This is a genomic window from Halarcobacter mediterraneus (genome assembly GCF_004116625.1).
Taxonomy (GTDB): Bacteria; Campylobacterota; Campylobacteria; order Campylobacterales; family Arcobacteraceae; genus Halarcobacter; species Halarcobacter mediterraneus.
Genome location: NZ_NXIE01000001.1, coordinates 403,701 through 461,371 on the forward strand (window position 1 = coordinate 403,701; position 57,671 = coordinate 461,371).

General features: G+C 27.9%; 56 protein-coding genes (2 of these 56 cut by a window edge). 42 read left to right on the forward strand and 14 right to left on the reverse strand.

The window, feature by feature from the left end; all coding sequences use genetic code 11:
* A protein-coding gene (locus tag CP965_RS02125; protein ID WP_129060381.1) for a DUF523 domain-containing protein crosses the window boundary here: on the forward strand, nucleotides 1-167 show its 3' portion. The gene continues 325 nt to the left of window position 1, outside the view; the window shows 167 of its 492 coding nt (coding positions 326-492); its start codon lies beyond the left edge, outside the window; the stop codon is at nucleotides 165-167.
* A 6-nt stretch (nucleotides 168-173) separates the two neighbouring features.
* Here the strand turns inward: CP965_RS02125 and trxC are convergent, their stop codons facing one another.
* Genes trxC through CP965_RS02145 form a run of 4 tightly spaced genes read right to left on the reverse strand, consistent with a single transcriptional unit; the run spans nucleotide 174 to nucleotide 2,926 of the window.
* The gene (gene trxC / locus CP965_RS02130; protein WP_206732232.1) at nucleotides 174-605 is read right to left on the reverse strand and encodes a thioredoxin TrxC; all 432 of its coding nucleotides are present in this window, start codon (nucleotides 603-605) and stop codon (nucleotides 174-176) included.
* Nucleotide 606: 1 nt separating this feature from the next.
* Nucleotides 607-846, reverse strand: coding sequence for a hypothetical protein (locus CP965_RS02135; protein WP_129060382.1), 240 nt, complete (start codon nucleotides 844-846; stop codon nucleotides 607-609).
* Nucleotides 836-1,324, reverse strand: a complete 489-nt coding sequence (locus CP965_RS02140; RefSeq protein ID WP_129060383.1) for a putative metalloprotease CJM1_0395 family protein — start codon at nucleotides 1,322-1,324, stop codon at nucleotides 836-838. Before CP965_RS02140 ends, CP965_RS02135 begins: the two co-directional genes overlap by 11 nt.
* 57 nt (nucleotides 1,325-1,381) lie before the next feature.
* The gene (locus CP965_RS02145) at nucleotides 1,382-2,926 is read right to left on the reverse strand and encodes a SulP family inorganic anion transporter (RefSeq protein WP_129060384.1); all 1,545 of its coding nucleotides are present in this window, start codon (nucleotides 2,924-2,926) and stop codon (nucleotides 1,382-1,384) included.
* Nucleotides 2,927-3,030: 104 nt separating this feature from the next.
* Here CP965_RS02145 and CP965_RS02150 point away from each other — a divergent pair, with 104 nt between their 5' ends.
* The 3 genes from CP965_RS02150 to CP965_RS02160 are packed head-to-tail and all read left to right on the forward strand — an operon-like array spanning nucleotide 3,031 to nucleotide 5,609.
* Nucleotides 3,031-4,143, forward strand: a complete 1,113-nt coding sequence (locus CP965_RS02150) for a GGDEF domain-containing protein (protein ID WP_129060385.1) — start codon at nucleotides 3,031-3,033, stop codon at nucleotides 4,141-4,143.
* Entirely contained in the window at nucleotides 4,143-4,700 is a 558-nt protein-coding gene (locus tag CP965_RS02155) for a CDP-alcohol phosphatidyltransferase family protein (RefSeq protein WP_129060386.1), read from the forward strand. Before CP965_RS02150 ends, CP965_RS02155 begins: the two co-directional genes overlap by 1 nt.
* On the forward strand, nucleotides 4,701-5,609 hold the full coding sequence (locus CP965_RS02160) for a Ppx/GppA phosphatase family protein (RefSeq protein ID WP_129060387.1): 909 nt from the start codon (nucleotides 4,701-4,703) through the stop codon (nucleotides 5,607-5,609).
* Here the strand turns inward: CP965_RS02160 and CP965_RS02165 are convergent.
* On the reverse strand, nucleotides 5,598-6,401 hold the full coding sequence (locus CP965_RS02165; protein ID WP_129060388.1) for a hypothetical protein: 804 nt from the start codon (nucleotides 6,399-6,401) through the stop codon (nucleotides 5,598-5,600). The two genes, CP965_RS02160 and CP965_RS02165, sit on opposite strands and share 12 nt — an antisense overlap.
* A gap of 150 nt (nucleotides 6,402-6,551) precedes the next feature.
* Between CP965_RS02165 and CP965_RS02170 the strand changes: the two genes are divergently transcribed.
* The 18 genes from CP965_RS02170 (at nucleotide 6,552) to CP965_RS02255 (ending at nucleotide 28,960) form a co-directional block, all read left to right on the forward strand.
* Nucleotides 6,552-8,246, forward strand: coding sequence for an acetolactate synthase large subunit (locus CP965_RS02170; RefSeq protein ID WP_129060389.1), 1,695 nt, complete (start codon nucleotides 6,552-6,554; stop codon nucleotides 8,244-8,246).
* Complete coding sequence (ilvN, locus tag CP965_RS02175) at nucleotides 8,239-8,736, forward strand: acetolactate synthase small subunit (protein ID WP_129060390.1); 498 nt, start codon at nucleotides 8,239-8,241, stop codon at nucleotides 8,734-8,736. Before CP965_RS02170 ends, ilvN begins: the two co-directional genes overlap by 8 nt.
* A gap of 8 nt (nucleotides 8,737-8,744) precedes the next feature.
* Nucleotides 8,745-9,692, forward strand: coding sequence for a UDP-3-O-(3-hydroxymyristoyl)glucosamine N-acyltransferase (gene lpxD / locus CP965_RS02180; protein WP_129060391.1), 948 nt, complete (start codon nucleotides 8,745-8,747; stop codon nucleotides 9,690-9,692).
* Nucleotides 9,693-9,702: 10 nt separating this feature from the next.
* Nucleotides 9,703-11,955 (forward strand): DNA translocase FtsK, encoded by a 2,253-nt coding sequence (locus CP965_RS02185; protein WP_129060392.1) that lies wholly within the window; start codon nucleotides 9,703-9,705, stop codon nucleotides 11,953-11,955.
* A gap of 81 nt (nucleotides 11,956-12,036) precedes the next feature.
* Nucleotides 12,037-12,579 (forward strand): ribosome hibernation-promoting factor, HPF/YfiA family, encoded by a 543-nt coding sequence (hpf, locus tag CP965_RS02190; protein WP_129060393.1) that lies wholly within the window; start codon nucleotides 12,037-12,039, stop codon nucleotides 12,577-12,579.
* 81 nt (nucleotides 12,580-12,660) lie between these two features.
* Entirely contained in the window at nucleotides 12,661-14,097 is a 1,437-nt protein-coding gene (gene der / locus CP965_RS02195; RefSeq protein WP_129060394.1) for a ribosome biogenesis GTPase Der, read from the forward strand.
* 17 nt (nucleotides 14,098-14,114) lie between these two features.
* Nucleotides 14,115-15,716 (forward strand): SulP family inorganic anion transporter, encoded by a 1,602-nt coding sequence (locus CP965_RS02200; RefSeq protein ID WP_129060395.1) that lies wholly within the window; start codon nucleotides 14,115-14,117, stop codon nucleotides 15,714-15,716.
* A 239-nt stretch (nucleotides 15,717-15,955) separates the two neighbouring features.
* Nucleotides 15,956-17,224, forward strand: coding sequence for a phosphoribosylamine--glycine ligase (purD, locus tag CP965_RS02205; protein WP_129060396.1), 1,269 nt, complete (start codon nucleotides 15,956-15,958; stop codon nucleotides 17,222-17,224).
* Nucleotides 17,225-17,232: 8 nt separating this feature from the next.
* The gene (locus CP965_RS02210) at nucleotides 17,233-17,658 is read left to right on the forward strand and encodes an RDD family protein (RefSeq protein WP_228712656.1); all 426 of its coding nucleotides are present in this window, start codon (nucleotides 17,233-17,235) and stop codon (nucleotides 17,656-17,658) included.
* A complete protein-coding gene (locus tag CP965_RS02215; RefSeq protein WP_129060398.1) occupies nucleotides 17,651-19,759 on the forward strand; it encodes an LPS-assembly protein LptD in 2,109 nt (702 codons plus the stop codon). The genes CP965_RS02210 and CP965_RS02215 overlap by 8 nt, the downstream gene beginning before the upstream one ends.
* Entirely contained in the window at nucleotides 19,749-20,405 is a 657-nt protein-coding gene (locus tag CP965_RS02220) for a phosphoribosyltransferase (RefSeq protein ID WP_129060399.1), read from the forward strand. Before CP965_RS02215 ends, CP965_RS02220 begins: the two co-directional genes overlap by 11 nt.
* Before the next feature lie 4 nt (nucleotides 20,406-20,409).
* Nucleotides 20,410-22,590 carry a polyribonucleotide nucleotidyltransferase gene (locus tag CP965_RS02225; RefSeq protein ID WP_129060400.1) on the forward strand — a complete coding sequence of 727 codons (2,181 nt, stop codon included), beginning with the start codon at nucleotides 20,410-20,412 and terminating at the stop codon, nucleotides 22,588-22,590.
* Nucleotides 22,591-22,669: 79 nt separating this feature from the next.
* Nucleotides 22,670-23,038: a response regulator gene (locus CP965_RS02230; RefSeq protein ID WP_129060401.1), complete on the forward strand. Its 369-nt coding sequence runs from the start codon at nucleotides 22,670-22,672 to the stop codon at nucleotides 23,036-23,038.
* A gap of 12 nt (nucleotides 23,039-23,050) precedes the next feature.
* On the forward strand, nucleotides 23,051-25,177 hold the full coding sequence (locus CP965_RS02235) for a chemotaxis protein CheA (RefSeq protein ID WP_129060402.1): 2,127 nt from the start codon (nucleotides 23,051-23,053) through the stop codon (nucleotides 25,175-25,177).
* Between the two features lie 6 nt (nucleotides 25,178-25,183).
* Entirely contained in the window at nucleotides 25,184-26,026 is an 843-nt protein-coding gene (locus CP965_RS02240) for a CheR family methyltransferase (RefSeq protein ID WP_129060403.1), read from the forward strand.
* Nucleotides 26,023-26,700 (forward strand): chemotaxis protein CheD, encoded by a 678-nt coding sequence (locus tag CP965_RS02245; protein WP_129060404.1) that lies wholly within the window; start codon nucleotides 26,023-26,025, stop codon nucleotides 26,698-26,700. Before CP965_RS02240 ends, CP965_RS02245 begins: the two co-directional genes overlap by 4 nt.
* Nucleotides 26,701-26,724: 24 nt before the next feature.
* Complete coding sequence (gene cheB / locus CP965_RS02250) at nucleotides 26,725-27,801, forward strand: chemotaxis-specific protein-glutamate methyltransferase CheB (protein ID WP_129060405.1); 1,077 nt, start codon at nucleotides 26,725-26,727, stop codon at nucleotides 27,799-27,801.
* Between the two features lie 103 nt (nucleotides 27,802-27,904).
* Nucleotides 27,905-28,960, forward strand: a complete 1,056-nt coding sequence (locus CP965_RS02255) for a tyrosine-type recombinase/integrase (protein WP_129060406.1) — start codon at nucleotides 27,905-27,907, stop codon at nucleotides 28,958-28,960.
* Between the two features lie 12 nt (nucleotides 28,961-28,972).
* On the opposite strand, the gene CP965_RS02260 is transcribed toward CP965_RS02255, so the two are convergent.
* Genes CP965_RS02260 through hemW form a run of 5 tightly spaced genes read right to left on the reverse strand, consistent with a single transcriptional unit; the run spans nucleotide 28,973 to nucleotide 33,761 of the window.
* Nucleotides 28,973-29,251, reverse strand: a complete 279-nt coding sequence (locus tag CP965_RS02260) for a hypothetical protein (protein ID WP_129060407.1) — start codon at nucleotides 29,249-29,251, stop codon at nucleotides 28,973-28,975.
* Nucleotides 29,252-29,264: 13 nt separating this feature from the next.
* Nucleotides 29,265-29,780, reverse strand: a complete 516-nt coding sequence (locus CP965_RS02265; RefSeq protein WP_129060408.1) for a hypothetical protein — start codon at nucleotides 29,778-29,780, stop codon at nucleotides 29,265-29,267.
* A 55-nt stretch (nucleotides 29,781-29,835) separates the two neighbouring features.
* On the reverse strand, nucleotides 29,836-31,806 hold the full coding sequence (locus tag CP965_RS02270; protein WP_129060409.1) for a M3 family metallopeptidase: 1,971 nt from the start codon (nucleotides 31,804-31,806) through the stop codon (nucleotides 29,836-29,838).
* 17 nt (nucleotides 31,807-31,823) lie between these two features.
* Nucleotides 31,824-32,654 carry a peptide chain release factor N(5)-glutamine methyltransferase gene (gene prmC / locus CP965_RS02275; RefSeq protein ID WP_129060410.1) on the reverse strand — a complete coding sequence of 277 codons (831 nt, stop codon included), beginning with the start codon at nucleotides 32,652-32,654 and terminating at the stop codon, nucleotides 31,824-31,826.
* Nucleotides 32,655-32,699: 45 nt separating this feature from the next.
* Nucleotides 32,700-33,761, reverse strand: a complete 1,062-nt coding sequence (gene hemW, locus CP965_RS02280; protein WP_228712657.1) for a radical SAM family heme chaperone HemW — start codon at nucleotides 33,759-33,761, stop codon at nucleotides 32,700-32,702.
* A gap of 79 nt (nucleotides 33,762-33,840) precedes the next feature.
* On the opposite strand from hemW, the gene CP965_RS02285 reads away from it, so the two are divergent.
* The 5 genes from CP965_RS02285 to folP are packed head-to-tail and all read left to right on the forward strand — an operon-like array spanning nucleotide 33,841 to nucleotide 37,521.
* Nucleotides 33,841-34,311, forward strand: a complete 471-nt coding sequence (locus CP965_RS02285; RefSeq protein ID WP_228712668.1) for an RNA pyrophosphohydrolase — start codon at nucleotides 33,841-33,843, stop codon at nucleotides 34,309-34,311.
* 4 nt (nucleotides 34,312-34,315) lie between these two features.
* The gene (locus CP965_RS02290) at nucleotides 34,316-35,527 is read left to right on the forward strand and encodes an aspartate kinase (protein ID WP_129060412.1); all 1,212 of its coding nucleotides are present in this window, start codon (nucleotides 34,316-34,318) and stop codon (nucleotides 35,525-35,527) included.
* 2 nt (nucleotides 35,528-35,529) lie between these two features.
* Nucleotides 35,530-36,081, forward strand: a complete 552-nt coding sequence (locus tag CP965_RS02295) for a HobA family DNA replication regulator (RefSeq protein WP_129060413.1) — start codon at nucleotides 35,530-35,532, stop codon at nucleotides 36,079-36,081.
* Nucleotides 36,081-36,713 carry a DNA polymerase III subunit delta' gene (locus tag CP965_RS02300; protein WP_129060414.1) on the forward strand — a complete coding sequence of 211 codons (633 nt, stop codon included), beginning with the start codon at nucleotides 36,081-36,083 and terminating at the stop codon, nucleotides 36,711-36,713. Before CP965_RS02295 ends, CP965_RS02300 begins: the two co-directional genes overlap by 1 nt.
* 1 nt (nucleotide 36,714) lies before the next feature.
* On the forward strand, nucleotides 36,715-37,521 hold the full coding sequence (gene folP, locus CP965_RS02305) for a dihydropteroate synthase (protein WP_129060415.1): 807 nt from the start codon (nucleotides 36,715-36,717) through the stop codon (nucleotides 37,519-37,521).
* Nucleotides 37,522-37,525: 4 nt separating this feature from the next.
* On the opposite strand, the gene CP965_RS02310 is transcribed toward folP, so the two are convergent.
* Nucleotides 37,526-38,356, reverse strand: a complete 831-nt coding sequence (locus CP965_RS02310; RefSeq protein ID WP_129060416.1) for a prephenate dehydrogenase — start codon at nucleotides 38,354-38,356, stop codon at nucleotides 37,526-37,528.
* 108 nt (nucleotides 38,357-38,464) lie between these two features.
* Between CP965_RS02310 and bamA the strand changes: the two genes are divergently transcribed.
* The 6 genes from bamA to CP965_RS02340 are packed head-to-tail and all read left to right on the forward strand — an operon-like array spanning nucleotide 38,465 to nucleotide 46,023.
* A complete protein-coding gene (bamA, locus tag CP965_RS02315; protein ID WP_129060417.1) occupies nucleotides 38,465-40,726 on the forward strand; it encodes an outer membrane protein assembly factor BamA in 2,262 nt (753 codons plus the stop codon).
* 19 nt (nucleotides 40,727-40,745) lie between these two features.
* Nucleotides 40,746-41,816: a dehypoxanthine futalosine cyclase gene (locus CP965_RS02320; protein ID WP_129060418.1), complete on the forward strand. Its 1,071-nt coding sequence runs from the start codon at nucleotides 40,746-40,748 to the stop codon at nucleotides 41,814-41,816.
* A 54-nt stretch (nucleotides 41,817-41,870) separates the two neighbouring features.
* The gene (locus tag CP965_RS02325) at nucleotides 41,871-43,109 is read left to right on the forward strand and encodes a M16 family metallopeptidase (RefSeq protein ID WP_129060419.1); all 1,239 of its coding nucleotides are present in this window, start codon (nucleotides 41,871-41,873) and stop codon (nucleotides 43,107-43,109) included.
* Nucleotides 43,110-43,111: 2 nt separating this feature from the next.
* On the forward strand, nucleotides 43,112-44,383 hold the full coding sequence (locus tag CP965_RS02330) for a glutamate--tRNA ligase (RefSeq protein ID WP_129060420.1): 1,272 nt from the start codon (nucleotides 43,112-43,114) through the stop codon (nucleotides 44,381-44,383).
* On the forward strand, nucleotides 44,380-44,658 hold the full coding sequence (locus CP965_RS02335; RefSeq protein ID WP_129060421.1) for a YggT family protein: 279 nt from the start codon (nucleotides 44,380-44,382) through the stop codon (nucleotides 44,656-44,658). The genes CP965_RS02330 and CP965_RS02335 overlap by 4 nt, the downstream gene beginning before the upstream one ends.
* Nucleotides 44,659-46,023 carry a hypothetical protein gene (locus tag CP965_RS02340; protein ID WP_164970979.1) on the forward strand — a complete coding sequence of 455 codons (1,365 nt, stop codon included), beginning with the start codon at nucleotides 44,659-44,661 and terminating at the stop codon, nucleotides 46,021-46,023.
* Here the strand turns inward: CP965_RS02340 and CP965_RS02345 are convergent.
* Nucleotides 45,988-46,482, reverse strand: a complete 495-nt coding sequence (locus tag CP965_RS02345; protein ID WP_129060423.1) for a hypothetical protein — start codon at nucleotides 46,480-46,482, stop codon at nucleotides 45,988-45,990. The two genes, CP965_RS02340 and CP965_RS02345, sit on opposite strands and share 36 nt — an antisense overlap.
* Before the next feature lie 77 nt (nucleotides 46,483-46,559).
* Here CP965_RS02345 and mobB point away from each other — a divergent pair, with 77 nt between their 5' ends.
* Genes mobB through CP965_RS02370 form a run of 5 tightly spaced genes read left to right on the forward strand, consistent with a single transcriptional unit; the run spans nucleotide 46,560 to nucleotide 51,077 of the window.
* A complete protein-coding gene (gene mobB / locus CP965_RS02350; RefSeq protein ID WP_129060424.1) occupies nucleotides 46,560-47,063 on the forward strand; it encodes a molybdopterin-guanine dinucleotide biosynthesis protein B in 504 nt (167 codons plus the stop codon).
* Entirely contained in the window at nucleotides 47,063-47,908 is an 846-nt protein-coding gene (locus CP965_RS02355; protein ID WP_129060425.1) for a class 1 fructose-bisphosphatase, read from the forward strand. The genes mobB and CP965_RS02355 overlap by 1 nt, the downstream gene beginning before the upstream one ends.
* The gene (locus tag CP965_RS02360) at nucleotides 47,901-48,116 is read left to right on the forward strand and encodes a hypothetical protein (protein WP_129060426.1); all 216 of its coding nucleotides are present in this window, start codon (nucleotides 47,901-47,903) and stop codon (nucleotides 48,114-48,116) included. The genes CP965_RS02355 and CP965_RS02360 overlap by 8 nt, the downstream gene beginning before the upstream one ends.
* A gap of 16 nt (nucleotides 48,117-48,132) precedes the next feature.
* Complete coding sequence (gene metG / locus CP965_RS02365; protein ID WP_129060427.1) at nucleotides 48,133-50,082, forward strand: methionine--tRNA ligase; 1,950 nt, start codon at nucleotides 48,133-48,135, stop codon at nucleotides 50,080-50,082.
* The gene (locus CP965_RS02370; protein WP_129060428.1) at nucleotides 50,082-51,077 is read left to right on the forward strand and encodes a peptidoglycan synthetase; all 996 of its coding nucleotides are present in this window, start codon (nucleotides 50,082-50,084) and stop codon (nucleotides 51,075-51,077) included. Before metG ends, CP965_RS02370 begins: the two co-directional genes overlap by 1 nt.
* On the opposite strand, the gene CP965_RS02375 is transcribed toward CP965_RS02370, so the two are convergent.
* Complete coding sequence (locus CP965_RS02375) at nucleotides 51,074-51,730, reverse strand: S24 family peptidase (protein WP_129060429.1); 657 nt, start codon at nucleotides 51,728-51,730, stop codon at nucleotides 51,074-51,076. The two genes, CP965_RS02370 and CP965_RS02375, sit on opposite strands and share 4 nt — an antisense overlap.
* A gap of 318 nt (nucleotides 51,731-52,048) precedes the next feature.
* Here CP965_RS02375 and CP965_RS02380 point away from each other — a divergent pair, with 318 nt between their 5' ends.
* From CP965_RS02380 to pckA, 4 genes are read left to right on the forward strand one after another with little or no spacing between them, the layout of a single operon-like run.
* Complete coding sequence (locus tag CP965_RS02380) at nucleotides 52,049-52,297, forward strand: OadG family protein (RefSeq protein ID WP_129060430.1); 249 nt, start codon at nucleotides 52,049-52,051, stop codon at nucleotides 52,295-52,297.
* Nucleotides 52,298-52,302: 5 nt separating this feature from the next.
* Nucleotides 52,303-54,126 (forward strand): biotin/lipoyl-containing protein, encoded by a 1,824-nt coding sequence (locus CP965_RS02385; RefSeq protein WP_129060431.1) that lies wholly within the window; start codon nucleotides 52,303-52,305, stop codon nucleotides 54,124-54,126.
* 25 nt (nucleotides 54,127-54,151) lie between these two features.
* A complete protein-coding gene (locus CP965_RS02390) occupies nucleotides 54,152-55,468 on the forward strand; it encodes a sodium ion-translocating decarboxylase subunit beta (protein WP_206732233.1) in 1,317 nt (438 codons plus the stop codon).
* A gap of 19 nt (nucleotides 55,469-55,487) precedes the next feature.
* Complete coding sequence (gene pckA / locus CP965_RS02395) at nucleotides 55,488-57,065, forward strand: phosphoenolpyruvate carboxykinase (ATP) (RefSeq protein ID WP_129060432.1); 1,578 nt, start codon at nucleotides 55,488-55,490, stop codon at nucleotides 57,063-57,065.
* 30 nt (nucleotides 57,066-57,095) lie between these two features.
* Here the strand turns inward: pckA and CP965_RS02400 are convergent, their stop codons facing one another.
* Nucleotides 57,096-57,671 carry the 3' portion of a bifunctional 3,4-dihydroxy-2-butanone 4-phosphate synthase/GTP cyclohydrolase II gene (locus CP965_RS02400; RefSeq protein ID WP_129060808.1) on the reverse strand. The gene runs 456 nt beyond the window's last position, so the window shows 576 of its 1,032 coding nt (coding positions 457-1,032); its start codon lies off the right edge, out of view; it ends in the stop codon at nucleotides 57,096-57,098.

Sequence of the window (57,671 nt, forward strand, 5' to 3'; positions counted from 1 at the left end):
AATCAAAATCTCCTTCTTGTGGAAATATTCAAATTTATGATGGTACTTTTTCGAATACTTTAGTTCAAGGTCAAGGACTTACTGCAAGACTATTAAATGAAAATGGAATAAAAGTTTTTAATGAAACACAACTAAAAGAATTGGAACAATTTATAAAAACTATTTAAGAGTTTTTATAAATTTTCATTTACAAGATTTGATAATTTAAGTGGATCTAATGCCCCACTTACTCTTTTTACTTCCTTACCATTTTTATAGATAATTAAAGTTGGAATAGAGCGAATTTGGTATTTTGCTCCTAAGTTTTGTTGTTCTTCAGTATTAATTTTTATAAATAATGCTTTTAATGGATATTTTTGTGAAACTTCATTATAAATAGGGGCAAACATTTTACATGGCCCACACCAAGGTGCCCAAAAATCAACTATTACTGGAATTTCAGAATTAACAATTACATGGTCAAAATTTGACTCATCTATTTCAATAGGAGTTGTATCTAACAAAGAGTTTTTACATGAACCACAATTAGCTTTTGAATAAGTATCTTTTTTAGGTATTTTATTTACTTTAAAACAATGTGGACAAACTACATTTATTTTATTCACATTAAGCCTTTAAATCAAGTAATGTATCCGCTACTGCTTGTTGTGTTTTTATTCCCTCTGCATTAGCTTCATAAGCGATTACTTGAGGTATATAGTTAACTAAAGAATCAATAATATCAGCAGTAGCCTCCATATTTTCTGAATCTCCAGTTACATTTGCCACAGTAGCTATATTTTGTGCACTTTCATTTACTTGCATTTGTGCTGCAAGCATACCGTTAAGGTTATTATCAATTCTCATAACTTTCTCCTTGCCTTTGTAATAAAAGTTTATTTAAGTTTGCAGTTCTTGCAATTTGTGCATCTGCATTACTTAATTCATCAACAGCACTAGAAGCATCTTTTAATTCTTCTAATTTTACATTTGCACTAGCTTCATCCTCAGGGATAGAAGTATCAAATCTAACAGAACCACCATTTGCATAAAGTTTTCCATCTGGTCCCATTTGATAATTATATTGAATAGGAGCTGTTGTATTTGCACTTGAAGCATGAGTTTCTTCATGTATTTTTACTTCATTATCAAGAGTTTTAAATTTATTTAAAACTCTTTGATAATCTTGTTCATCAAATTTTTCATTTGAAGGGTTCGTTTTATCATAATTGTCAGCTTCAGATTTTTCTATTTCTTTTTTATCTATATTAGCTAATTCAGTTCTTTTTTGAGCTAACTGTTGATAAATTGTAGAAGGTGACTGTCCGTATGAGTTTAATTCCATTTTCAAACCTTTGTTAAATAATTTTAACAAAAAGTTTGAAAAAAGTAAAGAGAAAGATTAGTAGTTTATTGCTACTTTATATTTTGGGTCATCTTCTTCATATGTACAAAATGGACCAGCATCTTTTAATATTTTTTTGCAATCTTCACTTAAATGTCTTATTGTAAGTTTTTTATTTGCTTTTGCATATTTTTTTGTAATATTATCAATAGCTTCAACACCAGATATATCCATTACTCTGGCATCTTTAAAATCTAAAATAATATTTTTAGGATCATGTTTTATATCAAATAGTTCAAAAAATGAAGTTGTTGAACCAAAAAATAATGGACCATCAAATTCATATACTTTTGTATCTTCATTTTCTCTATGAGTTCTTGATCTTACTTTTGAATGTTTCCAGGCAAATACTAAAGCAGAGATAATAATACCTGTAATAACAGCAATTGCCAAATCAGCAAAAATAGTAATAACAGTAACAGCAATTAAAACAAATTTATCTGAGTTTGGCATATATCTAATTCTATTACCGCTTTCCCATTCGAAAGTACCAATAGAAACCATAAACATAATTCCCACTAGCACAGCAACAGGAATTAATGCAATATAAGAACTTAAAGCAACTACAAAAGATATAAGCAAAATAGCGGCTGTGATTCCAGATAATCTTCCCCATCCACCATTGGAAAAATTAATAATTGATTGTCCAATCATTGCACAACCCGCCATTCCTCCAAAAAAACCACAAGTTATATTTCCAGTTCCTTGGGCAATACATTCTTGATTCCCACTTCCTCTTTTTCCACCCATTTCATCTAAAACAGATAAAGTAAGAAGTGATTCAATAAGTCCAACTAATGCCACTAAAACAGAATAAGGAAGAATCATTAAAATTGCATCTAAATCAATATGTAAAGTAGGTAAAGAAAAAGAAGGTAAGTTTCCTGAAATATCGGCTAAATCTCCAACTCTTTTTGTATCTAAATCCATTCCAATAACAATTGCTGAAATAACAATAATAGCAACAAGTCCAGATGGAATAGCAGTAGAAATTCTTGGAAAGAATTTAACAATAATCATTGTTAAAGCAACAAGAGCATACATAATCCAGCTTTCACCTTTAAAAAGAGGAAACTGAGCAAGTGCAATTACAATTGCAAGACCATTTACAAAACCATACATTGCAGGTTGTGGTACTAATCTAATTAATTTACCAAGCCTAAATAAGCCTATTAACACTTGAAAAATTCCAGCAAGAATTGTTGCTGCTAATATATATTGTAGAATATATGTAGATAATTCACCATTTTTAGTCAATTCTAACATTAAATTTTCAGGGATAGATTCTTTTACTTTTATTCCTAAACCAACTAAAACAACAGCAATTGCTCCAGTTGCTCCAGATATCATTCCTGCTTTACCACCAACTAAGGCAGTAATTAACCCTAAAATAAAAGCTGTATATAATCCTACTAGTGGAGAAACTCCAGCAATAATTGAGAAGGCAATAGCTTCAGGAACTAAAGCAACTGCAACAACTATTCCAGATAATACATCATTTTTTATTGATTTACCAATTAGTGTGTCTTTTATATTTAACAAAATACCCCTTTCCTTAATAAAAACGCGATTATATCTAAAAATAATTAAGATAAAATTAAGCTAACTTATAAGCTTTTTTAATACTTATTTGATATAATTTCTAGATGAAAAAAGAGTTTTATAAAAGTGTTAGTTTTAAACTAGGTATTCTTAGTTTTATAATTTTAGCTTCATTATTTATTTCCAGTTTTATGTTTAATTCTCAGATTGATAAATTAAAAAAACAGATTGACTATATATATTTTGGAAATTATATACCTGTATTAAAACTTCATAGTATTGAAGAAAACTATAATGATTTAATTAAGTGTATGAAAACTTATAAAAAGTGTAAAAGAACTCCTTTTTTCAAATCAATAAAAAAAGATTGGGATTATTACAACAACTCTTATAAAGACATTGAAGAAAAAAAAGTTTTAAGAAAAATTGACAAGAGTGTTAATAATTCATTTACATATAAAACAAAAATTTCACAGTATCATAAAGTAGTAAAAGAGATTGAATTTCTAAAAGAATATGAAAAAAAAGTAGCCTCAAAAAAGAGAAAAGAGTTTATAAAAGAGTATTCTTCTATGAAGAATTACTTATTTTATAATATGATAGCTTTAATTACAGTCTCTTTTATTTTCATATCTTTTATTATTTATTCAATAATAAAAAAAGATAACCAACTTAAAATACTCACTAAAAAATATGCAATAGAATCAATAACTGATTCTATGACAAAACTTTATAATAGAAAGTATTTTGATAAAATTTTTGATAATATGCCTTTTATTTCAAATCAAAATTCTTGGAATACTGCATTTGTAATGTTAGATATTGATTTTTTCAAACAATACAATGATACATATGGACATGATATGGGAGATATGACACTAAAAGCTGTTGCTTCATCATTAAAATCATATTTTGATAAAGACTATGAATATGTTTTTAGATTAGGAGGAGAAGAATTTGGTGTTATTCTTTTTGATATTAATGAAAAAATATTAAAAGAGTGCCTTAAGGATGTAAATGAAAATATTCAATCATTAAATATTGAGCATAAAAATAGTAAAATATCAAACGTAGTAACTATTTCTATTGGAGCTGTAATTTATAAACCATATTCATATGTTTCTTGTAACAAACTTTATAAGATAGCAGATGAATGTTTATATGAATCTAAACAAAACGGAAGAAATCAGTTTACTATTTATAAAGAAGGAAACTAATGACATTTTTATTTAATAGAAATAGCCACTTTAACTTAGCAAATTTGGCTACTTTTTTTAATATTGCAGCAGGAATGTTAGCAATATATTATTTAACACATAATAACTTTTTTGCTGCAGCACTTTTTGCGTGGCTTGCAGGGGCTTTTGACATTGTAGATGGTAAAATAGCGAGAAAATATAATTTATCAACAGAGTTTGGTATTCAGTTAGATTCTTTTGCTGACTTTTTATCATTTGTTATTGTTCCTACTATGTTCATATTTTTTGCAGTAATTGATACTAAAGAGTTAATGCTTTTTACTCCTTTAGTAGCATTTGCTTTTATTTATTATGTAATATCAGGATTAAGAAGACTTATTCAATTTAATATAAATGCCCATGAAGGGGAAGTTGAGAAATATTTTATTGGAGTTCCAACACCACTTGGTGCAATTCTTTTATGGCTTGTATATTTAGTATGGTTAACTGGGTTAATAAATGAAAATATTGTTTTAATCTCAATGATAATCATTGGTTACTCATTAAATTCAAAACTTAAAATCAGACATCCATAGATGAATCAAGTAGTAGCTATTGATTTAGGTTCTAACTCTTTTAGAGTTTTGGTTTATGATTGTTTAAATCATAAAATATTAGGTGAATATAACGAAGTTGTAGGTATGGCTGATGGCTTAAATCAGACTAATAAAATTTCTAAAGAAGCTCAAGAACGAGTTGTGACAGCAATACAAAGATCTTCTGAGAAATTAGCTTATAATCCTAAAGAAGCAATTTGTGTAACGACTGCCGCAATGAGATTAGCAATTAATTCTCAAGAGGTACTAGCTTTCCTTAAAAGGCAAACAGGTGCAAATTTTAGAATTATAGATGGAAAGGAAGAAGCAAGACTTACTCTTTTAGCTGTACAGTATGCACTAAAAAGAGAGAAAATAGATTCTTCTAAATTTATTTTACTTGACATAGGAGGAGGTTCAACTGAAATTATTATAAATGATGAAGATAATTTTATTTCTCATAGTTTTAATTTTGGAATTGTTACTCTTACTCAAAAGTATAATAATTATGAAGATTTAAATGAAGAACTAAGTTCTCATAAAAAAGATATAAAGAGTTTTTTAGATGAAAATAGTATAAATTCAAAAGAATATACTTTTGTTGCAACTGCAGGAACTCCTACAACTATAGCTGCAATAAAATTAGGACAAGACTTTTTTCATTATGATAAAGAACAAGTAAATGGAACAAAAGTTAGAATTACAGACTTATTTAATTGTTTAGAATTGTTTAAAAACTCTTCAGTTTCTACAATAACAAAACTTGTAGGGAAAGGTAGAGTTGAGTTTATAGAAGTTGGAGTGTACATATACAAGGCAATTTTTGAAGTCCTTGAAAAAAATGAATCAATTGTTTTAGATGATGGATTAAGAGAAGGGGTAGCTATTAACTCTTGTTTATTTAGATAATAGTCTTACACTTTGTTCTTGCATAATATTTGCTTGTGAGGCTGCTAAATAACCCATATTTGCAGTTACATTTGTTTTGGAAAAGTCATTCATCTCTTGCCCAAAATTAATTTCTTTATTTTTTAAATTTTGTTTAGACAAATCTATTTGTTCAGAGATAGATTCTCTTGCACTTGACTCTAAGTTATTACTTAATTCATTAAAACTTTCTTTTATACCTTCTAGTTCTTTAATTCCTAAAGAAATTTGATCTTTTGTAAATTGTAAACTTTGTTCATTATTTAAATCATTTCTACTTATTTCCTGTGCTATTCTAGTGGCAATTTCAGGGGTATTGGGTTTATCTATTGAAAAATAAGCTTCTTTAGTTGAAATTGAAATACTAAAATCTTCTTCATATTCATCTTGCACTAAAAGTTTTTCTTTATTGTATTGTGTTGAAAAAGCTTCTTCTCTAAAATTTAATAGTTCTTTGTTCAAATCATTTTTGATTATATTTTTATCTTCAATACTTTCTTTGTTTTCTACATTTTCTAATTTAGTTTCAATTTTTTTTAGATAATCTATTTGTTTTTCTAAACCTTTTTGAGCAATACTACTAACACCTAAACCTTCATTAAAAGTTTGTAAAGACTCAGATAATTCATCTCTCTTTTGATTATATTCATTTATTGTTAAGTTTAAGAAACTACTTTTATTCTCAATTTTTGAGGAATCATTAGTTTTATTTAATTGATAGTCAGAAGAATTATTTAAAGTACTAATATTACTATTTACATTATTAATATCCATAAAAACCTCAAGGAATAGTTTATTTTAATTTAAGTATAACCAAAAAATAATAAATTTAAACTAAATTTAAACTTTAATTTGAGAATCTCTAACCTGCTATTAATTATTGCTTTTGTATAATCGCTGATTATTTTATAAAAGGAAAAGACAATGAGAATAACTGGCGCAAAAATGGTTACAGAATCATTAAGAGAGGAAGGGGTAGATGTAGTATTTGGTTACCCTGGTGGCGCTATTATGAATGTCTACGATGAAATTTATAAACAGAGTTTTTTTCAACATATATTAACTAGACACGAACAAGCAGCTATTCATGCTGCAGAAGGTTATGCTAAATCTACTGGTAAAGTAGGTGTTGCTATTGTAACAAGTGGACCTGGTTTCACAAATGCAGTAACAGGACTAGCAGATGCATATATGGATTCAGTTCCTATGGTTGTTATTTCAGGACAAGTTCCTACAACAATTATTGGTACAGATGGATTTCAAGAGATTGATGCAGTTGGTATTAGTAGACCATGTACAAAACATAACTATCTAGTAAATGATATTAAAGATTTACCAAGAATTATAAAAGAGGCATTTCATATAGCAGCAACAGGAAGACCAGGTCCTGTACATATTGATATTCCTAAAGATATTACAGCTGAAGTAGCAAACTTTAAATATCCTAAAGAAGTAGATATTCCTACATATAAGCCTACAGTCAATTATAATAAAAGACAATTAAAAAAAGCAATGGATGCTATTGCAAAATCTAAAAAACCCTTACTTTATGTAGGTGGAGGAGCAATTTTATCAAATTGTGCTTATGAAATTAGAGAACTTGCAAAAATAACTAATATTCCTGTGGTTGAAACACTTATGGCTAGAGGTGTTATGGGGGATGAAAATGAGTTATTTGTTGGAATGTTAGGTATGCACGGAGAATTTGCAGCGAATATGGCTGCACATGATACAGATTGTATTATCTCTTTAGGTGCGAGATTTGATGATAGAGTAACAGGAAGACTTGACGAATTTGCTAAGAAAGCAAAAGTAATTCATGTAGATATTGATCCAACTTCAATTGCAAAACTTGTAGATACAAACTTTCCTATTGTTGGTGATTTAAAAGTTACAGTTGAAGGTATGTTAGAAGCGGCTAAAAATATGGAGTTTAATGATTATTCTAATTGGGTTTCTTTATTAAAAGATTATAGAGAAAAAGAGCCTTTAAGATATCAAGACTCAGATGCTGTTATTAAACCACAGTGGGCAATTGAAAGAGTAGGGCAAACTTTAGGAGAAAATGCGATTATTTCTACAGATGTTGGACAGCACCAAATGTGGGCAGCACAATTTTATCCTTTTTCATATCCAAGACAATGGAATACTTCAGGTGGTTTAGGAACTATGGGATTTGGACTTCCTGGAGCAATGGGTGTTGCAAGAGGTAATCCTGATAAAGTATCTATTAATTTTACGGGTGATGGTTCAATTTTAATGAATATTCAAGAATTAATGACTTGCGTTGAGTATAATTTACCAGTAATTAATATTATTCTTAATAATAACTATCTAGGAATGGTAAGACAGTGGCAAACATTATTCTATGAAAATAGATTATCTGAAACAGATTTAAGTGCACAACCAGATTTCAAAAAACTTATAGAAGCATTTGGAGGAAATGGTTATAGAGTTTCAACAAAAAAAGAGTTTGATGAAGCTTTAAAAGATGCAATAGAGAAAAAACAACCTGCAATGATTGATGTAATTATTGCAAGAGATGAAATTGTACTACCAATGGTTCCAAATGGGCATGCATTAAATGAAATGACTTTATTAGGAGATAGGAATGAATAACTTTAACCACTATTATGATTCTGAAACAACAAGACAGGTTATCTCTGTAATTGTTATTAATGAACACAATGTTTTATCTAGAATTGTAGGACTTTTTTCAGCAAGAGGATATAATATTGATTCGCTAACTGTAGCACCTATGACTGGAACAAAATATTCAAGAATGACAATTGTTACAACAGGTAGTAAAAGAGTAATTGATCAAATTGTTAAGCAATTAAATAAATTAATTCCTGTATTAAAAGTAAATGAACATCAAAATGTTATTGAAAAAGAAACAGTACTAATTAAAATACCAATTGAGCAACCAATTAGTGATATTGAAGTAATTGCAAGAGCATATAACGGACATATTCAAAATGTTACAGATGATGCAATAGTCATTTCAGCAACAGATGCCCCAAGTAGAATTGCAAATTTTACAAATATAATGAATAAATACAAACCACTAGAAGTAGTAAAAAGTGGTGTTGTAGCAATGGAAAGATAGGAAAAAAATTGATTTTATCTGATATATTAAAAAAAATAGATATTAGCTTAAATTCTAATCTAAGAGTTTCAGGATTAAATACACTTTTAGATGCAAGTGAAAATGAAATTTCTTTTTTAGAAAATAAAAAATATATAAAAGATTTATCAAAAACTAAAGCAGGAGCTGTTTTAGTAAAAAAAGAATTTGAAAAAAATGTACCTGAAAATACAATTGCAATTGTTTGTGAAGAACCTTATTTAACTTTAGCAAGATTAAGTAAGTTCTTTGCTCCTAAGGTAATAGAAACTCAAGGAAATGATTGTATTATAGGTGAAAATACAAATATTATGTCAAACGTTTATCTTGGTAAAGACTCTAAAATTGGTAAAAACTGTACAATAATGTCTGGAAGTTTTATTGGAGATAATGTATCTATTGGAGATAATACTACTATTTATTCTAATGTATCAGTTTATAGAGATTGCACTATTGGTAGTGATTGTATAATTCATGCAGGAACTGTTATTGGAAGTGATGGTTTTGGATTTGCTCACACAAAAACTGGAAAATATATTAAGATTTACCAAAATGGTAATGTTACAGTTGGAAATGATGTTGAAATTGGAGCAAACTGTTCTATAGATAGAGCAGCGTTCAATTCGACAATTATTGGAAATGGTGTTAGAATTGACAATCTAGTTCATATTGCTCATAACTGTGTTTTAAAAGATGGTTGTATTTTAACAGGTCAAGTAGGACTTTCAGGTTCAACAACTTTAAATGAGTTTGTAATTATGGGTGGACAAAGTGCTACGGCAGGGCATCTTGAAATAGCACCTTTTACAACTATTGCTGCACGTGGTGGTGTAACTAAGTCTATTACTGAACCAAAAAAACAATGGGCAGGATTCCCATTATTTGAGCATAGACAATGGTTAAAACTACAAAGTAGAATTGCAAAATTATTAAAATGAAGGCTTTAAAATTTTAAAAAAAATTTTTTCATTAATTATACTTTTTTTAATTGTATATCTTGAATATGCAACTTTTATATCAGATAAAAATAGTGTAGGGCAAATAGGCTCTATTTTTGCAAGTTTTTCTCATACTAATTTTGGTTACTTATCATATGGCTATTTATTTTTATTTTTATATCCCTTATATATCTTAAACTTTAAAAATGATTTTGATTGGACTGAGTTTTCAGTAAAACTAGTTTCAATTATTTTACTTCTTTTAACTTTACTAACCTTTCAATCTTTAATTGTTGAAGTTAAATTAAGTGGACAAATTGGAAACTTTATAGTTGATTCTATGAGTCCATTAATTGGGCAAGCAGGACTTTGGATATTTATATTAATTGGTTTTATTATCTCATTCTTAATTTTATTAGAAGATATGAACTTTAATTTTAATATACAAAAAATTACACCAAGTTTTAACTTTAAAAAAGTTGATACATCAAATAAACCTAAAAGAATATTAAGTAGAAAAAAACAGAAGAGAGAATTAAAAAGTTCTAAACAAAAAAAGAATGAAGAGAACTTAAATAAAAATGAAGAAGAAATCTCTGAAATTATTATTGAAGATAGTGCTGAAGAAATAGCTAATATAAGAGTAGATGATTTAAATATAATTTCTTTAGACCAAAATGAAGTTGATAATATAGAAGGTGAAAATATTACAACAACTTCAAAAGATAAAAAAGAAAATACTATAGAAGAGGCAAAACTTGTAGATGATTCAACATCACATGGAATTATTGTAGATGAACTTGAAGAAAATAAAAAATTGTTAGAGGGTATTGAATTAGGTAAAACAGAAAAACCAAAAGATTTTGAACTTCCTCCAACAAAGTTTTTTCAAGCAGCACCAAAAGATAAAAAATCAAGAATTTCAGAAGCAGTTATTGATCAAAAGATTGAAGATTTATTAGAAAAACTTTTAATGTTTAAAATTGAAGGTGATGTAGTTAGAACATATACAGGCCCTGTTGTAACAACTTTTGAATTTAAGCCAGCACCTAATGTAAAAGTTTCTAAAATATTAAATCTTCAAGATGATTTAGCAATGGCTTTAAAAGCTCAAACAATTAGAATACAAGCTCCTATTCCAGGTAAAGATGTAGTAGGAATAGAAGTTCCTAATGAAGATATGCAAGTTATTTATATTAGAGAACTTCTAGAAAGTGAAATTTTTCAAAATTCTAAATCACCATTAACAATGGTTTTAGGTAAAGATATAGTTGGAAAACCATTTATTACGGATCTTAAGAAATTACCACATTTACTTATAGCAGGAACTACTGGTTCTGGTAAATCTGTTGGTATCAATTCTATGATTTTATCATTACTTTATAAGAACTCACCAGATAACCTTCGGTTAGTTATGATTGATCCTAAAATGCTTGAGTTTTCAATGTATAATGATATTCCTCATCTTTTAACTCCTGTTATTACAAAGCCAACTGATGCAATCAATGCTTTATCTAATATGGTTGCAGAAATGGAAAGAAGATATACTTTAATGTCTAAAACAAAGACAAAAAATATAGAGAACTATAATGAAAAAGCAAAAAAAGAAGGCTATGATAAAATTCCTTATATTGTTGTAGTTATCGATGAGTTAGCAGATTTAATGATGACAAGTGGGAAAGATGTTGAGCACTCTATTGCAAGACTTGCTCAAATGGCAAGGGCAAGTGGTATACACTTGATCGTAGCAACACAAAGACCTTCTGTTGATGTTGTAACAGGTCTTATCAAAGCAAATCTTCCAAGTAGACTATCATATAAAGTAGGTCAAAAAGTTGATTCAAAAATCATCTTGGACTCTTTAGGTGCAGAGTCATTGCTAGGTAGAGGAGATATGCTATTTACACCTCCAGGAACTTCAAATATTGTAAGAATTCATGCTCCTTGGTCAAAAGAAGATGAAATTGAAGCAGTAGTTGACTTCTTAAAATATCAAAGAGAAGTAGAGTATGATATGAATTTTGTAAAAGATAGAAATACTTCTGATATTGCTGGTGCAACAGGTGTTGAACTTGGAGAATTAGATGAACTTTATGAAGATGCTAAATTAGTTGTTTTAAATGATAAAAAAACATCTATTTCATATATTCAAAGAAAACTTAGAATTGGTTATAACAGAGCAGCTACAATCGTCGAGCAATTAGAGCAAACAGGTGTTTTAAGTGAAGCAAATGCAAAAGGTAACAGAGAAATTCTAATTTAATAATATTATTTTAGTAATATATATAATGCTTTTATAATTTTTATGCTAAAATACTTATTATTACACGTAAAGGAGTATGTTATGAATACAAGTATTGTAGGAAGACACATAGAATTAACAGAGCCAATTAAAGATTATATTAATAGCTCAATCGAGATTTTTAAAAAATATAATTTAGATATTATATCTGTGAATGCAATTATTGATCAAGAAGAAAAAAATGGTAGAAAAGCTTTTACTTTTGAATTCACTTTAAATGTTGCACATTTAGACACTGTAGTTGTAAAACAAAAAGATAAAGATTTATATTCAGCTATTGATATAGCTGTTGATAGAGTATCAAAAGTTTTAAGAAGACACCATGATAAAATAACAGGGCACAAAGCTACAAAACTTACAGAAGTAGTTTCTCAAGAAATTGAAGATGAAGTTGCGGTAGAACTTGAAAAATTTGAGAATGAAATTATTCCAGTAAAAATGGCTTCTTATAAACCAATAGATATTGAAGAAGCACTTGATAGTTTAAAATCAAGTGATGATATCTTTAAAGTATTTTATGACAAAGATGATAACTTAAGAGTATTATACAGAACAAAAGATGAAGGTAAATTTGGATTATATTAAAATCTAATTTTACTAAGGTATAATAAGGGGTATTAGCATTTTGCTAATACCTTTTTTATTTTTAAAGGATACAAAAACTGTATGGAAAAAACATTAAAAAAAATTGCTCTTATAGGTCAACCAAATGTTGGAAAATCTTCACTTTTTAATAGAATTGCAAAACAAAGAATTGCAATTGTTTCAGATATGGCTGGAACAACAAGAGATATAAGAAGACATGAAGTTGAAATATTAGAAAAAGAAGCTTTAATGCTTGACACAGGAGGAATTGATGAAACAAATGATGCAATTTTCTCTAATGTAAAAAGAAAAGCTATTGAATGTGCCAAAGAGGCTGATATAATACTTTTTATGGTTGATGGTAAAAAACTACCTGATGATAAAGATAAAGAACTATTTTATGAGCTTCAAGACTTAGGTAAACAACTTGCTTTAGTTGTAAATAAAATTGATAACGATAAAGAAAATGAAAGACTTTGGAACTTTTATGAATTTGGAATAGATGATGAAAATCTTTTTGGAATTTCTGTTTCACATAATAGAGGAACAAAACTATTATTTGAATGGATAGCTAATAAACTACCTCCAAAAGAAATAGAAGAAGTAATTATAAATAATGAAATCCAGGATGATGAAGATATTTCTTTAGAAGAATTTTTAGATCCAATTGAAGATATAAATGCAAATGCTCAACTTGATGATGGACAAATAAATGTTGCAATAATTGGTAGAGTAAATGTTGGAAAATCATCTATTCTAAATGCTTTAGTAGGAGAAGAAAGATCAGTTGTATCAAGTATTGCAGGAACAACAATAGATCCCGTTGATGAATCTTTTGAATATAAAGACAAAAATATTACTTTTGTTGATACAGCAGGTTTACGAAGAAGAGGTAAAATCGAAGGTATTGAAAAATATGCTTTAAATAGAACTACTCAAATGTTAGAAAAAGCTAACTTAGCTCTTTTAATCTTAGATGCTTCTGATGAATTAGTTGATTTGGATGAAAAAATTGCTGGTCTTGTAGATAAATATGGTTTAGGAACAATTATTGTTTTAAATAAATGGGATGAAAACATGGATACATTCCAAAAACTTGAAGAAAAAATAAGATCAAAATTTAAGTTTTTATATTATGCACCTATTATTGCTGTTTCTGCAAAGACAGGAAGAAGTATTGATAGATTAAAAGATAAAATTGTAGAAATTTATGAAAACTATGCACAAAGAATACCAACATCAATATTAAATAAAGTTATAGAAGAAGCAACAATAAGACATGCACTACCAAGTCCAAATGGTGCATATTTAAGAATTTATTATACAACTCAGTATGAAATAAAACCTCCAAGAGTTGCACTAATAATGAATAAACCAAGACTACTACATTTTTCATATAAAAGATATTTAATAAACTATTTAAGAAAAAATATTAACTTTGAAGGAACACCTATTCATATAATAGCAAGAGGTAAAGGTCAAAGAGATATAGATGAGGATGAAGTAGAAGCTTTCTAAATCATAGGAGTTTCTTAATGACAATTAATACTTTAAAAAATGATACTCTAGCAGGTATAACCGCAGCAGTTGTAGCTTTACCTTTAGCTTTAGCTTTTGGTGTAGCAAGTGGTGCAGGTGCAATTGCAGGACTTTATGGAGCTATTATCTTAGGCTTTTTTGCTTCTTTATTTGGAGGAACAAAAACTCAAATCTCAGGACCAACTGGCCCTATGACAGTTGTCACAGCTACAGCTATTGTATCATTTGGAAATGATTTTCAAAGTGTATTTGCAGTAATATTTTTATCTGGCTTAATTCAAATATCTTTTGGAATAATTAAAATAGGTAAATGGATAAAATATATTCCTTATCCTGTAATATCAGGTTTTATGACAGGAATTGGAATAATTATTATTGTTTTACAGATTAATCCATTCATAGGGGTTGATGCATTTGGTTCTGTAATACAAACTTTAATTGAACTTCCGAATAGTATAAAACAAACTAGTAGTAATTCTTTAATAATTGCTAGTATTACACTGTTTATTATGTTATTTACTCCTAAAATGATTTCAAGGTATATACCTTCTGCTTTAATTGCTTTAGTTTTAGTGACATACTTTTCTATATTTATGAATTATAATATCCCCACTATTGGTGAAATACCAATGGGATTACCTGAAATAGTATTTCCTATTTATTTTGATATATTGCATTTAAGTACAATAATTACTTTAGCTATAACATTAGCTTTATTAGGTTCAATTGATTCTTTATTAACTTCTTTAGTTGCTGATTCTATGACAAAAACTAAACATAATCCAAATAAAGAGTTAATAGGACAAGGTATAGGAAATACAATTTGTTCTTTTTTTGGTGCAATACCAGGAGCAGGTGCAACAATGAGAACAGTTATAAATATAAAAAGTGGAGGAACAACACAGTTTTCTGGGATTGTCCATTCTCTAACTCTTTTATTAATAGTACTTATTTTAGCACCTTATGCTTCAAATATTCCACTTGCTGTACTATCTGGAATTCTAATAAAAGTAGGGCTTGATATTTTAGATTATAAATTCTTAAGATTATTAACTAAAGTATCAAGACAAGATTTATTAATCATGATAACAGTGACTTTATTAACTGTTTTTGTTGATTTAATTATGGCTGTTGGTGTAGGAATAACCTTCGCTTCAATAATTGCTGTTTATAAAGTTTCTAAAAATACAAAAATTCAGACTATTTATCCTAAAACAAATAATGGGTTTGATATTGATATGGAAGATAAATCAATTAAAATAATAAAAATTAAAGGTTCTTTATTTTTTGGAACAGCTTCAATTTTGGATAAAAGAACCGATAAAGTAAAAGAAAGAACAAAGATTATAATTTTAGATTGTTTAGATATTCATGTTTTAGACTTATCAGCGATATTTACATTAGAAGAGGTTGTAAAAAAATTAAGTGAAAAAAATATAAAAACAATTTTATTATTAAAAGTAAGAGATAAAAAGAAAGTTTTAAAAATAGATCAAAACAATACTTTCAAAAATATAGAGATTTTTTCAAAAATTGATAATGCAGTCAATACAATTCAAGAAAATAGGCATAAAACCTCGATAAATAGAAGAATTTAATATTTAATTCATATTTTATTAGATAAAATAATTATATCTAAGTAGCGCGGGATTTCCATTGTTGAGGGTCCGATACTATATTTTTGTGGGTAATGTAGCCAACACGGTGTGTAGCTTTTCATATATTTATATGTTTTAGCTCCTAAAGTGTTACTCTTACTTGCTATCGTTGGCTTTTGTGGGCCATTTAATGGTTAACGACTACTTGGATACTTTATTAATTTTTAGAGGAAATCAAAGTGAACATTTTAATACTTGGTAGTGGAGGTAGAGAATATTCTATCGGACTTGCAATTTCAAAAGAAAAAGAAAATCATAAATTATATTTTAATCCAGGGAATGGAGCAACTTCTCAAATTGCAGAGAATATTAATATTAAAGACTATAATGAGTTAGCTATTTGGGCAAAAGAAAATGCAATTGACTTAACAATAGTAGGCCCTGAAGCTCCACTAGTAGATGGTGTTGTTGATATATTTAAAGAGCATGGATTAACTGTATTTGGACCAAGTCGTGCTGCAGCTCAGCTAGAAGGTTCTAAAGTTTATATGAAAAATATTTTAAAAAAGTATAACATACCAACAGCAGCATTTATAGAAACTACAAATGAAAAAGAAGCTCACGATTTCATTGATACAATGAGTGAACCAATTGTTGTAAAAGCAGATGGTTTATGTGCAGGTAAAGGTGTAATTATTGCTCAATCAAAAGATGAAGCAAAACAAGCAGCATCTGATATGTTATCAGGTTCATCTTTTGGAGAGGCAGGAACTTCAATTGTAGTAGAAGAGTATTTAGATGGATATGAACTATCTATCTTTGCCATTTGTGATGGTGATAATTATAAGGTTTTACCAGCAGCACAAGATCATAAAAGAGTAGGGGATGGTGATACTGGACCTAATACTGGTGGTATGGGTGCGTATGCTCCAACTCCTTTGGTAAATGATGATATTTATAAAAAAGTAGAAGAAAGAGTTATTAAACCAACTTTAGAAGGAATGAAGAAAGAAGGTGCTCCTTTTGAAGGTGTACTATTTATTGGAGTAATGGTAGTAAATGGTGAACCAATTATTTTAGAATACAATGTTAGATTTGGTGATCCTGAATGTGAAATTCTAATGCCTTTATTAGAAACTCCTGTTTCTGAATTATTTTATAAAGGTGCTACAAAACAACTAGATAAATTAGATATCAAAATCAAAGATGAATATGGTGTTGCAGTTGTTATGGCAAGTGGAAATTATCCATACAGTTCAAGTGAACCTGCTGAAATTATAGTAGATGAAATTCTAGATGAAGACTTAAAAGAGCATACACATATCTCATATGCAGGTGTTTCAATGCAAGATGGTAAATTAATGGCAACAGGAGGAAGAGTTCTTCTTTGTGTTGGTTTTGGTAAATCTATTAGGCAAGCAAGAGATAGAGCATATGGACTTTGTGGGCAAGTTCACTTTGCTGGTAAAAAAATTCGAACAGATATTGCTTATCAAGCTTTAAAATAAATGATATGATGGATAATAATTTAGAACTAGCTTCAAATAGAACAAGATTATTAGCTTTTGTAATTGATGATTTCTTAATTACAGGAATAGTAATAATTATGCTTTGGGATAAAATTGCTATAAATGGAGATGATGTAACTTCTATTCTGATGACTATGAATAATTTTCTTTGGCAAGTTTTCTTATTAAAGTTTGTTTATCAAACCTTTTTTGTTTGGTATTATGGTGCAACAATAGGAAAAATTGTTACAAAAATTAGGGTAATTGATTTTAATAGTTTAGAACGTGTAAGTTTTTTTGCTGCTGCGACTAGATCTGCTTTTAGATTAATTAGTGAAATGTTTTTCTATTTTGGTTTTCTTTTTGCTTTTTTTACAGAAGGGAAACAAACTCTTCATGATAAGATAGGAAGGACATTAGTCGTTAATGCTTAAAAAATTTTTAGCAACAGCAATCTTAGTTGTATCTTTACATGCAGAAATTGAAAAGTTTCAAGTAATTGCAAATAATGCAAATACAAAAAATAATATAGTTATTGCAGAGGGTGATGTTGTAGTTTTTTCTCCTACTTATTTCATAACTGCTCAAAAAGTTATATATGATAAAGAAAAAGGAACTTTTGAGCTCTTTGATAATGTAGTTATAGTAAAAGACAATAATATTCAAACAAAAAGTGAATATGCTTTTCTTAATGTAAATACAGATGACTTATATCAAAACCCAAATATGTTCTATGAAGAAGAAAGTTCTATTTGGATTAGTTCTAAAGAGTCTGATAAGAAAAATAATACTGTAAACTTAGAAGAGTCTATTCTTTCAAGTTGCGATTGTATTGATCCTGATTGGAGTATTCGATCATCAACTGTTGATTACGATACAGAAGACAAATGGTTAAATACATACAATACAACCTTATATATTAAAGATTTTCCTATACTTTATACTCCTTATTTAGGTTTTTCAACAGATAAGTCTAGACGAACAGGTCTTCTCCCTCCTGTTATTGGTTACTCTCAAAGTGAAGGAGTATTTTATAGTCAACCAATTTATTTTGCACCAGCACCTAATTATGATTTTGAACTAATTCCACAAGTTAGAACAGATAGAGGATATGGAACATACCTTTATTATAGATATGCGGATTCTCCTAATTCTACTTTAAAATTAAGTACTGGTTTTTTTAAAGAAAAAAATGGTTATTATGAAGAATATGATTTAAGAAGTAAAAGACACTATGGAGCTAGTTTAGATTATGAAAGAGTAAATCTTTTTTCTAATTCAAAAGATTCAAAAGATGGTATTTTTGCTTCATTAAGATATCTAAATGATGTTGAATATAGATCTTTAGAAGATGATCGATTTGAAGAATCAACAGAACGACAAATAGAATCAAAAATAAACTATATTTATGATACTCCTAATTATTTCCTAGGTTCATATATGAGATATTATATTGATACTCAAAAAGAGTCTAATGGTGATACACTACAAGAACTACCAAAGCTTCAAGCTCATAGTTACAATAGACCGATTTTTTTAGATAAGTTATTATATTCAACAGACTTAAAATATACAAATCATTATAGAAGAAAAGAGTTAAATGCGAATCAATATGAATTAAATATTCCTATTTCATACTCATTTTCTTTATTTGATGATTATGCAAAACTAGTTTTAAAACATGAAATTAGTGCTAATAAATTTCAATATTCTAATGATAATTCTAATAAAGACTTTGAAGATGGTACATATATAGAAAGTAATAGTACAATTGCTTTACATAGTGACTTAGTAAAACCCTATGAGGACTTTATTCATACTGTAAATTTAAGTGTAGATTATAATCACTCTGAAAGTTTAGAAAAAGATGGTGACTTATACTCATTAACAAATAATAATACCATATTAAGCCCCTTTCCAATTGAAAAAAGCTCAGATAGTATAAATCTAGGAATAAATCAATCTTTCTATGATAAAGAAGATTTAACACAAATTGTTAACCATAAACTAAAACAATCAATATTATATGATGACTTTGATAACCCTAAATTACAAAACATGGAAAATCAGATTATTTATAACTACTTTTTAGGAACAATTTCTAATAAACTTGTATATAATCATCAAGATGACAAATTAATTGAAAGTTCATCAAATTTCTCTTTAACTTATGAAAATTTTGATTTAAAACTAGGACATTATATGTCTAAAGAGACAGAGAACTCTGAAAAGGAAAATTTGGAGTCATATAATATTTATGCAAAATATAAATTTTCAGATGATTATTCAATAGGGTATTCTACAAATTATAATCTAGAAGATAAAATCAGAAGTAAACAAGCTTTAATTTTTAATATAGATGATAAATGTTGGAGTTTAGATATTAAATATGAAAAAGAGATTACTCCTGCTTCAACTGTTGATTTAGAACCAATAAAACAAGATATTATTTATCTTCAATTATTTTTAAAACCAATTGGAATGTTTAGACAAAAGTATGAAATTCAAAGAAAGGACTCAAGAAATGATTCCTGATAGAATATTTTTTAAAAATAGAGAAGTTGCAGCTTATAGATTAATAGATATCTTACCTGTTAATAAAATGAAATTAGAAGAGTGGGTTGTTATTGCAACTTCTTTTGGAGGATATCCAATTGCTAAAGTAATTGCTAAAGAGTTAGAAGGTTCTTGTGATGTAATGTTTTCAAGAAAAATTTTATCTCCTAATAATGAAGATTGTGAAGTTGCCATTGTAACGGAAACAGAAGAAGTTGTAATTCATGAAGAACTAGTAAAAGCATTTGATATAAGTTTGGATTTTGTTTTCTCAAAATCAAGATACATATATGAAAATGATTTATCAAATACAGTTTGTAAATTTAGAAGGGGTAAAAAATTAAAAGACTTTGCAAATAAAAATATTCTTTTTGTAGATGAAGGATTAAATACAAGTCTTACTATGATGGCTTGTATTAAAACAGCTATAAATTTAGAGGCTAAGTCAGTATCAGTTGCTGTTCCAATTCTTCCTAAAGCCAGTATAAGTACTATTGAATCAATTGCAGATGATTTATATTATGTTGAAAGTTTAGATCATTTCATTGATATAAGTTTCTACTACGATAGTTTAGAAGAAATAGATTATGAAGAATTAATAAAAATAATAAATAATAAAGGATAAAAGTATGTCAACAGTTTGTGAATTTGAATTAAATCAAAAACAAGAGTTTTTTGAATTTAATAAAGTAGCTAAACAATCAAATGGGTCTGTTTTAGCGAAATTAGGAAATGCAGTTGTTTTAGCAACTGTAGTTAGTGAGTTTGATAATCCCGTAGATGAGGATTTCACTCCACTAACAGTTCAGTATGTTGAAAAAACTTATGCTGCTGCGAAATTACCTGGTGGTTTCATAAAAAGAGAAGCAAAACCAAGTGAGTTTGAAACTTTAACTTCAAGAGTTATTGATAGAAGTTTAAGACCTCTTTTCCCAAAAGGTTATGTTTATCCTACAACAATTACTGTAATAGTTTTAAGTGCCGATAAAGATGTTGACTTACAAGTTTTAGCTTTAAATGCTGCAAGTGCTGCTTTATATACTTCTAACTTACCAATTAAAAAGTCTGTTGCAGGTGTTAGAGTTGGTAAAATTGAAGGAGAATATGTAATTAACCCTACAAATGAGCAACTTGAAGAATCAACTTTAGATTTATATGTTGCTGGATCAAAAGAAGAATTACTAATGATTGAAATGAAAGCTATTTCTTCTGAAGAGATGGTAGAAGTTGATATAGAAGCTTTTACTAAAGTTCATCAAACTAATGAAATGAATGAGGATAATCTAGTTGAAGCGATTTCAGTAGCTCAAAATGCATTGAAAGAAGCAAATGAAACATATGAAAAAGGTTTTGAGTCTGTTTGCAAAGAAATTAAAAATGTAGAACTTATAGAGTTTACAATAGAAGAATCTATAATTAATTATGTTAGAGATAATTATTTAGAAAATATAAAGCAAGCAATTAAAAAACTAGCAAAGAGTGAAAGAGCAACAGAGTTAAAAGAAGTTGCAAAATTAATTTCTCAAGATAATTATTGTCTTGAAAATGAAATTGAATTTAGTACTATTTATGAAGCTGTTTCAATTGTAAAAAGAGAAGCTGTAAGACAAATGATTGTAAATGATAAAGTTAGAGCAGATGGAAGAGGGTTAAAAGATGTAAGACCTATTTCTATTGATACTAATATTTTACCTTCTGCTCATTCTTCTTGTTTATTTACAAGAGGGGAAACACAAGCTTTAGTTGTAGGAACTCTTGCAAGTGCAAAAGATGGCCAAATGTTTGAAACATTAACTGAAAAGTCAACTTCAACAGAAAACTTTATGGTTCATTATAATTTTCCAGGTTTTTCTGTAGGAGAAGCAAAACCTATGTTTGGGGTGGGAAGAAGAGAATTAGGACACGGTAATTTAGCTAAAAAAGCACTTGAATCAACAATTGATAAAGATTATGGAGAAACAGTTAGATTAGTATCTGAAATTCTTGAATCAAATGGTTCTTCATCTATGGCTACTGTATGTGGAGGTTCTTTAGCATTAAAAGCTGCTGGTGTTCCAGTTTCAAATCTTGTAGCTGGTGTTGCAATGGGTATGGTTGTTGAAGGTGACAATTACTCTGTACTAACAGATATTATGGGATTAGAAGACCATGATGGTGATATGGATTTTAAAGTAGCTGGTACAAAAGATGGTATTACAGCACTTCAAATGGATATTAAACTTGGAGGAATTGAACTTTCTGTTTTAAAGGAAGCTTTACTTCAAGCAAAAGAAGGAAGAGAACATATCTTAGGTCTAATGGAAGAAGCATCTTCTGAAATAGTTCCAAGTGAAGCTTTACCTTTAGTTGAACAATTTGCAATAGATCCAAGTAAAATTATGGTTGTTATTGGAAAAGCTGGATCAACTATAAAAGAAATTATTGAAAAGTTCTCTGTTTCTATTGATTTAGATAGAGATAGTGGAAATGTAAAAGTGAGTGGAGAAAATAAACAAAATGTTTTGGATGCTTGTGAGCATATAAAAACTATTTCAAATAATGCTTCATCAAGAAAAGAAAATAAGAAAGATATTGACTTTGAAAAATTATATAAAGTTGATGATGTTTTAGTAGGAAAAGTGGTTAGAATTGCTGATTTTGGTGCTTTTGTTGAGCTTCCTAAAGGAGGAGAAGGACTTTTACACATTTCTAAAATATCAAAAGAAAGAGTAAATAAAGTAGAAGACGTTCTAAATGTTAATGATGAAGTTAAAATAAAAGTGTTAAAAGTTAGAAAAGATAGAATAGAATTAGCTTCTAACGAGTTTTAAAATTTAATACTAAATTAATATATGTTTAGTTAATATGATTTTAATAATATATTTTTATTACAATAAATAAGGGGTTTATATGGCTAAGCTTTTAATCGTAGATGATTCTACAATGTTAAGGGATATGCTAAATTATGCACTAAATGAAGGTGGATATACAGATGTTGTAGAGGCTATTGACGGTGTAGACGGTCTTGAAAAAGCAAAGAATATTTCATTTGATTTAATAATCACTGACGTTAATATGCCTAATATGGATGGTTTAACTTTAATTTCAGAATTAAGGAAATTACCTCAATATGCTTCAAAACCAATTTTGGTTCTTACAACTGAAAGAAGTGATGAAATGAAGGCAAAAGGTAAAGCTGCAGGTGCAACTGGTTGGATTGTTAAACCATTTGTACCAGAACAATTATTAAAAGCAGTAAATATAGTATTAAGTAGATAAAAAGGTTTTAACATGTCTGGTTTTGATATTTCTAAATATAGAGAAATGTTTGTAGAGGAAGCTGAAGAGCTTTTTGAATCTGCAGACAATGTTTTGTTGGAAGCTGAAAGCAATGGAACTTTAACAGATGAAGAAATGGGACAATTGTTCCGTGATGTTCATACCCTTAAGGGAAGTGGTGCTTCTGTCGAATTAACTTTATTTGCTGAGTTTACTCATGATGTTGAAAATATGATGGATAAACTAAGGAATCATGAAATTGAATTCAAACCAGAAATGGCAGGAACGTTAATTGATGGTTTAGATGTAATGAGAGAACTTCTTGATTTAGAAGTTGCAGAAGATTTAACAAGAGAAACTTTTGAAGAAATGACATCTGAATTATTAACGGTTATTAGAGCATATATTAATGGAGAAACTCCTTCTGTAGATGAAGTTGAAACCCCAACAAAAGAAGAAACAATAGTTATTGAAACACCAAAAGAGAATAATGCTTTTTCTGATTCTGATAATATTGGTTTTTATGATGAAGATATTAGTCAAGACAAATATAATGTTACTTATGGTTTTTTCAATGAAGAATTAAATGAAAATGATGATAATAGTTATGGTTTTTTTGATGAAGAATTAAATGAAATTTCTGAAACTACAAAAACACCTGTATTAGAGCATGATGAAAATGATGATTTTGGTTTCTTTGATGATATGGATACAATAACAACAGACTCTAAAATTGAAGCAAACAATGAAGATCAAAAAGAAGAAATTCAAGCTCAAGAAAGTAAAAAAACAAATCAAGAAGAAATAAAAACAGTAGAAACTAAACCTACAGTAGTAAAAGAAGAGACAAAAACAAGTTCAGATACACCTGTTAAAAAAACTCCTATTGACAGAAAAGAAAAAGAAACAAGTAAGAAATCTTCTGCCTCAAATAATATTAGAGTAAATCTTGAAAAAATTGATTTACTAATGAATAATGTTGGAGATTTGGTAATTACAAACGCTATGTTAACTCAATTTTCAACTACAATAGAGTCAGATAAGACTAGATATGCTGTTTTAGAAAGATTAGAATTATTAGAAAGACATATTAGAGAAATGCAAGATTCTATTATGAGTATTAGAATGGTACCTATGGATGCTATTTACTCTAAATTCCCTAAAGTAGTAAGGGATATTTCTAAAAAACTTGGTAAAAAAGTTGAATTTAAACACTATGGTGATGGTGTTGAAATTGATAAGGCAATGATTGAAGGATTAACAGATCCATTAATGCATATTATAAGAAACTCATTAGATCATGGATTAGAAACTCCTAACGTAAGAGTAGCTAATGGTAAAGAAGAAATAGGAACAATTGCAATTTCAGCAGAACAAGCAAATGGTCAAATGATTATTACAATTGATGATGATGGTAAAGGTATTGATGGAGATAGAGTTGCACAAAAAGCTCTAGAACAAGGTCAAATTGATGAAAATCAATATAACACAATGAATAATAATGAAAAGGCAATGCTTGTATTTGGTGCGGGAGTATCTACTGCTGACCAAATAACAGATATTTCTGGTCGTGGTGTTGGGATGGATGTTGTTAAAACAAATATTCAAAAATTAGGTGGTGCCATAAAACTTGATACAACACCAGGTGAGGGTACTACTATTACTATTATGTTACCACTTACTCTTGCAATCTTAGATGGTCTAGATATTGCAGTTGGAGATCAAAAATATATTTTACCTTTAAGTTCAATAGTTGAATCTTTACAACCAACACCAGATATGATTAAAAAAATTGGTGATGGATCACAAGATTTATTAATGCTAAGAGAAGAATTTATCCCTGTAGTAAGATTACACCAATTATTTGGAGTAAAACCAACTTTTGATGAACTTGAAAATGGAATGTTAATTGTAGTAAAATCTGGTAATCAAAAAGTTGCTATTTCTATTGATGAATTTTTAAATCAACATCAAGTTGTGGTTAAACCTTTAGATAAAAACTTTAGAAGCGTTGAAGGAATAGGTGCTGCTACAGTTAGAGGTGATGGAAGTATTGGTCTTATTTTAGATGTTCTAGGTATTATCAATGCTCAAATCAAAATAGAAAAAGATCTGACTGCAGCTCAATTTGCTTCGTAATAAAATATGGCAAGTGATAGAGTATTACACGAAAGAGTAAAAAAAATTCTTTATTCTCTAACAGGGATTACCCTTGCAGAGAATAAAGATATTATGATAGCTAATAGATTACATAAATTAAAAAGAGATACCAAATATTCAGGGGATGTAGATGAACTTTTAGATTCTATAGAAGAAGGTTCTTTTACTATGGAATTTATCAACTCCTTCACCACTAATAAAACACATTTTTTTAGAGAAGATTTTCATTTTATTGATTTACGAGATAGAGTTTTACCTAGTTTCGTCAATTCAGGAAAAGAAATAAAAATGTATTGTTCTGCCTCTTCTACAGGAGAAGAACCATATTCAATGGCAATGACTGTATTAGAAACACAAGAACAATTAAATGGAAGAATTAATGCATCAATTATTGCTACTGATATAGATACTAATGTATTGCAATATGCTGCAAATGGCGTTTATCGTTATTCGAAATCTTCAAAAGAGTTCCCAGATTGGATAAAACCTCAAAAATACTTTAAAAAAAGAGTAAAAAAAACTCTTGCTTCAGAAGAAATATTAATTAAAGTTAAACCTGAGTTACAAAAAATGGTTACTTTCCAAGTAAATAACTTGAATAATGCTTCTTATGGTTTTCAAAAGAACTATTTTGACGTAGTTTTTTGTAGAAATGTATTAATATATTTTTCATCAGAAGATCAAAATAAAATATTAAAAAGACTTTTTTCTCATTTAAAAATAGGTGGCACTTTATATTTAGGTCATTCTGAAAATCCACATGATTTAATAGATTATGTTCAAAGAGTTGGACAAAATGTATTCATAAAAACAAAGGAACTATCTTGATAGTAATAGGACATAAAGATGGAAGTATAGAAAAAGCTTCTATATCTAGATTTACTCAAAAAACTAAAGGTTACAATACTCACACGATTATTGGTGGAGAATTTGCAGTAGGTAAAGATACAGATGAAATAGCTTTTAAAACACTTCTTGGTTCTTGTGTAGCTATTATGTTCTATGATAATATTCAAAAAATTAAAGGGATGAATCACTTTTTATTACCTACAACTAATAGTACTAATGATGATATGAAATATGGATTATACTCTGTAGAAGCAATGCTAAATGAAATGTATAAATTAGGTTGTAATAAAAATAATATGACAGCAAAAATATCTGGAGGAGCAGATATAATGCAATTAAATATGTCTGCAATTTCAATAGGACATAGAAATGTTGAGTTTGCAAAAGATTTTTGCAAATCAGAAGGTTTTAAATTAGTAAGTGAACATACAAGGGGAGAACATGGTAGACTAATTCTTTTAGCAGATGCCTTTCAAACCTTTATAAAAGTTACTCAAAAAACTGAAACTGATAATAAAATTCTTAAAGAAGAAAAAGCACTTCAAACAGAAATTACAAAAGCTCCAGTTATCAAAGAATATGTTGGTGCTGTGGATTTATTTGGAGCAGATGTACAAAAAGCAGAACCAGAGATGGAAATAGAGTTATTTTAATACATAAAAATAGGGTAGTAATAAATGTATACAATATTAGTAATTGATGATTCCCCTTCAATGAGAAGAATCATCAAAGATATGATAAATAGTATTGAGGAATTTGAAGTAATAGCAGAAGCCTTTGATGCTTATGATGCAAGAGAAAAAATTAAAGAATATGAACCAGACTTGGTTACTATTGATATAAATATGCCAAAAATGGATGGTGTAACATTTTTAAGAAACCTTATGAGATTACACCCTATGCCAGCAGTTGTTATTTCTGGAGAGAGTGTAAGAGGAAATGATATTTTTGATGATGGTGCAGTAGGTTTTATTCCAAAGCCTGAAGCAGGGGAGTCAATGATATCTTTTGGAGAAAGAATAAAGGACAATCTATTAAATTTAACTTTTTTACTTAAAAGATACACTTTAAAAAAACCTAAAGCAAAAAAACAAGTAAAAACAAAGAGTCTAGAAGTAAACAAAAAAAATCACCCAGATTTAGTTATTCCTTTAAAGAAAGCTGCATTAATGGGAAAGAAAATAATTGCAATTGGTTCTTCTACCGGTGGTGTTGAATCACTATTAAAGGTCTTTAAAAGTTTAACAAATAATCTTCCTCCTATTGTAATTACTCAACATATACCTTATGGTTTTTCAAAGTCTTTTGCAGATAGATTAAATGATAATTCATCTTTAAATGTTGCACAAGCGGAAACCGGGATGATATTAGAAAATGGACACGCTTATTTAGCCCCTGGGAATATGCATATGACTATTGAAAGAACAGCTGGTGGAAATTATCAAATTAGATTATTAGACGATATTAAAGTAAGTCATCATAGACCAAGTGTAGACGTAATGTTTAGATCTGTAAATAATACTGTTGGTGGAGCTGCTATGGCAGTTATGATGACAGGGATGGGAGATGATGGAACAATTGCTATGAAAGAATTATATGATAATGGTGCATATACAATTGCACAAAATGAAGAGTCTTGTGTAGTTTTTGGAATGCCTGCAAAAGCAATTCAAGCTGGTGCTGTAAAAGATATTGTTCATTTAGATGAAATAGCAGAATATATAATTGATTTTGCTAAGAACAAAAGAAGATAAAAAGACTTCTTTTGTGTATATAAAAAAGTTTGAAAATTATAGTTTTCAATACTAATTAATATATATTTTGCTAAAATAGTCATAATTTATTTAAAGGTACAATATGAGATATGAACTTGATTTTGAAAACACTTTTAATAAAACTTACTGTTTTTGGCTCTCTTTATTTGTAAGAAACAAATTAACAACTCTTTCTAATACTCAAGTAAATGATAAAGAAAAATTTGCAAGTATACTTCAAGTTTTAATTCGTGGTAATAAATCAATTGATGAACTAAAAGATTTAGTAAAACAAGCTAGAAATATAGGTTTAACTGGAATTAATACTTATTTTAATCCTCTTATGAAACTATATGAGTTTTTACAAACATTTGGACCTGCTTCTATGAAAGAAATAGATGAGGAGGTCTTAATTGATTTTTTAGCATCATATACAAGTGGTTTATCAGATGCAAGTAAAAAAAACCATAGAATTGCCCTACTTAACTTCTTTTCTTATATAGATAAACAAAATGAAAATCCAGATGGAAGCTCTTACCAATTTAAAATTGAATTAAAGAATTGGGCCGGACTTGGTGGTAAATCTGGAACAAAACTACCTGCACATATGAATAAAAATGAAATTGATAAATTTTTAAAAGCTATTGATGAGTATAAGTTTTCTGCGGATACGGTATATAGAAATAGAGTTATTCTTAAAATGATAATATATACAGGCATTAGGGTTTCAGAAATGCTAAATCTAAGACTTCGTGATTTATACAAAGAAGATGATGTTTATGTATTGCAAGTTCGAGGAAAAGGAAATAAACCACGTATTGCTATGATTAAAACAAAAATTATAGAAAATGATCTTCAAAACTGGCTAAATCAAAGAGTTTGTGACGAAGACTATGTTGTTTGTAATAAAAAAGGAAATAGGTTAACACAAGCTTATGTTAGTAGAATTGTAGAAAACATACTAACTCTTGCAGGTATTAGAAAAGAGAAAAATGGAGCCCATATGCTAAGACACTCTTTTGCAACTTTGCTATACCAAAAACACCATGATCTTATTTTAGTTCAAGAAGCCCTAGGACATGCAGATATAAATACTTCTAGAATATATACCCACTTTGACAAAGAGAGATTAAAAGCTACTACTAATCTTATGGATTAGTAGTATTAATTATTACCACAAACTAGCCGTCTCAAAAGCCTCATTACTTTGTTGTAAAAATTCTAAATAAATTTCTTCATCATAATCTAAATATAAAGAAAAATCTCCAATATTTATACTACTTTGAATATTTCTTTTATTTAAATAACTATTATCTACTCCATTAGATAAATCAGATAAATAATAGTCAACCATAGAAGGAGCCATATTATTTATTGCTAAGTCTAAATCATTAAAACAATTTACACCAAAAGTAGAAAATAAAGAATTTTTATTTAGTAATAATATCATTTTCTTTTTCTATCTAATTATTAAAGCCATTCAATAAAGATGCCATTCTATTTAAATCAATTTTTTCTGAAGATGAACTCTCATTATTATTTGAAGTAGAAGAAAAGGATGATGTATCTTTTTTATTTTTATCCTCTTCTTCTGAACTGGATTCTTTCTTTTTATCTACAATAACTTCTTGCATTGTTTCTCTTACTTTTGAAGTTTCATCATAATTATGCTTCTCAGGATGAGCTTTCTTACTTAATAAGCCTTCTATTTTACTTAACATTGAATTTATATTATTTGAATCTTTTTGTGTACTATCTTGTAATGTATTAACATTATCTTCTAAATTTCTTTTCTCTGCTTCAAGAGCAGAGATTTTATCTTTTAGTTTAGTATTTTCACTATTTAATTGTTCATTATCAGTTTCTAATTTATCATGTTGTTCTTGAAGTTGATCATAAGAGTTTTGTAAATCTTCATAAGCAACTATTAGTTTTTCTAAAGCTTGATTAAGTTTTGCGATTGTTTCTGCGTTTGTCATATAAATAACCCTTATAAATATAGTATATTAATTTAAAACGATATTATTACAAAAACTAGCTAATAATTCCATCAATTTTTAATAAAGAATCAACACTTGGCTCTCTTTGTGCAAATTCATAGAACAATTTATCCATATCTTGTGAACCACCCTTCTCTAAAATAGCTTTTTTATACTTCATAGCTAATTCTTTGTTAAATACTTTTCCAGAATCAATAAACATATAAAATGCATCTGCACTTAATACTTCTGCCCATTTATAAGAGTAATATCCTGCTGCATATCCTCCTGCAAAGATGTGTGCAAATCCATTTTGGAACTTATTATATTCAGGTGGCTTTATTACGGCATAGTTGTCTCTTATGTTATCTAATAATCCCTGTATTTCACTTTCCGTTTTGTATAACTTTTGATGTAGTTTAAAATCAAACAATGCAAACTCAATTTGTCTTAACATTGATAATGCTGATTGGAAATTTCTTGCTTTTATTAACTTATCAATTGCTTCATCATCTAATACTTTTCCAGTTTCATAATGCTTAGCAAACATTTTTAATACTTCCTTATCATAAGAGAAGTATTCAAGGAATTGTGATGGGAACTCAACAACATCCCAAGCTACACCTGCAATACCACTTACAAAAGCTTCAGGTACTTTACTAAATAAGTGATGTAAGGCATGTCCCATCTCATGGAACAGTGTTACAACATCAGAATGTCTTAATAATGAAGGAACGCCCTCTTTTGATTGTGGGAAATTACATACAATATATGCAGTAGGAAGCTTTTTATTTCCATCCATATCTACATAATGAGAGTGCCAATTGTTCATCCAAGCACCACCTCTTTTCTCTTTTTTAGCTTCTAAATCAATATATATTCTTGCAAAGACTTTTGAGTTTTCTTTTATATTACATACTAATACATCTTTATCCCAAGCTTTTGCATCTTTTATTTCTTCAAACTCTACATTAAAGATCTTGTTTAAGAAACTAAAAAAACCATTTAATACAGAAGTCTTTTCAAAATAAGGTCTATAATATTCTTCATCAATATCATATTTTTCTTCTTTTAACTTCTCACTATAATAAGCTAAATCAAAACTTTTTATATCAGAAATGCCATCTTTTAAAGCATACTCTTTTAACTCTTCTATCTCTTCTAATGCTCTATCTTTACCTTTTTTTGCAAGTTCTTCTAAGAAGTTAATTACCTCTTCTTCTTTTTTAGCCATTTTAGTTGAAAGTGAGTATGAAGCATAATTTTCAAAACCTAGAATTTTCACTTTTTCATCTTTTAAAGAAAGGATTTCTTCAATTATTTTTCCATTCTGGGGTGCTCTTGTCGAGTATGCTTTATAAATTTCTTCTCTTCTTTGTCTATTACTTCCATAAGTAATATAAGCTAAATAAGATGGCATTTGAAGTGTGAATTTATATTTAGTTTTTCCATCTTCTTCAAACTTAGCAAACTCTAAATCAGAGGCCGGAATTTCTTTTACATCTTCATAATCTTCAATTATCATTTCATATTCATTTGTTGCATTTAAAAGATTTTGTGAAAACTTATGCGATAACTCACTTAATCTTAAATTTATCTCTTTAAGTCTTTCTTTAATTTCGTTATTTAAATGACAACCACTTAATTCAAAATCTCTAATCTCATTTTCAAGTACTTTTTTTTGTATATCATTTAATGATCTATAACTCTTATCTTGTATAACTTTTAAAGACCTATAAATATTATCATTCTGTGAAACTTCAGTTTCGTAGTTTGAGATTAGAGGAAGGCACTCTTCATAAACTTTTTGCGTTATTTCTGAATTTTTAACCGAATCTATATGAAAGATTGGTGTAATAAAATCACTTAATCTCTCCCCTACTTCTTCATAAGGTTTTACAAAGTTTTTATAACTTTTTTCTTCTATTTTTAATAACTCATCAATTTTATTTTTACTATCTTCTAAAATTTCTTCTAATCTTTTTTTACTATTTTCTAAATCTGTTAGATCAAACTCTTTAAACATATATTCTCCTTTTAATTTTATATTTTTTTAAATTCAACTGTAAATCCTCTATCAAACTTTTCATAATCTTGATAAAATGAGTAGTCTTTTATCAAAAAATTATTTAAATAGTTTTCCAAAGGTTTCTTCTGATCATATCCCATTTCACAAAGTAAATATTTAATCTCTCTTTTTGAAGTCTCTTCAATGATATTTTTTAATAATTCATCTCCAACTTCTCCTCCAAAAAGTGCATTTTGAGGTTCATATTTTACATTTTGAGGAAGCTTATAATCGTTTGCAATATATGGAGGATTTGAAATTGTCATATAAATTTCTTCATCTTCACTAATATTAGTATATAAATCACTTTTGATAAAAGTGATTCTATCTTCTACATTATGTTTTTTTGCATTCTCTTTTGCTAGAGCAATTGCATCATCATTTATATCAACAGCTATAATTTTAATATCTTTTATTAAAAGTGCTAACATAACTGATATAATTCCAGAACCTGTCCCTATTTCTAAAACTGTTTTATTTTTAGTATCTTTTAAAATCTCAACAGCATTGTCAACAAGAAGTTCAGTTTCTGGTCTAGGAATTAGAACATTTTCTTTCACTAAAAAACTTTCTCCATAAAAAGATGCTCTACCAATTAGATACTCTAAAGGATAATCTTTTTTTCTTTTCTCTATTAGTTTTTCTAATTGTTTTATTTCACTAAACTCATTATTATAATTAAGATGCAACCATATATTGTTTTTTTCTAAAATATGACATATAAATATTTCAACTTCTTTAGCTGGAATATGAGTTACATCTTTTAATTGTTTAGAATAATTCCTTACAACTTCTTTTATTGTCATTTATATCCTTACTTCTATAAAAGTTTTTATTATATCAAAAAGAGTTTACTCTAATATATAAAGAGCAATTTCATCTGCTAAAAGAAAGTTTTTGTTATAAACTTTCTTATCTTTTATATATATTTTTTCTTCTTTTATTAAGTGTTCTACTCTTTTTAATTCATCTTGAGTAAAAATAGAAAGTTCTACTCCTAAAATACATCTAAAACCTAAAAGTACTTTTTCTACTTTAATATCTTCATTTGATAGTTCTTCTATTTCATAAGAAATTGGATTTTTGATATATTCATCTAAATCTTTACTTGGGTAATATCTTCTATTGTTTATATATCCAACAGCTCCAGCTCCAACACCTAAATACTCTTTATGTTCCCAGTATCCAAAATTATGTTTTGATTGGAACCTTTTATCTTTTGCAAAATTTGATATTTCATATTGAGAAAATCCATTCTTTTCTATAAAGTCAAATATTTCATAAGATAACGCTTCATCATCTATTTTTACTTCACTTTTATTGAAAAATTTTGTTCCTTCTTCTAAGGTTAAAGAATAAGCACTTAAGTGAGTAACTGGTAATGAAAAAGCTTGTAATAAATCTTCTTTAATATTATTTATTGTGTCAGTTCTAAAACCATAAATTATATCGCAGTTAATACTATCAAAACCTATACAAGAGGCATTTTGTATAGCAGTTATAGCACTATTTGCATTATGTGCACGATTTAATTCTTTTAGCTTATTTTCTTGAAAACTTTGAACACCAAAACTAATACGATTAACACCAAAATTCATCATCTCTTTTTGCCACTTTCTAGTAGCAGAATTAGGATTTGATTCAGTTGTTATTTCTGTATTCTCATCAATATAATTTTCTAATATTTTAAAAGTTTCTTCATAATATTTTGGGTTTATTGTACTTGGAGTCCCTCCTCCTATAAATATTGTTTCTAACTTCTTATTTTGACAATATTTGTATAAATCATGTTGTAACTGTTTATTCAAAGCTTTCATATATTCTTTCTTTAAATTAAACTTTGTTGTATATGAATTGAAAGCACAGTAGTGACATTTACTATCACAAAAAGGTATATGCATATATAAAAGCAATTTTTAATCCTAGGTTTATTATAATATCGAGCTAATTATAAGGGAATTATTATTTATGACTGATAAAGAAAACAAAGAAATTGAAAATAAAAAAAATTACAGACCAAATGTAGCAGCAATAGTATTATCAGCAAAATATCCAGAAAAATGTGAGATTTTTATTGCTTCAAGAACTGATGTAGAAAATGCTTGGCAATTTCCTCAAGGGGGAATTGATGAAGGTGAAAACCCTAATGAAGCTTTGCATAGAGAACTTGAAGAGGAAATAGGTACAAAGGATATTGAGATAATTGCAGAATACCCAAAATGGGTAAGTTACGATTTTCCTCCTGCTATTGCTAAAAAAATGCACCCTTATGATGGCCAAATTCAGAAATATTACTTAGTTAAACTAAAAAAAGGCGCAAAAATAGATATAAACACTGAAATACCAGAGTTTAGCGAATATAAATTTGTTCCTACTGAGAATATTTATGATTATATTACATTTTTCAAAAGAACTGTTTATAAGCAGGTTTTAAAATATTTTAAAAAAGAGGGTTATATTTAAAAAAATGTTAAAAGTTTTAAAATTTGGTGGAACAAGTGTAGGAACACTTGAAAGAATACAAAACGTAGCCAATATAATAAAAAAAATAAAAGATGAAGGTCATGATGTGATTGCAGTAGTTTCTGCAATGAGTGGTGAAACAAATAAATTGTTAGAGTATGCAGCTAATTTTTCTAATAATCCTGAAGCAAATGAAATAGATATGCTATTAAGTTCAGGAGAAAGAGTTACTTCTGCCCTACTTTCTATTGCTTTAAATGAACAAGGATATAAAGCAACTTCAATGAGTGGAAGAGAAGCAGGGATTGTAACGGATAATGCTCATACTAAGGCTAGAATTGAATCAATAGATACAACGAATATGAAAAATGCACTTAATGATGGAAAAGTTATTATTGTTGCAGGGTTTCAAGGTGTAACAGAAGACTCAAAAAGAGTTTCAACTTTAGGTAGAGGTGGTTCAGATTTAACTGCAGTTGCCATTGCTGGTGCTATTGAAGCTGATGTTTGTGAGATATATACTGATGTTGATGGAATTTATACAACAGATCCAAGAATTGAACCAAGAGCTAAAAAACTAGATAAAATTTCTTACGATGAAATGCTAGAACTAGCTTCTTTAGGTGCAAAGGTTTTACAAAATAGATCTGTTGAAATGGCGAAAAAATTAAATGTAAATTTAGTATCTAGAAGTAGCTTTACGCCAGAAGTTGAAGGTACATTAATAACTAAGGAAGAGAATATTATGGAAAAACCAGTTGTAAGTGGTATCGCATTAGATAGAAATCAAGTAAGAGTTGGTATGTATGGAGTAATAGATAGACCAGGAATTGCATCATCTATTTTTACAGCCCTTGCAGATGCAAATATAAATGTCGATATGATTGTTCAGACTAGAGGTCTTGATGGAACAACTGATTTAGATTTTACAATCCCAAGAACAGATTGGGAAGATTGTAAAAAAGTAATGGAAAAATTTAAAACTGAAACAAAAAATATTGATTATAATGATACTATTTGTAAAGTATCTATTGTTGGTGTAGGTATGAAATCTCATACTGGAGTAGCTTCAAAAGCTTTCAGTGCCTTAGCTAATGAAAATATTAATATTAGAATTATTTCAACAAGTGAAATAAAAATTTCTATGGTTGTTGAAGAAAAATATGCAGAGTTAGCTGTAAGAGCATTACATGATGCATACAATTTGGATAAATAAAAGTGCAAGAATTTCTGAATTGGACAGTTGATACAATTAGGGAAGATAGACTTATCTCCCCTTGGTTAGAAGAAAAAAAATATGAATGGGTTCCTTTAGTATCTAAATCTATAATAAATCTTTTTGAAAAAGGTTGTTCTATTTTAGTAATTACAGATAGTGATAGGGATTGGTTTTTAAAATATATTTTGACAAATATTAATTCACAAAAAAAGAATAGACCTTTTTTACCTTTTTACAACTTTAAGTCTTTTTATAAAGATTTAGATGAAGTTAAAACTGAAGATGAAATAAGATTTATCAAAGATATGTTAAATATATCTTTTCCAAATGGATATTGTTTTTGGTATATAGGGAAAAGTCAAGATGCAAGAGCTATTTTACCAAAATTTTCAAAGAATTCTTTTCTTTGGATTTTTGATGAAGAAATACAAGATGCTTTTAATTTAAAAAATAATGATGAAGCTTTAGATATGAAACTTCTTCAAATGTTTAGACTTTATGATAAAACTTTAAGTGCAGCTCTTTTTGCAGAAATTAATGTAGAAAATTAATGTTTAATGAAAAAATAGAAACAGCTCATATTTTAATTGTAAATGATATAGAAGAAACTCTAAACTCTTTATTACCTTTATATTCAAAACATAATACAAGAATAATAAAAAATGAAGAGAAAGAAGAGTTTCTTCTCGCTCAAGCAAATGCAACAATTAAAGAAGCCTATATCTCGTCAAATGAAAAAAAGTATATTTTTCTTTGTGGAAAAACTTTTAGAAATGAAGCTCAAAATTCTTTATTAAAAATATTAGAAGAACCTCCTAAAAATGTTGTTTTTATTATAATAACAAACTCAAAGTCAACAATTTTACCTACAATATTTTCTAGAATGCCTCATAAGATTTTTAGAAAAAGACAAGAGAAAGAAGATTTACATTTAAATATCGAAAAACTAGACCTAAAAGATATTTATGAGTTTCTAAAAGAAAACCAGAGGATTTCAAAAAATGAAGCAACTAATTTTGTAGAAGCTTTATTATTAAAAATTAATAAAGAACAACTTAGGTTAACACAAGAAGAATTAAACTCTTTTTCAAAAGCAATAAAACTTTTAAATTTAAATTCAAGACCTATCAATGTTTTAAATACTCTACTTTTAATTTTATTAAATAGGAAAAATAAAAAATAATATGAAAAATAGTTTTAAAACAAAAATAATGGGTGTATTAAATGCCAATAATGATTCATTTTTCAAAAATAGTCGCATAAATAATGAAAACCAAACTATTATAAAAATTGAAAAAATGATAGAAGATGGTGCAGATATAATAGATATTGGTGCAGTATCAAGTAGACCAGGTAGTGTTGCTGTCTCACCAAAGGAAGAGTTAAATAGAATAAAAAATATTGTTGACGACATTTACAGTCAAAAATTATATGAAAAAGTAAACTTCTCCATAGATTCTTTTGAACCTTTAGTTATAAACTATGTTCTAAATAAAGGATTTTCTATAGTTAATGATATAACAGGTTTACAAAATGAAGAAGTAATAAAACTTTGTGCAAATTTTAATGCTACGGCAATTATTATGCATATGCAAAACAACCCTCAAAATATGCAAGAAAATCCTCATTATGATAATGTAGTTTTAGAAGTAAAAGATTTTTTAAAGCAACAGGCTTTAAAGGCAGAAAGTTTTGGAGTAAAAAGTATTGTTTTAGATGTGGGAATTGGTTTTGGGAAAAACTTAGATCATAATCTAAAACTTTTAAAGCATCTTGATAGTTTAAAAGATTTAAATTATGAATTATTAATAGGTGCTAGTAGAAAATCAATGATAGATAAAATCACATACTCTACTATAGAAGAAAGATTGCCTGGAACTTTAGCAATACATCTTCAAGCAATAAATAATGGAGCTTCAATAATTAGATGTCATGATGTAAAAGAACATTTTCAAGCAATTAAAGTTAATGAAGCTATAAAAAATGCATGAAAATCTATAAGATTTCATGCAGAGTATTTGCTTTTTTCATCCACTGTTTTAAATCACTATAATCTTCTTCTTCAACCATTTGCCTAACTTTTTTCATATGTTCTTCAAAAAGATCTATTGATTTTAATAAATTTTTTCTATTTTGTTTAAAAATATCTGTCCACATCTCAGGACTAGATTTTGCAATTCTACTCATATCTTTAAATCCACCAGCAGCTAAAGCAATTATAGACTTTGGATCTTCATGTCCCATAACTGTATTTGCAAGAGAGTATGAAATAGCATGAGGTAAATGAGACATATAACAAGCATGAATATCATGCTCATTAGCATCCATAACAACAATTCTCATTCCTATTTCTTGAAACACTTTAAAAGCCCTATTTACATGAATATTTTCATTATCCTCTAAGTTACATAGAACTACTGTTCTTCCTTCATATAAATCATCAATTGCTGCTTTCGGTCCTGATTTTTCAGTACCCGTCATAGGATGCGCAGCAATGAAGTTTTTTCTTATCTTACTAGGAACATTGTTTACTATAAACTCTTTTGTAGAACCTAAATCCATAATTGTTGTATTAGAAGAAATATCTAAAAATTCAGGAAGCATAGAAATAATATTATCAACAGGAATAGCTAATACTATTAAATCACAATTATCTTTTAATGTTTTAATATCAACTATTTCATCTACTAAATTTAACTCTATTATTTCTTCTTTAGATTTTTCACTTCTTGCATAACCATAAACTTTCTCTGCAATAGAGTATCTTTTTAATGCTTTTGCAAAAGAACCACCCATTAGTCCTAATCCAATTATTCCAACATTCAAGTTTCAACCTTCTTTAATATATAAATTTCAAAGGCATTATACCTTAAACATCCTATAAAGTTTATTTAGATATATTTTAACTTTAATTATTAAAAACCAAGGATAACTGTGAAAAAGAAAAGTATCTTATTATCTGTTACATTAGCTTCACTTCTACAAGCTGAACAAATCACTTCAATTGAGTATATAAACTTAACAAAAATTTCTCCAACAATTGCGAAAGAAACATTATCAATAAAAGTAGGAGATGAACTTGATGTTGAAAAAGTCAATAAAGCAATAAAAGACTTTTATAAATTTAATTATTTTGATGATATTCAAGCAAATATATCAGAAGAAGGAAAATTAAAATTTATATTCAAAGAAAAAGCTTCCGTTGCAAATGTTGATATAAATGGTTACAAAAGTAGAGAAGAAGACAAAAATAACCTAAAAGTTTTAATGGGACTAACAAAAGGAACAATGTTCTCTGAAAAAAGAGTTAAAGCTGCAAAAGAAAAATTATTAAAAGAATTGGAAAGAGAAGGTTATATTAATTCGGTTGTAGAAGTTGATGTTGAACATTTAAGTGAAGATTCTGTATCAATCACTTTTGACGTAAATAAAGGTGATGAAATTGTTATTAAAAAAGTAAACTATTTTGGTGCACAAAATTTAGAAGATGACGATTTCGAACCATTTATTGCAAACAAAGAAGAAGAGTTTGCCTCTTGGTTTATTACACAAAATGATGGAGAGTTAAAAGCAGATCAATTAGAATATGATGGTAAAAGAATTCAGGAAGTATATCTAGAACATGGATATTTAGATGTAAAAGTAAAAGATCCTTTTTTAGAAGTTGATTTTGCTTCAAACCAAGCGGATTTAGATTTTTATATAGAAGAAGGTATTCAATATAAAGTTAATACTATTACAATATATGCAAATTCTGAGATAGTTGATCCTAAAGATATTTATCCTGAACTACAATTAGAAAAAGATAAGATTTTTAATATAAAAAGACTAAGAAAAGATGCTGATTATATAAAAACATTAATTGCAGATAAAGGTTATGCTTTTACCCAAGTAAATTATGATATTAAAAAAGATGAAAAAAATGGTACAGCTGATTTAGTTTTTAATGTTGTTCCAGGTGAAAAAGTATACATTAGAGATGTTAAAATATCAGGTAATGCAAGAACACTAGATAGAGTTATTAGAAGAAATGTATACCTTGCTCCAGGAGATTTATTTAATTTAACTGATTATAATGATTCTAAAAATAGATTAAGAAGAACAGGTTTCTTTGATGATGTAATAATAGAGCAAAAAAGAGTTTCTGCAGATAAAATGGATATTATTGTAAAAGTAAAAGAAGGTGCAACAGGAGCTTTAACTCTAGGTGGAGGATATGGTTCTTATGATGGTTTAATGATTAGTGGTTCAGTATCAGATAATAATATTTTTGGTTCAGGGTTAACCTTAGCAGTTTCTGCTGATTTATCAAAAAGAAAAAGTGATTTAACAATAAGAATAAAAAATCCTGCAATATCAGATAGTAAATTTCATGGAGATTTTGAAATTCATTCAGATGTAACTGAAATTGATAACTCAAAATATGATTTAGATAGAGATGCAAAAGGTTTTTCTTTTGGAATTGGTAGAGAGATCATAAGAAATCTTCAAGTTGGAGCAAGATATAAACTTGATTTTATTCAAGAAGATTATGAATATGCTGATGGAGAAAGAGATGATTTAATAAGAAAAGGGAAAACACCATATGATGATACTGATTATGTAACAAGTTCTATTACTCCTTATATTAATTTTGATAATACTGATGACTATTTTAATCCAAGAAGTGGTTTTAAAGCTTCATCTTCTTTAGAGTATGCTGGATTAGGTGGTGATTCGAAATATCTTAAGAGTATTTCATCTTTTAGATACTTCTATTCTTTAAATGAACTTTATGATTTAGATTGGATTTTAAGATATAAGCTTCAAACAAGGCTTCTTGTGGATAATGGTCAAATTAACCAAGGGGATTCATTATATCTAGGTGGAACAAAATCTTTAAGAGGATTTAAATCTTATGCTTTCCCTAAAAATGATACAGGTGAAGTTGTTTCTCCATATAAAAAGATGGCAGCAACATCTATTGAATTAAGCTTCCCTCTTTCAGAACAAGCAAAAATGAGATGGGGTATTTTCTACGATTATGGGATGATAGGAGAAGATAATTTTACAGATGTTAAAAGATCTTCGACTGGGGCTTTATTTGAATGGATTTCACCTTTTGGACCCTTACAGTTAATATTTGCTAGTCCTTTAGACGATGAACCAGGAGATGATACTTCTAGCTTTGAGTTCTCATTAGGAACTAGTTTTTAATTATAAAAATGGAAAAGTAATGGTAAAAAAAATTGATATTATAAATAGAAGAATTTCTAATGAAGAAGCCCTTGATTTAATTCAAAATGCTTCTTTAGTAGAATTAGGAAAATTAGCTTCAAAAAAGAAAGAACAACTTCATCCTGAAAAAGTTACAACTTTTGTGGTTGATAGAAATATTAACTATACAAATGTATGTTGGGTAGATTGTAAATTCTGTGCATTTTATAGACATGGGAAAGATGAAGATTCTTATGTGTTAAAATTTGATGAAATAGACAAAAAAATTGAAGAATTATTAGAAATTGGTGGAACTCAGATTTTAATGCAAGGTGGAGTTCACCCAAAACTTAAAATTGACTATTATGAAGAGTTAGTGGAACATATTCATACAAAATTTCCACAAATAACTTTACACTCGTTTTCAGCTATTGAAATTTGTTATATTGCGAAGGTTTCAAAAATCTCAAGGCTTGAAGTTTTAAAAAGATTACAAGCAAAAGGATTAAGCTCAATTCCAGGAGCTGGTGCTGAAATTTTATCAGATAGAGTAAGAGATGTTATTGCTCCTAGAAAGATTGATACAGATGATTGGTTAGAAATTCATAGATTAGCCCATTCAATTGGTATGAAAACAACTGCTACAATGATGTTTGGAACAGTTGAAACTGATGAAGAAATCATTGAGCATTGGAATAGAATAAGACAATTACAAGATGAAACAGGTGGTTTTAGAGCCTTTATTATGTGGTCTTTTCAAAGTGATAACACGAAATTAAAAGAAGAAATCCCTGATTTAAAACCACAATCATCAAATAGATATTTAAGATTACTTGCTGTTTCAAGATTATATTTAGATAATTTTCCTAATATTCAAAGTTCATGGGTTACACAAGGAAGTTATATTGGTCAAATGGCTCTTAAGTATGGAGCAAATGATTTAGGAAGTACAATGATGGAAGAAAATGTAGTTGCAGCAGCAGGAGCAACAAATTGCATGAACCAAGATGAAATGATTGAACTAATTCAAGACATTGGGGAAAACCCAGCAAAAAGAAATACTGCTTATGAGATATTAGAAAGGTTTTAAATAATGAACCTTTTTAAATCTTTTCTTATATTACTAATAATTCAAGGATATTTAATGTCTGCTACTTTAAAGCATATAAAAATTAACAATATTAACGTACCTATCGTTTTTGAAGAGGACAAGCACCTGCCAATATTAAATTTGCAGCTTGTCTTTAAAAATTCTGGATATATACAAGATAAAAATAAAAATGGTTTAGCATCTCTTTCAGCAAAACTGCTTAATGAAGGGACTAAAGAATTAGGTTCTACAAAGTTTGCACAAAAACTTGAGGACTCTGCAATTTCTTTACATTCTAATATAGGATTTGAAACTTTTGTAATTGAACTTTCATCAATTAAAGAAGTAAATGACAAAGGACTTAAACTTTTAAAACAATTATTAAATGATCCTAATTATGATAAAGATGTTTTAGAAAAACTTAAAACAATAAGTACAGGTGGCTTAAAAAGAAAAGAACATGATTTTGACTATATTGCAAGTACAAATCTAAAAAAAATCCTTTTTAAAAATACTCCTTTAGAAAGTCCTGCTAGTGGAACAATAAAGTCGATTTCTAATATAAAACTTTCTGATATTGAAAACTTTTTAAATAAGACAATAGATTTAAACAACTTAATAATTGTTGCAGGTGGAGATATTAATTTTAAAGATTTATCTAAAAAATTAAACTCATTATTAAAAGACATAAAAGCAGATAATAGTAATAAATTCCAAGAAGTAAAGGTATCAGAAAAAGTTCAAACAAAAATTATAAAAAAAGATACTCAACAAGCCTATATTTATTTTGGAAGTCCATTTTATACAAATGTATCTAGTAATGACAACTATAAAGCAAAAGTTGCTTCATTCATTCTTGGAGGAAGTGGTTTTGGAAGTAGACTTATGGAAGAGATAAGAGTTAAAAGAGGTTTAGCTTATTCTGCATATGGATATGTATCAATTAATAAATCACATACTTACTTCACAGGATATTTACAAACAAAGTTAGAAAGTGCTGATGAAGCTAAAGATTTAGTAATTCAAATTGTTGATAATTTCGTTAAAGAAGGAGTTACTAAAGAAGAATTAGATTCAGCTAAAAATTTTATTTTAGGTAGTGAACCACTAAGAACAGAAACACTATCTCAAAGGCTACATAGAGCTTTTACTTTATATTACAGAGGTTTAGACTTTAACTATACTGAAAAAGAACTAGAAAAAATAGAAAACCTAACATTAGAAGAGTTAAACTCTTATATCCAATCTCATAAAGAGATTAAAAAATTATCATTCTCAATAGTAAGGAAATAATTTTGTTAAGATTTACTATAAATCCTATAAATGACATAAATATAGATGATTTAAGAATAGTTTTATACAACTATATAATTTCAAAACAGCTAAATGAAAAACTTTTAATAAGAATCAATGATTTAGAAAAAGATAAAATTGCAGAAGGAAAAGATAAAGAAACTTTAGAAATTCTATCTCTTTTTTCAATAGATTATGAGAATACTATTTACCAAAGTGATAATCTAAAATATCATCAAAAACTTGCAATGCAATTAATGAATCAAAAAAAAGCTTTTGCATGTTTTTGCTCCGATGAAAAACTAGAAGAATTAAAGGGTGAAGCTAAAAAACAAAATAAACCTTTTGAATATGATGGATTTTGTGAAACTCTTTCAGATGAAACTGTATTGAATGTAAATGCTCCTTTTACAGTAAGAATAAAAAAACCTGAAACAAAAATTGAATTTAATAATTTATTAAAAGAAAAGCTTTCTTTTTCACCTTCTGAAATAGATTCTTTTGTAATCCTAAATCATGATAAGAAACCAACATATAACTATGCTTGTTCTGTAGATGATATGCTATATGATATTTCAACAGTAATTAGAAAAGAGGCTTATTCTGTAAATAGTGCAAAACAAATACATATAAGAAATCTACTTAATTATGATAAAGAAATTAACTATATTCACATAGCAAGTCTTGAATCTAAAAATAATTATACAATCAAAAGTCTTATTGATGAAGGTTTTCTTCCCGCAGCTATCGCCAATTATTTGGTACTTCTTGGAAATGAATCACATGATGAACTTTTTACGATAGAAGATGCTATTGAATGGTTTGACATAAAAAAAATATCCAAAAAAGTACTTCATTTTGATATTGATAAATTAAAATCTTTAAATAAGAAACATCTTGAAGAAATAGATGAGATGAGACTTTCTAAAATTTTAGGTTTTGCAGATGTTGATATTGGAAAATTAGCAAAACTCTTCTTAGAAGATTCAAATACAATAAAAGAAATAAAAGAAAAAATAAATCTTGTATTTTCTCAGAAATCAAATTATCAAGGTTCCAATGAAGATTTTCAACAAATAAAAAAATGCTTAAGAAACGCTCCTTTTATTGAAACTTTTGAAGAATTAAAAACTTATATTTTAAATAAAACAAATTTAAAAAAAGAAAATATAATCACTCCATTAACTTATCTTTTAATAGGAGAAGAAAAAAATAAAGATATTTCTAAAATATATTTATTAATTAAAAACTACTTAGGAGAAATAATAAAATGATAGACGCACTTTTAGGTTCAATATTTACGGTTATACTAAGTGTAATCTTTCTTTATAAATGGGTTATAATTATTGCAGCAATAATTTCATGGGTAAGACCAGATCCTTACAATCCTATAGTTCAAATGTTATATAGATTAACAGAACCTGCTTATAATCTTGTGAGAAAATATATTCCTACAGTATTTGGTGGTATGGATTTTGCTCCAATTATTGTAATATTAGTATTGATTTTTCTTGAAACATTCCTAGGCAAATTATTTATGAGTATGTAAATGAAAACTTCTACCCTATTTTTATCTACTTTTTTAATAGTAAATTTGTATTCTCAAGAAGTTGAAGAAAAAATACAAAAACCAGAACTTTTAAATCTAGAAAAAATAGAAAAAGAAAATAAAGGAATAAAAAGAGACTTTTTAATAAATAAATATTTAAAACAAGATTCAATTTCTTCTGAACAAGCTTTTGAAGTTTTAAAATTAATTGATAATATGAATTTAGAATTATTTGAGAACTTTGCAAAAAAGTTTGGTCATGATGAAACACTTGCTGTAATGCAGTGTATTAAAATGCCACTTAAACAGCTAATAAACTCTTATCCTGATTGTATTTCTTTAGGATTAACAAATAATGAAGCATTGACATTAAATTCAATAGAACTTAATGTTCTAATAAAAAAACTTTACGAAAAATATCCAGATTTTTCAAAAAGGTTAAAAGTTTTAAATGCACCTATTCCTTTTACAAAATTAATTAGTTTATCTAGCTCAAATTTTTATAAACTTTTTTTTAATTTAAAAGATAGTTATATAGAAAAGCATTTTAATTATAAACTTCCCAAAAGCACTTTAAACAAAATAATAAAAGATAAAGAAAATTTTCAAAGACTCTTAATAAAAACTTTAAAAAATCAAAAACTTGATATGCTAAATAAAAGTTTTTATAATTTAGATTTCAATTATAATGAAGAAGTATTATTCTCTTTTGCAATGAATTCATATTTTAATCAAAACCTTGAATTAAGCTCAAACTTTTTACAAGAAGCAAAAAAATTCAATACCTTAAAAAACAACAATAAATATAACTTTTGGTTATTTAAAGTTACAAAAGATGAAAGCTACTTAAAAGAAATTTTAGAAAATAGTAATATAAATATATATACTATTTTTGCAAAAGAGTTATTAAATAAAAATAATAAAATAATTCTTTATACTGAAAATAAAATGTTAGAAGAAAGTATGAAAAAAATTACTAAAGAAAATCAAGCTTTTTTATACTCTTTAGCTAAAGTTGAATCTAATCTGAATGAAAATTTTATTTCATCTAGCTTTAAAACAGGTATTTTTCAAACTAAAAAGTCATTAAAAACAGATATTAAATCATCAATTGAAAATATGGAAAACAAACTAAATAATATCGAAGAAGAAAATCCACTTATAAAATATCTTATTTTCAAAAATAAAGAAAAAATAGTTTCAAATGTTATAGAAACAAAAGACAAGTATTTAGCATTGGAACTAATTCCAAAAAATGAAAAAATTAAAGAGTTTTTATTTACTTATTATTTATACTATTCAAATAAAAATAATAATTTTAAATTAAATTCACTCTTTTCTGAAAGTAAAAAAAGTTTGCCCTAATCTAGAATGAATAAATTTTAAATTTAAATCTCTATTGTTCTTTTTATTTTCAAACTTAATCAAAAAATATTTTGCCCATGGACTCTTTAAAGAAATTCCTTGTACTAAAGAAGAAGTATTTGCATCCAGATTTTCTATAGAAAAAGACTTTTGTTTATTTAAAAACAATTTAAACTCATCTTTGAAAAGATTTTCTTTTTCTTTATTTGCTAACTGTATACCTAAAATAAATGTTTCAATACCTTTTTCATCATATTTATCACTTATTTTATTTAAATAAGTTAAAAAAACCAAAGCTTCAACCTGACCGTTATCAAGTAAATCTCTTTTTTTTGTATACTGTATTGCTTTAGCACTATATTTATCTTTTTCAAAATGATTTAAGGCAGTTGTTTTATCTGAACATGCAGCAAAAAAAGTTAGTGAAAGTAATAGTAAAAAACTATTAATTATATTCATCAAAGTATCCTAAATAAGTATTAAGTAATATTATACACTAATGTAACTTTAACATATATTTAGGTAAAATATTAAGCATGAATAAACAATATAAAAAATTTGCAATAGCCTTTAGTGGCCCTTCTAATAGTGGTAAAACAACACTTATTATTAAAATTTCAGAAGCTTTACAAGCTAAAGGTCATAAAGTTTGTATTGTTAAGCATGATCCAGGGGATAAAGCAAACTTTGACTTTCCCAAAAAAGATAGTTTCAAGTTTTCTCAAACAGGTGCAAATGTAGCAGTTGTTAGCCCTAAACGAACAACTTATTTTAAGAATGAAACTTCATCAATTGATGAAATTATTGAAACATTTAAAGAATTTGATTATTTACTAGTTGAAGGATTAAAAACACTTCCTCTTCCTAGAATAACTATATTTAGAGAAAAGGTAGATGAAAGTTATTTCAAATATAGTGATGCTATTGCTATAGACCATACAATAAACCAAAAAGATATTCCCTCTACTTTAGATAAATTAAATTTAAATAATTTGAATGAAATAATAAACTGGATTGAAAATAAAGCAAAGAGAGTTTAATGCAAGAAATATTTGAAGCAATAAAAGAAGCAAGTAAGCAAATACAAGATGTAATCGAATTAGGTGATACTGCAAAAAGTGAAAACGAAAATTCTACAGGAGATACTCAGTTAAAACTTGATATTGCAAGTGATATCATTATTGAAAAAATATTTTCGACTATACCTTCAATAAAATCAATAGTTAGTGAAGAAAGAGAAGATATTATTCAATTAAATGATGAAGGTGATTATCTAATTGCATATGATCCTTTAGATGGTTCTTCTCTAGTTGATGTAAATTTATCGGTTGGTTCAATTTATGGAATATATAAAAATGACTTTTCAGGAGAAAATATAATTGCCTCTGTATATGTTGTTTTTGGACCAAGAGTTGAAATGGTAATAGCTGCTAATAATGAAGTAAAATTATACAGACTATTTGAAAATAATTTTAATTATATAAAAGATATAAAATTAGAAAAAAAAGGTAGTTTAACAGCTACAGGTTCTACTCAAATGTGTTGGTCTGAACAACATAAAAAACTTATAAATCAAATGTATGAAGATGGTTATTATTTAAGGTATTCAGGAGGAATGGTTCCTGATTTACATCAAATACTTTTAAAAGGTGGAGGACTTTTTTCTTACCCTGGAACAACGGATAGACCAGAAGGAAAATTAAGACAATTATTTGAAGTTTTTCCTTTTGCTCTAACCTATGAATTCGCAGGGGGAAAAGCTGTTAATGGTAAAGATAGAGTTTTAGAAATTAAAACCAATCACATCCATGATACAAGCCCATGTTTTTTTGGTTCTAATGATGAAATTAATAGAGTATTAGAAGTTTATAAAGAAAATGTCTAAAAATATAGAAAAAGACAAATGGGAAAAAAACCTTGAAGAAGTAAAAATGGAGTTAAATAACTGTCAAAAATCACTACATAATAAACTTTCTTGCCAACCAAATGGTGTTTATTGTGAAAGTTTTTTTGACTGTGAACTTAGAAAAAAATATGTATTAGCTGTTTATGAGTCAATGAATAAAGGCTCTGGCGGTGGATTTGAATTTTAATAAAAAAGGTATTTATATGGAAAAATCTTGTAAAAATGTTTATATTACTACACCAATTTATTATGTAAATGATGTGGCTCACATAGGTCATGCATATACAACAATAATTGCTGATATGTTAGCAAGATATTCAAGACTAACAGGGGAAAAGACTTTCTTTCTAACAGGTACTGATGAACATGGACAAAAGATTGCTCAAAGTGCAGAAGCTAGAGGAAAAACTGCAAAAGAGTATGCAGATGAAGTTTCTGGTAAATTTAGACAACTTTGGGATGATTTTGATATTACTTATGACAAGTTTATTAGAACAACAGATGAAGAACATAAAACTGGTGTTCAAAAAGCTTTTGAAAAAATGTATAACAAAGGCGATATATATAAAGGTGAGTATGAAGGTTTTTACTGTGTATCATGTGAAACTTTTTTTACAGAAAAACAATTAGTTGATGAAGAGTTTTGCCCTGACTGTGGTCGACCGACTACTATCGTAAAAGAAGAAAGTTTCTTTTTTAAATTATCTGCATATGAAGATAATTTAATTAAATGGTATGAAGAAAATGAAGATTGTATTTTACCAAGAGCAAAGAAAAATGAAATAATTAATTTTGTTAAAGGTGGATTAAAAGATTTATCTATCTCTAGAACTTCATTTGATTGGGGAGTTAAACTACCTGAATCTTTAAATGAACCACATCACGTTATGTATGTTTGGCTTGATGCTTTATTAAATTATATTACAGCATTGGGTTATGGTACAAATGAAGAAAATATGGAGTTTTGGCCAGCAAATATACAGCTTGTAGGGAAAGATATATTAAGATTCCACTCTATTTATTGGCCAGCTTTTCTAATGAGTTTAGACCTACCTCTTCCAAAACATATTGCAGCGCATGGATGGTGGACAAGAGATGGAGAAAAGATGTCTAAATCGAAAGGAAATGTAGTTGATCCTAAAGAAGTAGCTGATGCTTATGGGCTAGACGCTTTCAGATATTTTATGTTAAGAGAAGTACCTTTTGGACAAGATGGTGACTTTTCACAAAAAGCTTTAATTGATAGAATTAATTCTGATTTAGGGAATGATTTAGGGAATTTATTAAATAGAATATCTGGAATGAGTGGAAAATATTTTGATTTTAAAATTGATTCTAAAGATGTAAAAAAATATCACGAAAAAGAATTAAAAGAAGTAGAAGATATTTTAAATAATATAGAAAACTATATTTTCAACATGCAATTAAATAAGTACTTAGAAGATATTTGGAAAGTTTTAACTATTGCAAATAAAGCTATCGGTGATTATGAACCTTGGGCCAAAATGAAAGAAGGTAAAGAAGAAGAAGCAATGGCATTAGTAGCATTAATCACAAATATAATGGCTAAAGTTGCCCTACTTTTAGATTCAGTTATGCCTGAAAAAATTTCAAAAATAGCAAATTCTTTAGGAATAGAAATAAACACTGATACTTATAATAAATTAATAAAAAATAAAGAATTAATAGATACTACAACAATAACAAAAGTAGAACAACTTTTCCCAAGAATTGAAGAAGTTTTACTGGAACAAGCTAAAGTAACTGATATATCAAAAAGTGAAGTAGAAGAAAAAGCTTCAAAAACAGAAGAGATAGAAGAAGACAATTTAATTACTATTGATAAGTTTTTTGATACTACCTTAAAAATTGGAACAATAATAGAAGCAGAAGAAGTTCCTAAATCTAAAAAATTATTAAAATTAAAAGTAGACTTAGGTGAAGAAAACCCAAGACAAATATTAGCTGGAATAAAAGAATTTTATTCTGCTGAAGAACTAATAGGTACTCAAGCTTGTGTTGTGGCAAACTTAAAACCAGCAAAGTTAATGGGAATGATTAGTGAAGGTATGCTCTTAGCTGCAAAAGATGAAAATGGTTTATCTTTATTAAGACCAGAAGCATCTAAAAAGAATGGTACAAAAGTAAGCTAGTGCAAATCACATCTATTTTAGACATAATTGATGGAAGGTTATTAAATCAACCATCAATCTCTTTTATATATTCAATAAAAACTAATGTAAAAAGAGTAAAAGAAGGTGACTTATTTATTGTACAAAAAAAAGAAGACATTCCTTTAGCTCTAGAAAATGGTGCCTTTGCAATTGTTATTGATGAAGAAGTGGAGATATTAGATAATGAAATTGCATGGATAAAAGTAAAAAAACTAAATGAAGCAATAATAAAACTTATTAGATTTTTATTATCAAATAAAAAACTAACTGCTTTTTTTTGTAATACAATAAGCTTTCAACTTTTTAATATACTAAAAAAAACCACTTTACATTCACATATAAAAATAGTGCCTAATGACTTATCAAAGTTTTTTAAGTTAATTGATGAGCTTGAAGATAACGATACTATCATTTGTTCAAAAAAAGAGTTACTTGATGATATTTATCCAGTAAATTTTGATTTTAACACAAAGCATTATGAAATAAAAAACTTAATTGAACATTCAATCTTTGAAACTTCGTTCTCTTATCAAGATAGATATTTTTCAAAAGTAAAAATTTCAAGTTTATATCTAAAAGAATTTTTAGATGTTTATAGTTTTTTAGGTTTCAATGCAGATTTAAATAAACTAAAAAAATTTAATAATCTAAAACCAATTTTTGTAGATAAATTAATAAATCATACAGATTATGGAAAAACAGATAAATTTTTAATTGCACAAAATAATCAGCTCTTAATAGATCAAGAAATAAAATATTTAAAAAATAAATATAAATATGCAAAAATCTTATATCTAACATTAGAAGAAGTTGATGATAATACTAATTTAGACTACATCCATATTGATTCCTTAGAAGATTTAAAAAATATTCTAAAAAAAAGTCAATTTAATGCAGTCTATTTTTTAGGAATTGATTATGAAACACTTTATAATCAAATCTCAAAGCAAAATAATGGTCCTACTTTAATTTAATAAATCATTCCAAATGTACTTGTTACTTTACCAAGTACATTTACTTCACTTTTATCTAATATCTGAATGGGATAGTCTTTATTGTCCGAAATAATATCAAGTTTACCATCAACTCTTCTTTGTATTCTTTTAACAAAAAGTCCATGATTTGTTGTAAAAGCATAAATCCCATCCCTTGAAACATCTATTTTAGTTTTGTCTAAAAATATTATATTTTCACTATTTAATGTTGGTTCCATAGAGTCTCCCACAACATTAATTGCTTCAATATTTTTAAGATTTTCCTTCCCTCCTAACATATTTAAGAAATAAGGAGGTACTTCTAAACTTTCATATTCATCTATATTTTCAAAAGCACCTCCCCCTGCACTTACATTTACCTCAGGATAATATCTTATCCAGTATTTATCTGTTGAATCTACAAGAGAACCTGGATTTTGATTATATAGTAACCAGTTAATTGAAATCTTTTTTTTAGCACAGAAATCTAAGATATTTGAAAAAGGTATTTTACCTCGGTTTTTCATTGTTGCAAAATTCACTTGGCTTAAAGCTAAAGCACTAGCCACATCTTTATCAAAAATTTTTCCATTTTTGCCATCTTTACTGATTATATCTTTTAGTTTTTCTATAATTTCTGAAACATTTAGCATAAATACTCCTTTTTATAATTATATTACAAAATGCAATATTTTTCAAGAGTTTTTATTTTTTTTTATAAAATTTGTAAATAAAAAATAAAAGGAAGATAAAATGTCAGTAAAAATCAATAAATTAAGCACTTCTGTAATGAATTTAGTTTTAAAATTTGATAATTTATTACTAGAAATAGGTAAAAAAATATTATAAAAACTAATATAACCATTAAATTCCAAAATTTATCCTAAATACAGACAAAAATAAATTTTAATAAAGCAAACTTTCTATAGAATTGTATCACAAATTACACGATGGTAACCACGGGGAGTAATATGGAAACTAACTTAATTGCTGAAGCAGTCAAGTTTATGATTTTAGGTATGGGAATAGTTTTTCTATTCTTAATCGTAATGGTTTATGCATTAAAATTACAAGCTAAGATAATTGCTAAGTTCTTTCCTGAGAAAGAAGAAGCTAAACCTACTAAATCAAAAACTACACAGGCTTCAAATAATAATAACACTGCAAAGATAGCTGCTATTGTAGCTGCTGTTCAACATCACAAAAATCTAAAAGGTTAATTTATATGGCTAAGAAATATATTGATGTCATGGATACTACTTTTAGAGATGGATTTCAATCTGTCTTCGGAGGTAGAGTTTTAATGGAAGACTTCTTCCCTGCAGTTGAGGCTGCAAAAGAAGCTGGTATTACACATTTTGAATTTGGTGGAGGAGCAAGATTCCAATCTTTATTTTTCTACTTACAGGAAAATGCTTTTGAAATGATGGATAAGTTTAGAGAACTTGTTGGTCCTGAAGCAAATTTACAAACTTTAGCAAGAGGTATTAATACTGTAATGCTAGATACAGGTTCTAGAGAACTTGTTGAAATGCATGCAAAAATGTTTTCTAAACATGGAGTAACAACGGTAAGAAACTTTGATGCTTTAAATGATGTTCAAAACCTTGAATATTCAGCAGAATGTATAAAAAAATATGGTTTAAATCATGAAGTTGTTGTAACTCTTATGGATTTACCTCCAGGTTGTACAGGAGCACATGATGTTCCTTTCTATGAAAAAACTTTAAGAAATATATTAGATAAAGGTGTTCCTTTTGATTCTATTTGTTTTAAAGATGCTTCAGGTACATCTTCTCCTCAAAAAGTTTTTGATACTATAAAAATGGCTAGAAGTCTTGTAGGGGAAGACACTCATATAAGACTTCATACTCATGAAACTGCTGGAGTCTCAGTATCTTGCTATTTAGCTGCTCTTGATGCAGGAGCTGATGGTATTGATTTAGCTGCAAGTCCTGTAAGTGGAGGGACATCTCAACCAGATATTTTAACAATGATGCATGCAGTAAAAGGTATGAATTATGATCTTGGTGGATTAGATACTCAAAAAATATTAAAATATCAAGAAGTATTAAATAATTGTCTAAAAGATTATTTTATGCCTCCTGAAGCAACTCAAGTATCTCCTTTAATTCCTTTCTCACCTATGCCAGGTGGAGCATTAACTGCAAATACTCAAATGATGAGAGATAATGGAACTTTAGATAAATTTCCAGAAGTAATTAAGGCTATGAGAGAAGTAGTTGAAAAAGGTGGATATGGAACTTCAGTAACACCTGTTTCTCAATTTTATTGGCAGCAAGCATATGCAAATGTTATGTTTGGACCTTGGAAACAAATAGCGCCAGGTTATGGAAAAATGGTTTTAGGTTATTTTGGTAAAACACCTGTTCAACCTGATGAAGAAATAGTAAAATTAGCTTCAGAAAAATTAAAACTTGAACCAACTTCTGAAAACCCATTAGACATAGCTGATAAAGATGAAAAAAAGACTATGAAATATTGGGAGAATAGACTAAAAGAAGAAAGTCTAGAAACTTCAGAAGAAAATATATTCATTGCTGCAGCTTGTGATGAAAAAGGAATTGCTTTCTTAAAAGGAGAAAGTCCTTTAAATGTAAGAAAAGTTGATAATTCAACTTGTGAAAATGATAAAAATTGTGAATTAGGAGAAAATAACGGTATGAGTAATGCAAGTGGAAACTACACTGTTGTTGTAGATGGTCAAAAATTTAGTGTAAGTGTTGCTGAGGGTGATGCAGATATTCAAGTAACTCCAGTAGAAAATAAAACTTCTGAAGCTTCAACAACTACAAATACACAAACATCAGGAAGTGGTTCAGAAGTTCCTGCAACTGTTTCTGGAAACTTATGGAAGATGAATGTTAAAGTAGGAGATACTGTTAAACAAGGTGAAATTATAGCAATTTTAGAAGCTATGAAAATGGAAATTGATGTAGAAGCTCCTTGTGATGGAACAGTTAGTGCAATTTTAGCTAATCCAGGTGATGCCGTCGAAGAGGGTCAAGCAATAGCAACTATTAGCTAAAACATAAAAATTGGAGAAGTATTTAATGAATAAAAAAATAATAGCTTCAATGCTAATGTTATTTTTTACACTATTCACTGTAAACGCTTTAGCAAGTGCAAATACTGCACCTGCTGAAGAAGTTAAACATGAATATAGCGAAAAATCATTGGGACAACTTTTAGAATCTTTCTATAAGACTACTGGAATTTATGCATTTACAAATCCAAGTGATGATGTAATGACTTCAGAAGCTCATGCAGAAGATGCAAGACCAATGACTACTTTTGAACAAACTTGGGGTAGACTCATAATGATAGCTATTTGTCTATTCTTATTTTATTTAGCAATTGCTAAAGGATTTGAACCATTACTATTAATGCCTATTGCATTTGGTGGAATCTTAGCTAATATTCCTCTTGCAGGAATTGGTGGAGAAACAGGAATGCTTGGTATAATTTATAATATGGGAATTGCTAATGGATTCTTTCCATTATTAATCTTCATGGGTGTTGGAGCAATGACAGACTTCACGCCATTATTAGCGAATCCTAAATCTGCAATATTAGGTGGTGCTGCACAATTTGGAATTTTTGGTTCTCTTGTTGGTGCCGTTGCATTAGGTTTTGATTTACAATCAGCTTCTGCTATTTCAATTATTGGTGGTGCTGATGGGCCTACTTCAATTTTTATTGCAAATAGACTTGCTCCTGAACTATTAGGTGCAATTGCAGTTGCTGCATACTCTTATATGGCACTTGTTCCAGTAATTCAACCTCCAATTATGAAGGCTTTAACAACTGAGGCTGAAAGAAAAATAAAGATGCCAAAATTAAGAAAAGTTAATAAATTAGAAAACTTAACTTTACCAATTGTTATTTTATTGTTAGCAATTTTATTCTTACCAGAATCTACTCCTTTAATTGGTGCCTTTTGTTTAGGAAACTTTTTTAAACAATCAGGTGCAGTTGAGAGACTTTCTGATACAATGCAAAATTCATTAATAAATATTGTTACAATATTTTTAGGATTAGGAGTTGGTTCAAAATTAGCTGCTGATAAGTTTCTAGTATTAGAAACTTTAGGTATTATGATAATTGGATTAATTGCATTTGCAGCTGGAACAGCAGCAGGTGTTATTATGGCAAAAGTAATGAATAAATTTTCTTCAGAAGAAAATAGAATTAATCCATTAATTGGAGCAGCGGGTGTATCTGCTGTTCCAATGGCAGCAAGAGTTGTTAGTAAAGTTGGACAAGAGTATGATAAGTCGAATGTATTATTAATGCATGCGATGGGTCCAAATGTTGCTGGAGTTATTGGTTCTGCCGTAGCTGCTGGTGTATTATTATCAATATTTTAAATAGTAGGGAATATAGGAAATGTCTGAAATCAAAGACTCACTTGGCTTAAAGAATGTAGGTAAGGTATATAGAAACTTAGACGTTGATACTTTAATAAAGCACTCAGTTGAAAATGAAGGGGCTAAAGTCTCTTCAAATGGTGCATTAATGATTGATACTGGTATTTTTACTGGTAGAAGTCCAAAAGATAAATTTTTTGTTAATCAAGACCCTTCAAATAAATATATTGCTTGGGGAGATATAAATAGAAAAGTTTCTAAAGAAGTTTATGAAGATTTAGAAGTTGTTGCTAAAAAACAACTAGGTGGAAAAGATGTTTATGTAACAGATGTATATTGTGGTTCTTCTTTAGATAGTAGAAGATCTGTAAGATTTATTACAGAAGTTGCTTGGCAAGCACATTTTATTCAAAATATGTTTATTGTACCACCTCAAGAAGATTTAGAAAACTTTGAACCTGAATTCACTGTTTATAATGCTTGTAAAACTGTAGATATGGCATATGTTAGTCATGGATTACATTCAGAAGTTTTTGTAGTCTTTAATGTAGAAGATAATATTGCCTTAATTGGTGGAACTTGGTATGCAGGAGAAATGAAAAAAGGTGTTTTCTCAATGATGAATTACTGGCTTCCTTTAGAAGGAAAACTAGCAATGCATTGTTCTGCAAATATAGGAAAAGATGGAGATACTGCATTATTCTTTGGACTATCAGGTACAGGGAAAACAACTTTATCAACAGACCCTAAAAGAAAACTTATTGGTGATGATGAACACGGTTGGGATGATAAAGGTATTTTTAACTTTGAAGGTGGTTGCTACGCGAAAGTAATTAATCTTGATAAAGATTCAGAACCAGATATTTACAATGCTATTAAAAAAGGTGCTATTTTAGAAAATGTAGTTGCTGATGAAAATGGTGTAGTAGATTATACAGATTCAAGTAAAACAGAAAATACAAGAGTTTCATATCCTATAACACATATAGAAAACCATGCAAAAGATCTAAGAGGTGGTCATCCTAATAATATTATTTTCTTATGTGCTGATGCTTTTGGAGTATTACCTCCTGTATCAAAACTAGATAAAAGACAAGCAATGTACTACTTTTTAAGCGGATATACTGCAAAAGTTGCAGGTACTGAAAGAGGGATTACTGAGCCAGTAGCAACATTCTCTTCTTGTTTTGGTGAAGCATTTTTACCCTTGAATCCAACAGTATATGCGGAATTACTTGGTGAAAAAATTGATGAACATAATGTAAATGTTTATCTTGTTAATACGGGTTGGACTGGTGGCCCATATGGTATTGGGTCAAGAATGAGTATAAAAAATACTAGAGCTTGCATTGATGCTATTTTAGATGGTTCAATTGAGCACTCTGAATTTGAAACATTACCTATATTCAATTTAACTATTCCAAAAACATTACATGGAGTAGACACAGAAGTTTTAAATCCAAGAAATACTTGGGAAGATAAAGAATCATATGATGAAACTGCTATAAAATTAGCAAGTATGTATATAGATAATTTCAAAAAATACTTAACTCTTGAAAGTGATTATGACTTTACGTCAGCAGGACCTAAACTATAAAATATTAATAATAAATAGAGTGTTAGAAAATTAACACTCTATTTGAATTTCTTCAATAATTTCTAAACCAAATCCATTTAAGCCTACGAATGAGTGTTTCCCTCCACTCGTCATTAATTTAATTTTCTTAACATTTAAAGAGTTTAAAATCTGTGCGCCAATTCCATAATCTTTTTGAGACTCTTTATTTATTCTATCTTCATTAAGAAAAATTAGTAAACCACCTTTTTTTTGTAAGAAATTTATTGTTTTAAGCATTGAGTTCAATTTTTCATCATTTAGAAATAATTCTATATCAGGTATAACTGTATGAAATTTAATATGACTTATATCATTCAACTCTCCAAATTGAATTACTGTATGAATATGTCCTAAATGATCTTTAAACTCTTTTTTTATTACATCCGAATCAAAAAATTTTGATTGAGTACTTGATATTTCATCAACTAATTTTTCATGACTTAATCTATACTCCACCAAATCTGAAATATAAATTTGTTTCATTTTATGAGTTTTAGCAAAAATATCTAAATCATCTCTTCTTGCCATAGTTCCATCATCTTTCATAATCTCACAAATAACTGCTTCACCATTAAGACCTGCAAG

What these genes read in the sequence shown, in the direction of transcription:
- CP965_RS02135 (WP_129060382.1), bottom strand. Translation starts at nt 846, where the DNA reads ATGAGAATTGATAATAACCTTAACGGTATGCTTGCAGCACAAATGCAA.
- CP965_RS02140 (WP_129060383.1), bottom strand. Translation starts at nt 1,324, where the DNA reads ATGGAATTAAACTCATACGGACAGTCACCTTCTACAATTTATCAACAG.
- CP965_RS02150 (WP_129060385.1), top strand. Translation starts at nt 3,031, where the DNA reads ATGAAAAAAGAGTTTTATAAAAGTGTTAGTTTTAAACTAGGTATTCTT.
- CP965_RS02155 (WP_129060386.1), top strand. Translation starts at nt 4,143, where the DNA reads ATGACATTTTTATTTAATAGAAATAGCCACTTTAACTTAGCAAATTTG.
- CP965_RS02160 (WP_129060387.1), top strand. Translation starts at nt 4,701, where the DNA reads ATGAATCAAGTAGTAGCTATTGATTTAGGTTCTAACTCTTTTAGAGTT.
- CP965_RS02165 (WP_129060388.1), bottom strand. Translation starts at nt 6,401, where the DNA reads ATGGATATTAATAATGTAAATAGTAATATTAGTACTTTAAATAATTCT.
- CP965_RS02170 (WP_129060389.1), top strand. Translation starts at nt 6,552, where the DNA reads ATGAGAATAACTGGCGCAAAAATGGTTACAGAATCATTAAGAGAGGAA.
- ilvN (WP_129060390.1), top strand. Translation starts at nt 8,239, where the DNA reads ATGAATAACTTTAACCACTATTATGATTCTGAAACAACAAGACAGGTT.
- hpf (WP_129060393.1), top strand. Translation starts at nt 12,037, where the DNA reads ATGAATACAAGTATTGTAGGAAGACACATAGAATTAACAGAGCCAATT.
- der (WP_129060394.1), top strand. Translation starts at nt 12,661, where the DNA reads ATGGAAAAAACATTAAAAAAAATTGCTCTTATAGGTCAACCAAATGTT.
- CP965_RS02200 (WP_129060395.1), top strand. Translation starts at nt 14,115, where the DNA reads ATGACAATTAATACTTTAAAAAATGATACTCTAGCAGGTATAACCGCA.
- CP965_RS02210 (WP_228712656.1), top strand. Translation starts at nt 17,233, where the DNA reads ATGGATAATAATTTAGAACTAGCTTCAAATAGAACAAGATTATTAGCT.
- CP965_RS02215 (WP_129060398.1), top strand. Translation starts at nt 17,651, where the DNA reads ATGCTTAAAAAATTTTTAGCAACAGCAATCTTAGTTGTATCTTTACAT.
- CP965_RS02220 (WP_129060399.1), top strand. Translation starts at nt 19,749, where the DNA reads ATGATTCCTGATAGAATATTTTTTAAAAATAGAGAAGTTGCAGCTTAT.
- CP965_RS02225 (WP_129060400.1), top strand. Translation starts at nt 20,410, where the DNA reads ATGTCAACAGTTTGTGAATTTGAATTAAATCAAAAACAAGAGTTTTTT.
- CP965_RS02230 (WP_129060401.1), top strand. Translation starts at nt 22,670, where the DNA reads ATGGCTAAGCTTTTAATCGTAGATGATTCTACAATGTTAAGGGATATG.
- CP965_RS02235 (WP_129060402.1), top strand. Translation starts at nt 23,051, where the DNA reads ATGTCTGGTTTTGATATTTCTAAATATAGAGAAATGTTTGTAGAGGAA.
- CP965_RS02240 (WP_129060403.1), top strand. Translation starts at nt 25,184, where the DNA reads ATGGCAAGTGATAGAGTATTACACGAAAGAGTAAAAAAAATTCTTTAT.
- cheB (WP_129060405.1), top strand. Translation starts at nt 26,725, where the DNA reads ATGTATACAATATTAGTAATTGATGATTCCCCTTCAATGAGAAGAATC.
- CP965_RS02255 (WP_129060406.1), top strand. Translation starts at nt 27,905, where the DNA reads ATGAGATATGAACTTGATTTTGAAAACACTTTTAATAAAACTTACTGT.
- CP965_RS02260 (WP_129060407.1), bottom strand. Translation starts at nt 29,251, where the DNA reads ATGATATTATTACTAAATAAAAATTCTTTATTTTCTACTTTTGGTGTA.
- CP965_RS02265 (WP_129060408.1), bottom strand. Translation starts at nt 29,780, where the DNA reads ATGACAAACGCAGAAACAATCGCAAAACTTAATCAAGCTTTAGAAAAA.
- CP965_RS02270 (WP_129060409.1), bottom strand. Translation starts at nt 31,806, where the DNA reads ATGTTTAAAGAGTTTGATCTAACAGATTTAGAAAATAGTAAAAAAAGA.
- prmC (WP_129060410.1), bottom strand. Translation starts at nt 32,654, where the DNA reads ATGACAATAAAAGAAGTTGTAAGGAATTATTCTAAACAATTAAAAGAT.
- CP965_RS02290 (WP_129060412.1), top strand. Translation starts at nt 34,316, where the DNA reads ATGTTAAAAGTTTTAAAATTTGGTGGAACAAGTGTAGGAACACTTGAA.
- CP965_RS02300 (WP_129060414.1), top strand. Translation starts at nt 36,081, where the DNA reads ATGTTTAATGAAAAAATAGAAACAGCTCATATTTTAATTGTAAATGAT.
- folP (WP_129060415.1), top strand. Translation starts at nt 36,715, where the DNA reads ATGAAAAATAGTTTTAAAACAAAAATAATGGGTGTATTAAATGCCAAT.
- CP965_RS02320 (WP_129060418.1), top strand. Translation starts at nt 40,746, where the DNA reads ATGGTAAAAAAAATTGATATTATAAATAGAAGAATTTCTAATGAAGAA.
- CP965_RS02325 (WP_129060419.1), top strand. Translation starts at nt 41,871, where the DNA reads ATGTCTGCTACTTTAAAGCATATAAAAATTAACAATATTAACGTACCT.
- CP965_RS02335 (WP_129060421.1), top strand. Translation starts at nt 44,380, where the DNA reads ATGATAGACGCACTTTTAGGTTCAATATTTACGGTTATACTAAGTGTA.
- CP965_RS02340 (WP_164970979.1), top strand. Translation starts at nt 44,659, where the DNA reads ATGAAAACTTCTACCCTATTTTTATCTACTTTTTTAATAGTAAATTTG.
- CP965_RS02345 (WP_129060423.1), bottom strand. Translation starts at nt 46,482, where the DNA reads ATGAATATAATTAATAGTTTTTTACTATTACTTTCACTAACTTTTTTT.
- mobB (WP_129060424.1), top strand. Translation starts at nt 46,560, where the DNA reads ATGAATAAACAATATAAAAAATTTGCAATAGCCTTTAGTGGCCCTTCT.
- CP965_RS02355 (WP_129060425.1), top strand. Translation starts at nt 47,063, where the DNA reads ATGCAAGAAATATTTGAAGCAATAAAAGAAGCAAGTAAGCAAATACAA.
- CP965_RS02360 (WP_129060426.1), top strand. Translation starts at nt 47,901, where the DNA reads ATGTCTAAAAATATAGAAAAAGACAAATGGGAAAAAAACCTTGAAGAA.
- metG (WP_129060427.1), top strand. Translation starts at nt 48,133, where the DNA reads ATGGAAAAATCTTGTAAAAATGTTTATATTACTACACCAATTTATTAT.
- CP965_RS02375 (WP_129060429.1), bottom strand. Translation starts at nt 51,730, where the DNA reads ATGCTAAATGTTTCAGAAATTATAGAAAAACTAAAAGATATAATCAGT.
- CP965_RS02380 (WP_129060430.1), top strand. Translation starts at nt 52,049, where the DNA reads ATGGAAACTAACTTAATTGCTGAAGCAGTCAAGTTTATGATTTTAGGT.
- CP965_RS02385 (WP_129060431.1), top strand. Translation starts at nt 52,303, where the DNA reads ATGGCTAAGAAATATATTGATGTCATGGATACTACTTTTAGAGATGGA.
- CP965_RS02390 (WP_206732233.1), top strand. Translation starts at nt 54,152, where the DNA reads ATGAATAAAAAAATAATAGCTTCAATGCTAATGTTATTTTTTACACTA.
- pckA (WP_129060432.1), top strand. Translation starts at nt 55,488, where the DNA reads ATGTCTGAAATCAAAGACTCACTTGGCTTAAAGAATGTAGGTAAGGTA.